We start from the raw sequence: 57,671 nt of genomic DNA, 5'->3' as shown, positions 1-57,671 counted from the left end.
CCAAAAGGGGTCAAGCTGGTGGGCTACTGGCCCAACGAAGGGTACGAATTCGATGCCTCCAAGGCACTGATCGACGATGGCCGTCACTTCGTCGGGCTGGCGCTGGACGATGCCAATCAGTATGACCAGACCGATCCGCGCATCGAGCAGTGGGTCGAACAGATCCTGAGCGAAATCCACGCCCTGCTCTGATCTTTTTCACTCATCTCAAGGCGGCCACTCCCTGTGGATGTGGCCGCCCGGGCGCAGTTATCGCACCGATTTTCTCAATCGGTATCATCGCATGACGCTATAGCGACTTTTTTGTGCTGGTCTGCAACAATGGACTCGACATCCCATAACAATCAGAGCCGGATGTCGGAAGCAAACGGACAGACCAGAAAAGGATATTCTATGACCCCATTCTCCCTGTTGGCCCCCGCCATTGCCCGTGACGTGCTCGATCACGCACTGGCGCTGGGTGCCGATTTCGCCGAGCTGTTTGTCGAGCGCAAGCGCCGCAGCCAGCTCAGCCTGCTCTCCAGCCAGATAGAGAACATCAGCGGTGGCCTCGATTTCGGCATCGGCGTGCGCCTCTGTTACGGCCACAAGGTGCTCTACGGCTACACCAACCAAGCCAGCCGCGACGAGCTGCTGCGCATCGTCACCCTGCTGGCGGCCAAAGACCGCCGCGACCCAGTGGTGACCGCCACCGCCTTCGATTTCACCCGCCTGAGCGATCGCAACCCGGTGGCGCTGCCGCTGTCGGCAGACAAGCTGCTGGAGCAGAAGATCGCCTATCTGCACGCCATGGATGCGGTGGCCCGCGCCGAGAGCAGCAAGGTGAGCCAGTTCTCCGGCAATGTGCTGGGCTGGGAGCAGGAGGTGGAGATCTTCAACAGCGAAGGGGTGCAAGTCGCCGATCGCCGCCACTACAACCGCATCATGGCCCAGACCATCGCCATGGAAGGGAGCGAGCAGAGCGTCGGTTACGAGGCCCCCGGCGCCCTGATGGGGTGGGAGCATGCCGAGCGCATCGATCCGCGCGAGCTGGCCCTCACCGCCACCCGTCAGGCACTGGTGAAACTGGGCGCGGCTCCCTGCCCGAGCGGCACCCTGCCGGTCATCATGGAGAATGGCTTTGGCGGCGTCATCTTCCACGAGGCGTGCGGTCATCTGCTGGAGACCACCTCGGTGGCCAAGAAGGCGTCGGTGTTCCACGACAAGATGGGCCAGCTCATCGCCAATCCTGTGGTCAATGCGGTGGATGAAGGCTTGCAGAGCAACGCCTGGGGCTCCATCAACGTCGATGACGAGGGAATGGCGACCCAGCACACCCAGCTCATCAAGGACGGCGTACTGACCGGCTTTCTGGTGGACAGAATGGGCGCCCTCAAGACGGGCTACGCCCGCACCGGCTCGGGTCGGCGCGAATCCTACAAGTACGCCCCCACCTCGCGCATGCGCAACACCTATATCGAACCGGGCAACCACAGCCTCGACGACATGTTGGCCACGGTGGAGCACGGCATCTACGCCAAGAAGATGGGGGGCGGCTCGGTACAGCCCGGCACCGGTGAGTTCAACTTCAATGTGCAGGAGGCCTACCTCATCGAGCACGGCAAAATCACCAAACCGCTCAAGTCAGCCACCCTGATCGGTACCGGCCCGCAGGTGCTGAAAGAGATCTCCATGGTGGGCCGCAATCTGGCGCTGGCCGCCGGTATGTGCGGCTCTGTCTCGGGCTCGGTCCCCACTTCGGTGGGCCAGCCGGCGCTGAAAGTAGACAACATTCTGGTGGGAGGGAACGCCTGATGAGCCAACTTGACATGAACCAACTGCTCACCCGCCTGCTAGGCAAGGTGGCCGACCTCGGCGCCGAGGCAGACATCATCGCTAATCAGGAGAAGGCCTTCTCCCTCAAGGCAGACAAGGGCGAGCTGGGTGAATACAAGGTCACCAGCAGCCAGCAGCTTGGCATTCGCCTGATAAAAGAGGGTCGGGTTGGCATCGCCTACTCGGAATCCCTCGATGAGCTGGCGCTGGATGCAATGCTGCAGGATGCGCTCGATGCCAGCCGCTTTGCCAAGGTTGACCCGGATCAGCGCATCTCGGTGGCCAATAGCCGGATCACCACAGATTGCGCCGAGATCAACCAGCCCGATACCACGCCGGTTGAGGAGAAGATCGCTCTGGCCCTGCGCCTCGAATCTGACATGCTGGCCATGCCCGATGTGAGCGGCGCCCCCTACAACAGCGTCTTCGAAGGGGAGAGCCAGCTCTGGCTCGCCAACAGTCAGGGCACCCTCTGCCAGCACGGCGAGTTCAGCGTCGGCTGCTACACCTCGGCACTGGTCGAGCGGGATGGCCGCCAGTCGATGCACTCGCAGGGGCAGTATGGCCGTCGCTTTGACGAGCTGGATAGCCAGCGGCTCATCGAGCAGATCTACGCCATCGCCGATGGCCTGCTGCCCGGTGAAGCGGTGCCGAGTGGTCGCTACAGCGTCATCTTCAGCACCAACTGCTTCGCCAGCCTGTTTGGCTGCTTTCAGGGCGTGCTGTCGGGCAAGTGGGCCCAGCAGGGGATCAACCCCTGGCGCAGCAAGGTCGGCCAAAGCGTAGCGTCACGCTGGCTCACTCTGGAGAGCCGGGTCTACATGCCGGGAGGCATGAACATCAAGGCATTTGATGGCGAGGGGGCGGCCAGCTCGGATCTGCTGCTGATTGGCGAAGGGGAGCTGAAAACCCTGCTCCACAACAGCGCCACCGCCCACTACTTTGGCGTCGCCAGCAACGGCTCGGCCGCCCGCGGTGCCCGTAGCGCCCTCGATGTGACCGCTCGCCATCTGGTGTTCGGCGCGGGCCCCCATAGCGAAGCGGAGGTGCAGAGCGGTGACTATCTGGAGCTGGTCAAGCTGGATGGCCTGCATTCGGGTGCCGATGCGGTGAGCGGCGACTTCTCCTTTGGCGCGTCGGGCTTCCTCTGTCGCGATGGCGTTCGCCTGCAGCCGGTGCGTGGCATCACGGTAGCGGGCAACTTCTATCGCCTGCTGGGTGAGCTGGAAGCGGTCGGCGATACCCTGCACCACAACGACGGCAAGGGCTTCTACTCCCCGCTTATCCGTTTTGGTGGCCTCTCCGTCGCGGGCAAGTAAACGCCCCGACGAAACCTGCAAGTAAGAAAAAGGCGCCTGATGGCGCCTTTTTGCTCGTTATCTCGTCCGCCTTGATGGCATGACTCAGGGCGAGAGCGGCTCGCGATGATACTCGGCGCAGCCGCATTCGGGGCAAGTATCGAGCTGCTGGGGATGCAGCACGGTATGGCGCCAGCCACACTGGTCGCACACCATGATCCCGAGCCCAACCCAGTCACCCGCCTCATAGACGCCCTTGTGCTCCAGCTCGTCGGCCAGCTCGCGCCACTCAACCTGGGCGCGGTCGGTCACATCCGCCAGCCAGGACCAGGCGGTGTTTTTCAGGGCCAGCATAAAGGCGGACTCTTCCACCTGCGCACTATCGTCATGGCGCCCCTCGTCATAGTTGCCCAGATCCCGCTTCACGTACTCGGCGATGAGCGCCAGTTCGTCCTGGGTCAGGTCGCTGGCAGCCTCCAGATAGGCCTGCACCTTGGCAATCATCCGGTTGAGGCGCTCCCCCTGGAACTCTTCAGTCTCTTGCCACTGTTTTTGCAGCTCGGCAATGAAGGCTTCATACCCTTTTTGACGTTTGTCCATGGCTCTAACTCCTCTACTAAACCCTGATCTGGCCCGGCTTAAGGCCCAAGGGACGCTGGCGGTTGTTGCCGCCGCAGGATATGGGTATTCTATTGCGATTTCCCAGCTGATTTATCTATTCATTTCACAGATCCGGATGTCACCAATGCAAGAGCAATACGTTCCCCAATCAATCGAACCAGCAGTGCAAAAGCACTGGGATGCCAAGAAAACCTTCAAGGCCGTGGAGAAGGTAGACAAGGAGAAGTTCTACTGCCTGTCCATGTTCCCCTATCCGTCTGGTCGACTACACATGGGGCACGTTCGTAACTACACCATAGGTGATGTGATCTCCCGTTATCAACGCCTCAATGGCAAGAACGTGCTGCAACCCATAGGTTGGGATGCATTCGGTCTGCCGGCCGAGAACGCCGCGATCAAAAACAATACCGCACCGGCGCCCTGGACCTACGAAAACATCGAATACATGAAGAACCAGCTGAAGATGCTGGGTCTGGGTTATGACTGGGATCGTGAAGTCGCCACCTGCAAGCCGGATTACTACCGCTGGGAGCAGTGGTTCTTCACCAAGCTCTACGAGAAGGGTCTGGTCTACAAGAAGACCTCCTCCGTCAACTGGTGCCCGAACGACATGACAGTGCTGGCCAACGAGCAGGTGGTCGACAACTGCTGCTGGCGCTGTGACACCCCGGTGGAACAAAAAGAGATCCCCCAGTGGTTCATCAAGATCACCGACTACGCCGAAGAGCTGCTCAGCGACATCGACAATCTGGAAGGCTGGCCGGAGATGGTCAAGACCATGCAGCGCAACTGGATTGGCCGCTCCGAAGGGGTCAACATCAGCTTCGCTATCGAAGGTCAGGCTGAGCAGCTGCAGGCTGAGCAGCTGGAGGTCTACACCACCCGTCCGGACACCTTCATGGGCGTCACCTATGTCGGTATCGCTGCCGGTCACCCGCTGGCGCTGCAAGCAGCCCAGAACAATCCGGAGCTGGCCGCCTTCATCGAAGAGTGCAAGAACACCAAGGTAGCCGAAGCCGAACTGGCCACCATGGAGAAGAAGGGCATGGCCACCGGCCTCTATGCCATTCACCCGCTGGATGGCCGCAAGGTACCGGTCTGGGTCGCCAACTTTGTGCTGATGAACTATGGCACCGGCGCCGTGATGGCGGTTCCGGCCCACGATCAGCGTGACTTCGAATTCGCCACCAAATATGGCCTCGACATCAAGGCGGTGATCAAGCCGGTTGATGGCGACGTCGACGTGAGCGAAGCGGCTTACACCGAGAAGGGCGTGCTGTTCAACTCCGGCGAGTTTGACGGTCTCGACTTCCAGGGCGCCTTCGATGCCATCGCCAGCAAGCTGGAAGGGCTCGGCAAGGGCAAGCGCACCGTCAACTACCGTCTGCGTGACTGGGGTGTCTCCCGTCAGCGTTACTGGGGCGCCCCCATCCCGATGCTGACCCTGGCTGACGGCACAGTAGTGCCGACACCGGAAGATCAACTGCCGGTGCTGCTGCCGGAAGATGTGGTGATGGATGGTATCCAGAGCCCCATCAAGGCCGACGCCGAGTGGGCCAAGACCACTTACAACGGCCAGGAAGCGTTCCGCGAGACCGATACCTTCGACACCTTTATGGAGTCCTCCTGGTACTACGCGCGCTACTGCTCCCCGGACTACGACAAGGGCATGCTGGATCCGGCTGCTGCCAACCACTGGCTGCCGGTGGATCAGTACATCGGCGGTATCGAACACGCCTGTATGCACCTGCTCTACGCCCGCTTCTTCCACAAGCTGCTGCGTGACGCGGGTCTGGTCAACAGCGACGAGCCGTTCAAGCGCCTGCTCTGTCAGGGCATGGTGCTGGCCGACGCCTTCTACTACAAAGACGAGAAGGGCGGCAACGTCTGGGTCAGCCCGACTGACGTCAAGGTAGAGCGTGACGAGAAGGGTCGCATCACCAAGGCCATCGACAACGAAGGCCGTGAGGTAATGCACTCCGGCATGACCAAGATGTCCAAGTCCAAGAACAACGGCATCGACCCGCAGCTGATGGTCGAGCGTTACGGCGCCGATACCGTCCGTCTGTTCATGATGTTCGCCTCTCCGGCCGAGATGACCCTGGAGTGGTCCGACTCCGGCGTAGAGGGTGCCCAGCGCTTCCTGCGTCGCCTGTGGCGCGTCACCTTCGAACACGTCTCCGGTGGCGCCGTTGCCGCACTGGATGTAGCGGCTCTCACCAACGAGCAGAAAGCGGTACGCCGTGAACTGCACAAGACCATCGCCAAGGTGAGTGATGACGTGGGTCGCCGTCAGACCTTCAACACCGCCATCGCCGCCATCATGGAGCTGATGAACAATCTCTCCAAGCTGGGTTCAGAAGAGCAGGACCGCGCCCTGATGCAGGAAGCGCTGGAAGCTGTGGTAGTCATGCTCTACCCCATCACCCCACACATCGGCTTCGAGCTGTGGAAGATGCTGGGCAAGGGCGACGACATCGATCACGCAGCCTGGCCGGTGGCCGATGAAGCGGCCATGGTCGAGACCGAGAAGCTGGTGGTGGTACAGATCAACGGCAAGATGCGCGGCAAACTGACCGTGCCGGCCGAGATCAGCCAGGCCGACGTCGAGAAGCTGGCGATGGCCGATGCCTCGGTACAGAAGTTCACCGACGGGCTGACCGTGCGCAAGGTGATCTATGTACCTGGCAAGCTGCTCAACATCGTTGCTAACTGATCGGTTGCCAACTGATCATTGCCAATCTGTGACAGCAAACGGATGATAACGGCGGGCCCTGCGCCCGCCGCTTTCCCTTAATGCAAAGAGGATTTTCTATGGGCACCATCTTCACCCGCTGGATGGCCATCGTGCTGGCTGGTCTGCTGCTGCAAGGCTGCGGCTTTCACATGCGCGGCAACGGCATTCCGAGCGAGCTGATGACCATGAAGGTCGTGGGCGACAACAAGAGCGACTTCTACCGGATGGTTACCACCCGTCTGAAGGCCTCTGGCGTGACCCTGGCCGACAAGGAGGGCATTCCGGTGCTCACTCTGGGCGGCGTAGGCAGCACCAGTCAGGTCGCCTCGGTCAACGCGCTGGGGACGGACACCGAATATGTGCTGGGCTTTGGTACCCAGTTCACCATCTCGGTACCGGGCAAGCCGACCCAGGTCTTCCCCATCAACTTCAACCGCAGCTTCCTCAACAAGCCGGATGCAGCGCTCGCCTCCTCCCGTGAGCAGGAGCAGCTCAACCGCGAAATGCAGGAGCAGGCGGCCAATCAGGTGATCCGGCAGTTGAGTCAGGTCAGCTTCTGATGCGGATTTACCCGGAACAATTTGGTGACCACCTCAAAGCAGGGCTTCGGCCCTGCTATCTCGTTTTTGGCGACGAGCCCCTGCTGCGACTGGAGGCCATCGACGCCATCCGTCAGATCGCCCGCAAGCAGGGTTTCGATGAGCGCCACACCTTCGTGGTGGAACAGGGGCTGGACTGGAATCAGGTCTACGATGCCTGTCAGGCCATGAGCCTCTTCTCCGCCCGCCAGATCATCGAGCTGGAGCTGCCCGCCAAGGTGGACAAGGATCTCGCAGCCCGCATCAGCGACATTGGCAAGCAGCTTCATCCCGACCTGCTGTTGGTGCTGAGTGGCGGTCGCCTCAACCAGACCCAGATGAAGGCGGCCTGGTTCGACAAGCTCTACCAGATTGGCACCTATGTGCCGGTCAACCATCCGGAGCCCAAGTTCTTCCCGCGCTGGATGAGTGCCCGCTTTGCGCGTTTCGGCCTCAAGGCGCTGCCGGATGCCATCAACTTCATGTGCCACTCCTACGAGGGCAACCTGCTGGCCGCCAGTCAGGAGATCGAGAAGCTGACCCTGCTCTCGCCGCCCCAGCCCATCAGCGTCACCTATCTGCAAGAGACCATTATCCGCCACGCCCACTTCACCCCGTTCCAGCTGGTCGATACCCTGCTGGAGGGCAAGGTGAACCGGGCCCAGCGCATTCTGGCCGCCCTGCGGGCCGAAGGCACCGAGCCGGGGATGCTGGCCTGGACCCTCTGCCGCGAGCTGGAGCAGCTGACCGAGCTGTCGTTGGCGATGCGCAACGGCCAGCCGCTGGGTGAGCACTTCAGCCGCCTGCGCATCTGGCAGAGCCGCCAGCAGCTCATTCAGCAAGCGCTGACCCGACTGCCGTTTGCCAAGTTGCAGCAACTGTGGCAACTGATGGCCCAGCTGGACGATGCCCAGCGCTGCTTCGATAGCGAGCAGGCCTGGCTGATGCTGCAGACCATTGCCCTCGGCTTTCGTGATGGCACCCCGCTGCCGCTGGTGATGGAGAACAGCCCGTGCTGAAGGCGCCCATTGGCCTGCTGGGGGGCACGTTCGATCCTATCCATATCGGCCATCTGCGCCCGGCCATCGAGGCGCGCGATGCCCTCGGGTTGGCCGAGATGCGGCTGATCCCGAACCATATCCCGCCCCACCGCGCCAATCCGTTCTGCTCGAGCGAACAGCGCCTTGCCATGGTCAAACTGGCGGCGGCAGAGAACCACCACTTTGTGGTGGATGAGCGGGAGCTGAGACGGGACAAGCCCTCTTACACCATCGATACCCTCATCGAGCTGCGTCATGAACTGCCCGATACGCCGCTCTGTTTTCTGATGGGGATGGATTCCCTGCTGAGCCTGCCAAGCTGGCACCGCTGGCAGGAGCTGCTCGACTACGCCCATCTGGTGGTGAGCACCCGCCCCGGCTGGCAACCGGATTATCCGGCCGGGGTGGCACAGCTGCTGGCGCGCCATCACACCGCGAATGCCAACGCGCTGCATCAGCGTCTGGCCGGTCATATCTGGCTGGCGGACAACCAGCCCATCGAACTGTCAGCCACCCGACTGCGAGCCTTGCTGGATGCGGGACAAGACACCCGCTACCTCTTGCCCGAGTCGGTTGCGCACTATATTGATCAACAGGGGCTCTACCGCGCCAACCGCCGCTAGCCCCTGTCGTTATCCCGCCCCACCCGATGGGAAACGGGAGTGACCATGATATAATCCGCCGCCCTGACGCAAACGCTGCGCGCCGGAATACAGGAGAGACTCATTGCAAGGCCAAGAATTGCATGCCTTTATCATCGACAAGATCGATGACATGAAAGGCCGCGACATCATCACCCTCGATGTACGCGGCAAATCCAGCATTACTGACACCATGATCATCTGTTCCGGCAACTCCAGTCGTCACGTCAGCGCCATTGCCCACCATCTGGCCAGCGAAGCCCGCCACGCGGGTCTGGATCTGCTGAGCGTGGAAGGACAACTGAGCGGTGAATGGGTGCTGGTAGATATGGGCTCGGTGATCGTGCATGTGATGCAGGATGAACACCGTGACTTCTACCAACTGGAAAAGCTGTGGAGCGGTGCCGCTCAAATGAATACGCAATAAGAGCACAAGTGTAACGACCATGAAGATCCAGTTGATTGCGGTGGGCACCAAGATGCCCGCCTGGGTAGAGCATGGCTTCGAAGAGTATCGTCGCCGCTTCCCCAAAGACATGCCGTTTGAACTCGTCGAGATTGGCGCAGGCAAACGGGGCAAAAATGCCGACATTCCCCGCATCCTGCAGAAGGAAGGGGAAGCCATGCTGGCGGCTGCGGGGCGCTCGCGCATCGTCACCCTCGACATTCCGGGCAAGCCCTGGACCACGGAGCAGCTGGCGACCCAGCTGGAGGCGTGGAAACTCGATGGCCGCGATGTCGCACTGCTGGTAGGCGGGCCGGAAGGCTTGTCCCCCGAGTGCAAGGCGGCCGCTGAACAGAGCTGGTCACTGTCACCGCTCACCCTGCCCCATCCGCTGGTGCGGGTGCTGGTGGCAGAGAGCCTCTATCGGGCCTGGAGCATCACCACCAATCATCCGTATCATAGAGAGTGAGCCATGCGTCTCTGGAGTCTCACCTCTCATATTCACCCCTATCACAGAGAGTGAACAATGCAGTTCCTGCTCTTATTGCCCCCAAGGGTCTTGAGGTAAAGGCATGCTGAAACAACGCATCGAAATGCGCGATCACAGTGCCGAGGGCAATCTGTTCTTCCGGCGCACCCTGGTAGCCTACATCGGTATCGTCGTGCTGATGCTGGTGCTGCTGGGCAATCTCTATTATCTGCAGGTCGAGTCCTACGACACCTACCAGACTCGCTCCAACTCCAACCGTATCCGCGTGGTACCGGTGGCGCCACCACGGGGCCTCATCTATGACGCCAACGGCGTGCTGCTGGCGGAAAACCGCCCGGTCTACAGTCTGGAAATCGTGCCGGAAGAGACCAAAGATCTCGATAAAACCGCCGACCAGCTGATCACCCTGCTGGGTCTGCCGGAAGGCACCAAGGAGAAGTTCCTCGCCGAAGTGAAGCGCCAGCGCCGCTTCAAGCCGGTCGCCCTCTACGAGAAGCTGACCGAATATCAGGTGGCCCTCTTCTCGGTCAACCAGCACAACTACCCGGGTGCCAGCATCGAGGCCTACCTCAAACGCTACTACCCGTTTGGTGACACTCTCACCCACGCTTTGGGCTATGTGGCCAAGATCAATACCCGTGACGTGGAGCGCCTCGAGAAGGAAGAAAAACTCGCCAACTACGCGGCCACCAAGGATATCGGCAAGCAGGGGGTGGAGAAGTATTACGAGGATGAGCTGCACGGTGTGGCGGGCTATCAGGAGGTCGAGGTGAACAACCGCGGCCGGATTGTCCGTACCCTCAAGTTCCAGCCGCCTATTCCCGGCAAGGATATCTACCTCAATATCGACGTCCGGATGCAGCTCAAGGCCCAGCAACTGCTGGCTGGCCAGCGCGGCGCCATCGTGATGATGGATCCGAGAACCGGCGCCATCATCGCCATGGAGTCGAGTCCGAGCTATGACCCCAACCTGTTCGTGACCGGCATCTCCAGCGCCAACTACTCGGCGCTGCTCAACGATCCGGCGCGGCCCCTGGTGAACCGCACCACTCAGGGCATCTATGCCCCCGCCTCCACCGTCAAACCCATGATGTCGGTAATGGGGCTCAACGAGGGGGCCATTACCCCGGGCTACCGCTATTTCGGCGGCCCGAGCTTCTCCATTCCCGGTACCACCAAGAAGTTTCGCGACTGGCGCCGCTGGGGTCATGGCTGGCTCGACGTCTATCGCGCCATCGAGGTCTCGGCAGATACCTATTTCTACGATCTCGCCTATCGGGTCGGCATCGACAAGATCCACAGCTACATGACCAAGTTCGGCTTCGGTCAGTACAGTGGCGTCGACCTCTATGAAGAGACCAAGGGGGTCATGCCGTCCCGTGACTGGAAAATGGCCCGCTGGCGTCAGCCCTGGTATCAGGGGGACACCATCTCCATCGGTATCGGTCAGGGTTACTGGAGCGCCACGCCAATCCAGCTGGCCAAGGCGATCAGCATCCTGACCCAGAATGGCCACGATGTGACCCCGCACCTGCTCAAGAGCACCGCCTCCCAAGCGGGAGTGGTCGATGCACCGATCAACCCGAACATGGCGCTCAAAACCAAGAGCGACAGCTACTGGCAGGTGGCGCGGGAGGGGATGTGGCGAGTGATCAACGGCCACGAAGGTACCGGCCGTCGCGCTTTTGCCAACACCCCCTATGTGGCGGCAGGCAAGTCCGGCACCGCCCAGGTGGTCAACATGAAAGAAAATCAGGTCTACAACGCCAAAACCATGAAGGTAGAGCATCGCGACAATGCCCTGTTTGTCGCCTTTGCCCCCTATGAAACACCCAAGGCAGTCGTGGCGCTGGTGCTGGAGAACGCCGGTGGTGGCAGTACCAATGCGGCCCCCGTTGCTCGCCAGATGCTGGATGCCTATCTGCTGCCCCCTGATCCGCAACTGCCACCGGCACCGGAAAAGCCGTCCCAACCGAGTGAGGTCGCTCCCAATGAGTAATTCTGCCCGCCAGCAGAGCATCTGGTACAAGCTGCATATCGACTTGCCCCTGCTGCTCGGTCTGCTGGCCGTGATGACCCTCTCCATGGTGGTGCTCTACTCCGCCTCCGGTCAGGATATGGACTCCATCGTGCGCCAGCTGGTGCGCGGTGGTCTCGCCTTTGCCCTGATGATCGGCCTGGCCCAGCTGCCCCCCTCCCTCTACGCCCGCTGGTCGGTGCCGCTGTTCGCCGTGGTGGTGCTGATGCTGATTGCGGTGGACGTGTTCGGCCACATCGGCAAGGGGGCCCAGCGCTGGCTCGATCTGGGCTTTATGAAGTTCCAGCCCTCCGAGGTGATGAAGCTCTCCATGCCGATCATGGTGGCCGCCTGGCTCAGTCGCCACTCGCTGCCACCCAAATTCAGCCATGTGGTGATCGCCCTCATCATGGTGCTGCTGCCCACCCTGCTGATCGCCGCCCAGCCTGACCTTGGCACCTCCATTCTGGTAGCCGCCTCCGGCTTCTTCGTCATCTTCCTGGCGGGGCTCAGCTGGTGGCTGATCGGCTTGGCGGTCCTGCTGATGCTGGCCTTTATGCCGGTGCTCTGGTTCTTCCTGATGCACGACTACCAGCGCCAGCGAGTGCTGATGCTGCTCGACCCGGAGAAAGACCCGCTCGGCCGCGGCTATCACATCATCCAGTCCAAGATTGCCATCGGCTCCGGCGGCGTCTTTGGCAAGGGGTGGCTGCAAGGGACCCAGTCCCAGCTTGAGTTTTTACCAGAACGGCATACCGACTTCATCTTCGCGGTATTTAGCGAGGAGTTCGGTCTGGTGGGGGTTGCCCTGCTGCTGGTGCTCTACCTCTACGTCATCAGCCGCTGCCTGTTTATCTCGATGCAGGCCCAGAACAGCTTCGAGCGACTGCTGGGCGGCGCCATCACCCTCACCTTCTTCGTCTATGTGTTCGTCAACATGGGCATGGTGAGCGGCATCCTGCCGGTGGTGGGGGTACCTCTGCCGCTGGTGAGCTATGGCGGCACCTCCATGGTGACCCTGATGGCTGGATTCGGTATCCTGATGTCCATCCAGACTCATAGAAGACTGCTCGCCTGATGAAACGGGCCGGATTGCTGCTTTCTCTCGCCACCACGATGGCGACCGCCGCTGTGGAGCCGGATCGGTTGGCCCTGCTCGCCGACCAGCAGCAGGTGCCGCTGGCGGAGCTGCAGGCTGCCGTCGCCCGCGCCCAGTTACGGCAGGAGGTGCTCGACACCATCAGCAAGCCGTGGGAGGCCAAACCCTGGCATCGCTACCGGCCGCTATTCGTTACCCCAGATCGCATCCGTGACGGCCAGCAGTTCTGGCAGCAACATGCCGAGACACTGGCCCGCGCTGAGCAGACCTATCGGGTGCCCGCCTCGCTCATCGTGGCCATCATAGGGGTAGAAACCTTCTACGGTCGCCAGATGGGCCGTCATCCGGTGCTCGATAGCCTCTACACCCTGGGGTTTCACTACCCCGAGCGGGCCGACTTCTTTGCCAAGGAGTTTGCCCAGCTGGTGTTGCTGGCAAGGGAAGAGGGGTGGTCGCTGGAGCACCTCAAGGGCTCCTATGCCGGCGCCATGGGGATGGGGCAGTTCATGCCCTCCAGCTATCGCCACTATGCCGTCGATTTTGACGGGGATGGCAAGCGGGATCTGTTTGCCAACCCGGTCGATGCCATCGGCAGCGTGGCCAACTATTTTGCCAGCCACCAGTGGCGCTGGGGCGAATCCGTGGTGGAACCGGCCCAGATCGGGTTGATGGCGGTCGAACCTCTACTCAGGCCTGAGCCCGAGTTAACACAACAGTGGTCAGAACTGGCGGCGGCAGGGATTGAGCTCGCCACGCCGCTGGCCCCACAGACGCCGGTCAAGTTACTGGCGTTTGCCCAAGCCGATGGACCGGAATACTGGGTCGCACGGCATAACTTTTATGTGATCACCCGTTACAATCGCAGCCCACTCTATGCGATGGCGGTGTATCAACTTAGCCAAGCCATTCAGGAAGCGTATGCATTTTCGTCACAAACTCCTCCCGCTCAGCCTGAGCTTGTTGCTGGCCGCCTGTAGCAGCCAGCCGGAACAGAGCGCCCCCGTCGAGCCGCAAGCACCGGTCAGCAAGCCACCCGTTATCGAGATCCCGCAAGCCACCGGCGCCATTCCGCGCCCCGAGCCCCTGAGTGCCAGCGGCAACCGGGACTACTGGATCGGCAAGCAGAAGCACGAGGTGTGGCGCGACATCAAACACTACAGCGAAGAGGGCACCGCCAGCTGGCTATCGCCGGATCTGGACGGCCAGAAGACCGCCAACGGCGATGTGCTGGACAGCAAGCTGTTCAGTGCCGCCCACCGCAACCTGCCCATCCCGAGCTATGTGCGGGTCACCAATCTGGACAACGGGCTGGAGACCATTGTGCGGGTCAATGACCGCGGCCCGTTCAACAGCCCGCGCCTGATCGACCTCTCCTACGCAGCGGCCAAGCAGCTGGAGATGGTCGACAGCGGTGAGGCCCGAGTACGGCTGGAGCTGATCAGCGACACCCCGGATCAGATGGTGATCATGGAGCCGATGAAGCCCATCGAGATGACCCCGACCACTCCGGCGGCGGCCTCCAACACGCTGTCGCAAGATGGCTTCCTGGGTGAACCGACCGCGCTGGCGATGGCCACTCCCGCAGCCGAACCAGCTCCCGTCAAGGCACCCGCCGCCAAGCCCGCCAAAGCGGCACCTGTCAAGCCAGCGCCTGCCAAGGCCGCAGCGCCCGCCAGCAGTGGTGATGGCAAGATGATCCAGGTACTGGCCAGCGGCTCCCGGGATCGGGCCGAGGCGATGGGCAAGGTGATGACCCAGCGTTACGGCGTGCCCTACCGGATCGATGCCCATGGCGCCATTTTCCGGGTGCTGATTGGCCCGGTCGCCGCCGACCAGCAGGCAAGTGTGCTGGAAAAAGTACGTCAGGGCGGGCTGGAACAGGCCTTTATCGTGCCCTGATCGCCCCACTTTGCCGCGGATGTGACTAACCGCTTACTCACTGTCATCACGTCGTTTTATGGCGTGATGACAGGGAGTGATGGATAAAAAACCAGTTCTGATCGCCATCTCGGGCTATAACCTGCGGGCGCATCTGGTATAGTTAGGCCCGCATTTTATCCCCATCTGGCTCGCAGGAATTTCAAGATGTCCAAATTTGCCCGTTCAGTTCTTCTGGCCTCACTGATCAGCGTAACCGCCCAGGCCAATACGCCGGTGCCGACACCGACCCCGAATGCCATGCCCATGGTGGTTCCCGCCGCGCCGGAGATCTCCGCCAAGGCTCATATTCTGATCGACTACTACTCAGGTCAGGTGCTGGCCGAGCAGAACGCCGAAGAGCGTCTGCCGCCCGCCAGTCTGACCAAGATGATGACCTCCTACATCATCGGCCAGGAGCTGCTGAAGGGGAACATCAAGCGCACCGACATGGTGACCATCAGCCAGAACGCCTGGTCCAAGAACTACTCCGACTCTTCCAAGATGTTTATCGAGGTGGGCAAGCAGGTCTCCGTCGATGATCTCAACAAGGGCATCATCATCCAGTCCGGCAACGATGCCTGCGTCGCCATGGCCGAATTCCTGGCCGGCAGCACCGACTCCTTCGCCAGCCTGATGAACAGCTGGGCCGCCAAGCTCGGCATGAACGACAGCCACTTCATGAACCCGCACGGCCTGGATGCGGAAGGTCACTACAGTACCGCTCACGACATGGCCCGTCTGGGTCAGGCGCTGATCCGCGACCTGCCGGAGGAGTACAAGATCTACTCCCAGAAATCCTTCGTGTTCAACGGCATCACCCAGCACAACCGCAACCGCCTGCTGTGGGATCAATCCCTGCAGGTGGATGGCATCAAGACCGGCCACGTCAGCCAGGTCGGCTATAACCTGGTCTCCTCTGCCACCAACAACGAAGGCATGCGCCTGATCGCCGTGGTACTGGGCGCCAGCAGCGAAGCCTCCCGCGCCGCCGAGAGTAAAAAACTGCTCACCTACGGCTTCCGCTTCTTCCAGAGCCTGACCCCGTACAAGGCAGGCACCGAGCTGGTCACCCAGAAGATCTGGATGGGCGACAAACCGGAAGTGAAACTGGGCGTCGACAAAGATGTCTCCGTGCTGGTCACCCGCGGTCAGGGCAACAACCTGAAGGCTGACTTCCAGCTCGACAGCGAGCTGAAAGCGCCGCTGGTCAAGGGTCAGCGCGTCGGTACCGTGTTCCTGAAACAGGGTGACAAAGAGATCAAGCAGGTGCCGCTGGTCGCCCTGGAAGAGGTGCAGGAAGGTGGCTTGATGAGCCGTCTGTGGGACTACCTGGTACTGCTGGTCACCAGCTGGTTCAAGTAATCCAACGCACAATCCTCACCAAACAGCGGCGCCAACAGGCGCCGCTGCTGTCTGTGACGGACAAAGGCAGTGAATAACCCTGTAAACTGCAGGTTCCGCCTTACCCTGATTTGTGGTAAAAAGCAGCACTTCCATCCTTGTCTGACCGATCCTGGCCTTGATCCCGGTCCGGGCTGCGCCCATATAGTTATGAGCCGTGCCCATATAGACTTGAAATGGCGGCCTCCATGGGCCATCGGCCACTAGCCATCCAAGATGAAGTCATCCCGGTGATGACGCAAAAGGTGAGTAAATGAATACCAAGTTTGATGAACTGCTGGAGTTTCCCTGCAAATTCCCGTTCAAGGTACTCGGCGTTGCCGACCCGGCACTGCCAGAGATGGTGGTTGAAGTGCTGCAGCAGCACGCCCCCGGCACCTACAGCCCGACAGTCCAGCCCAGCTCCAAGGGCAACTACCACTCGGTCCGCGTGACCGTGACTGCCCAGAGCAAGGAGCACATCGAAGCGATGTACCACGCCCTTGGCAAGATCGAGCTGGTGAAATACGTACTGTAATTTCTCTCTCGCCCCGTTCTGCGGGGCGACTGTTTTTGGCCGCAGCACGCCGCGAGGACGCCATGTCATCCCAGATCCCCGCCCAGTCCAGCCTGATTGTCAGGCAGCTGGGTCGCCGCCCCTACCAGCCGGTATGGGACGCCATGAAAGCCTTCACCGACAACCGCACCAGCGATACCCCGGACGAGTTCTGGGTGGTCGAGCACGATCCCGTCTACACCCAGGGTCAGGCCGGCAAGGCCGAACACCTGCTCAATCCGGGCAATATCCCGGTGGTGCAGAGCGATCGCGGCGGTCAGGTGACCTATCACGGCCCGGGCCAGCTGGTGCTCTACGTACTGGTGGATGTCCGCCGCTGCAAATTCTCGGTTCGCGAGCTGGTGACCGCGCTGGAGACAGCCATCATCAATACCCTCGCCAAAAGCGATATCCAGACTTATGCCAAGGCCGATGCCCCCGGGGTCTATGTGAAAAATGACCTTGGCATGGAGGCAAAACTGGCCTCGCTGGGTCTGCGCATCCGCAAGGGGTGCTCATTCCACGGGCTGGCCCTCAACATCAACATGGACATGACCCCCTTCCTGCACATCAATCCGTGCGGCTATGCGGGCATGGCCATGACCCAGACCAGCGCCCTGGGCGGCCCGCAAAGCGTGGCCGAGGCGCAATCCATTCTGGTGGCCGAACTGGCCCGCCTGATTGGCTACCAAACAATAACAAACACCGAGAGTGAATCATGAGCAAACCCGTTCGTATGGAGCCGGGCGTCAAGCTGCGCGATGGCGACAAGATGGCCCTGATCCCGGTGAAATTCATGCCGGATCCCAACGAAGAACTCCTTCGCAAGCCGGACTGGATGCGGATCAAGCTGCCCCCCTCCAGCCAGAAGATCGAACACATCAAGAGCACCTTGCGCAAGAACAAGCTGCACTCGGTCTGTGAAGAGGCCTCCTGCCCCAACCTGGCGGAGTGCTTCAACCACGGCACCGCCACCTTTATGATAATGGGCGCCATCTGCACCCGTCGCTGCCCCTTCTGCGACGTGGCCCACGGCCGCCCGCTGGCACTCGATCCGGAAGAGCCGAAGAAGCTGGCGCTGACCATCAAGGAGATGAACCTCAAGTATGTGGTGATCACCTCGGTGGACCGCGACGATCTGCGCGACGGCGGTGCCCAGCACTTCGCCGACTGCATCCGCGAGATCCGCGAGCACAGCCCGCAGACCCGCATCGAGATCCTGACCCCGGACTTCCGTGGCCGGATGGAGCAGGCTCTTGAGGTGTTCCGCGAGACCCCGCCGGACGTCTTCAACCACAACCTGGAAACCGCACCGCGCATGTATCGCGTCGCCCGCCCGGGTGCCGACTACAAGTGGTCGCTGGAGCTGCTGCGCCGCATCAAGGAGATGCACCCCCACGTGCCGACCAAATCCGGCCTGATGATGGGCCTTGGCGAGACCAACGAAGAGATCGTCGAGGTACTCAAGGATCTGCGCGCCCACGGCGTCAACATGCTGACCTTGGGTCAGTATCTGCAGCCGAGCCGCCACCACCTGCCGGTCAAGCGCTACGTGCCGCCAGCAGAGTTTGACGAGCTGAAAGACGTCGCCATGGAGCTGGGCTTTACCCACGCCGCCTGCGGTCCTTTCGTGCGCTCCTCCTACCATGCTGATCTGCAAGCCAAGGGCGAAGAGGTCAAATGATCTCGCACGACAGAGTGGCCAAATAACCGCCTCCATCTCAATTAAAAAGAGCGCCCATTGGCGCTCTTTTTGTTGGTATCACTGACCGTTGCGGCTTGATGTACTCATCAGCCATGGTCGAAGATCCCCTGCTGATGCCAGCGTTGCAGCTGGGCCAGCACCCGGGTCTCTCGCGCCGTCCACTGGGGACAGGGCCCCGCCAGCTGGGTCTTGTTGGTCTGCAGCGCCTCGTCGAGGGCAAACCAGCCGGGCACGAAGCCAAGGCGGATCTCGTAGGGCTGCGGCTGCGGGGCCACCAGCTGATCGCCAATCCGGCACAAGTAGTAGAGCGAGCGGATGCAGTAGGCATCAAACCCCGGCTCGCGGGCGGCGCGATATTCACGGGTCTCGCCAAGCAGGCCCCCCACTTCCCGCAGCTCGGCACCGCACTCCTCCAGCAGCTCGCGAGCGAGCGCCACATGGTGGCTCTCCCCCGCTTCAACGCCGCCGCCAGGGAACATCAGATCGCCGTTGACCCGGGAGTGGACCAGCAGCAGCTCGTCGCCACGGGGCACCACGGCACGCACCGTGAGGCGCTCAAGCGTGCGGCCATCGGTACGTACCTCGCCATGAACGAAAGAGAGATCGAACGGATTGGGCCAGCAGCTGGCCGGGGAGAGCGTCGTCATCACTGCCTCAGGGCCGGTAGTTGCCATGCTTGAGCTGCTCGACAATTTCGGCAGCCCGAACATCGTAGCCATCCTGCTCTGTCTTGCTCAGGGTGTGGTAGATGCCAAAACGCTTGGCTGAGACCTCGGGGCTATCCTGAAACGATTCGCTCACCTTGCCCCACAGATAGGCCAGCCCATACTGTTTCTGGCCCATATAGAGGGTGCTGAGGGAGGTGAATATGCGGCTGTTGACCTTATCCCCCTCCTGATAGAGGGAGAGCCCGTGCTGCAAGGTGGCAATGGCCTTTTCGGGGTCGCTCTTGGCGTAGATACCGCCGAGCGCCAGTTGCAGCTCGGGTTCATCCAGCGCCTTGGTGCCTTCCAGAGCCATAAACTGCTGGCGAGCCAGCTCGTTGGTGTTGTTGGTCCAATGCCAGAGCAGCAGGTAGGGATCTTGTGAATTGCGGGTCGCCGCATCGAGCTGGGCCAACTGATCCCCGGCCGCCAGCATGCCCTCGACCCGTGGACTCTTCTGCTCGCGGGCATTCTTGTATTCAATGCTGGTGGAGCGCTCGGCACACTTGAGATAGCGCTCAAGGTTACGCATCAGCTCGTACTTGCGCCGATCCGTCCCCTCTTCCTTGAGATAGAAGCGACTGCGGATCACATCGGTACGCTCATAGCGACACCAGCCATCGTCCACCAGATCTTGGCAGAGCTCGGGATGATTGCCACAGATGTTGTGGATCCGATCGTCATTGCAGCCAGCCACGGCAAGGCCGACTGAAAGCATGATGAAGGTCTGTCGCAGGGGGAAATTGGCCATGGTTCACATCTTGTTGGTAACGCGGGTTGGTAACAACTGGCGCCTTTACGGGCCACCTCCGGCTAGCAAACCGGTTACATATCCATTACAATGCGCGCGCCATAAAAGGCCGCGATTGCAGAATAATATAACGAAATATACACCCCTACACTGATCTGCATTCGACGAATTTTCTATTTACACCAACAACGTGAAATAAAGGATCTGGTCAATGACCCACGAGCACTACTTGCAAGCGTGGCAGGAGAGCCAGGAGCTCGCCGAAGCCATGCAGCCCTTGATTGGTCGCCTCTACCGACAACAAGGGGTCGAGATCACCCTCTACGGCCGCCCGCTGCAAAACGCCTCCACCATCGATATCCTCAAGGCCCACCGGGTCGTCCGCCGCCACCAGGGCGCCCCCCTCCCCATCCAGCAAAGCTTCCCCCTGCTTCAGGCCATCGTTGCCCTCAAACCCACCGCCGCCGAGGTTGACCTTGGCAAGCTGGCAGTCGGCTACTGGCAGGATCATCAGGATGAAGCGGGGATCGAGGACTATCTGCAAGCGCGACTGGTACCGGCCCTTGGCCGCAGCCAGATGCCGCAGCCGACCGATGTGGTGCTCTACGGCTTTGGCCGTATCGGCCGCCTGCTGGCCCGCCTGCTCATCGAGCGCACCGGCGCCGCCAATCCGCTGCGCCTGCGCGCCATCGTGGTACGTGGCGGTCGCGACGGGGATCTGGAGAAACGCGCCAGCCTGCTGCGCCGCGACTCGGTGCACGGCCCCTTCAACGGCTCCATCGAGGTGGATGCGGAGCGCAGCGCCATCATCGCCAACGGTACCTTCATTCAGGTGATCTACGCCAACAGCCCGGCCGACATCGACTACACCGCCTACGGCATTCACGATGCGCTGATCGTCGACAACACCGGAGTCTGGCGTGACGAGGCTGGCCTCTCCGAGCACCTGAAAGCGCGCGGTGCCGGCAAGGTGCTGCTGACCGCTCCCGGCAAGGGGGAGATGAAGAACGTGGTGTTCGGGGTCAACCATGAGGTGATAGGCCCGGATGACAGGATCATCTCCGCCGCCTCCTGTACCACCAACGCCATCACCCCGGTGCTCAAGGTAATGCAGGAGCGGTTCGGCATCCGCCACGGCCACGTGGAGACGGTCCACTCCTACACCAACGATCAGAACCTCATCGACAACTACCACAAAGGCGAGCGCCGCGGTCGCAGCGCGGCCCTCAATATGGTGATGACCAGCACCGGCGCCGCCAAGGCGGTGGCCAAGGCGCTGCCCGAACTCAAGGGCAAGCTGACCGGCAACGCCATCCGGGTGCCGACCCCCAACGTCTCGCTGGCGATTATCAATCTTTCGCTGGAGCAGGCCACCGATCGGGAGAGCCTCAACGCCTATCTGCAGCAGATGGCGCTAAGCTCGGCCCTCCATCGCCAGATCGACTTCAGCGCCAGCACCGAGCTGGTCTCCTCCGACATGGTAGGTTCCCGTTATGCGGGCATCGTCGACTCCCAGGCGACCATCGCCGAGGGGGATCACTGCGTGCTCTACGTATGGTATGACAACGAGTTCGGGTACAGTTGTCAGGTAGTGCGGGTGATGGAGCAGATGGCTGGCGTAGTCCGCCAGGATCTGCCGGCATAGACCGATAGGGTCTACCTGCATGGCCCATCAGATCCCGCTGTTTATGGCTCAATAGTTCAAGGAGAGGCCGGATGTCGTTTCAACAGGGTGAGTTTTTACAAGCTATCAGGCAGATGCCACAAGAGGTGTACGAGCGGCTCAAAACCGCAGTCGAGCTGGGCAAGTGGCCCGATGGCAAGCCCCTCACCGACGAGCAGAAGGCCACCTCCCTGCAAGCCGTGATGGCCTGGCAGGCGATGCACATCGACAATCCCGAGCACATGAACATAGGTCGTGACGGCGAGATCGTGATGAAGAGCAAGAGCGAGCTCAAGCGTCAGTATCGCGACGAGGAAGAGATAGTGCGGGTCGACCTTAACCATTGAACCTGACTCGGCAGGCCGCTCGCGGCGGCCACAGCAAAGAGGGGAGCCATTATGGCTCCCCTCTTTTTCCACTCTCCCCATGGTGGGGAGGTCAGAAGCTGTTCACGACCTGTAGCGAGAAGACGTCAGCAAGGTGAAGAGCAGCGCAGGAACCGGAGCGTATAGATATACGTGAGCCCTCTTGTTCACAAACACGCGAGCAGCACATGAGCCTTGATCACGCCTTCGCAGTAAGGTCGCGGACAGTTTCTCAGGGAGTCAGCTCCCCGCGCAGGGATTGTTGCATCAGCTCGCGAATCCGGTGGGATGGCAAGTCCTGACTCAGCAGGAAGTGGAGCTTGGTGAGCGCCGCTTCGGCGGTCATGTCAAAGCCCGAGATCACCCCGGCCCGCGACAGGGCGTTGCCGGTGGCATAGCCACCCATGTTGACCTTGCCGTGCAGGCACTGGCTCAGGTTGACGATGATGACGCCGCGGGCCGAAGCCTCGGAAAGCAGCGCCAGCATGGCCGGGTTCTGCGGCGCATTGCCAACCCCGAACGACAGCAGGATCAGCGCCTTCACCGGCTGTTGCAGGATATTGGCGATCACCTCGCTGGAGATCCCCGGATAGAGGGTCACCACGCCGATGGGCTGGGGGGTGATATCGTGCAGCACCAGCGGCCGCGCAGAGGGCACGCCCAGCTCACCCGCTTCCAGCGAGATGGCGATCCCGGCGTTGAGCAGCGGCGGATAGTTGGGGGAGTCGAAGGCGTGGAAGCCGTCGGCGTGCACCTTCTTGCTACGGTTGCCGCGATAGAGCTGATTGTTGAAGAACAGCGTCACCTCGTGGATCGGGTAGTTGGCCGCGATGTAGAGGGCGTTGAGCAGATTCTGCTGGCCGTCGGAGCGCAGCTCGGCCAGCGGGATCTGGGAACCGGTGATGATGACCGGCTTGTGCAGATCTTCCAGCATGAAAGAGAGCGCCGAGGCGGTGAACGACATGGTGTCGGTGCCATGCAGGATCACGAAGCCATCGTATTTCTCGTAGTTGTCGCGAATGTCTTCGGCGATGCGCTGCCAATCCGCCGGGGTCATGTCGGAGGAGTCGATGAGGGGCGCATATTCGTGGATATGGTAATCCGGCATCTCGGGGCGGTGGAACTCGGGCATACGCGCCAGACAGTCTTCCATAAAGCCCGCCATCGGCACGTAGCCGTGATCGGAACGCTGCATCCCAATGGTGCCGCCTGTGTAGGCAATGTAGATAGACTTCTTCACACCCTCTCCTCTTGATGAAGTGAACACCGCCGGAATATGAACCATGTCGGGGTGAACCACAATGTCAACGCCCGCCAGCGCCTCTGCGTGCAGCGGAAACCGGCGAATTATAGAGACTGGCGCCCCAAATGACAGCCGTTCCATGCACCCTTTTCGGCTTTTCTGCCCTCTACCTACATAGTGTTAAATGTCACAATAAACCACTAAAACGAGCATTAATACGACAAAGATGGAATTAAACGATGCTTTTTGCTACAATCCGCCGGATTTTACTAAAATCTCATCTGGATGCCTGAGCATTTCAGGCCCGCACAAGCCCCATCTTTCCTGGGGCGGGGAGATGTTTCCCCTTCTTTGCTGGCACATAAGCCACACTGTTTTCATCCCGGCTGAATCTGTAAGTCTTTTGCTATGAAAGACACAGCCAATCAACATGGGAGTACTGAATGTTACAACTTGATTCCTACGCAACGCTGGTCGCTGCCACTCTGGTATTGCTGCTTGGCCGGGTGTTGGTTACCCGAGTCGGGCTGCTGCGTACCTTCAACATCCCCAAACCGGTAGCCGGCGGCCTGGTGGTCGCGCTGGTACTGCTGCTGCTGCGCTCCACCCTGCAGATGGAGCTGCAATTTGATACCAGCCTGCAAACCCCGCTGATGCTGGCCTTCTTCGCCTCCATCGGTCTCTCCGCCGATCTCGCCAGCCTGAAACGCGGCGGCAAGGCGGTGGTTACCTTCCTGATGGTGGTCACCGGCCTGCTGCTGGTGCAAAACAGTCTGGGTGTCGGTCTGGCGACCCTGCTCGGTCTGGATCCCCACATGGGGCTGCTGGCAGGCTCCATCACTCTCTCCGGCGGCCACGGCACCGGGGCGGCCTGGAGCGCAACCTTCTCCGAGAAGTACGGCGTGCAATCCGCCGCTGAGCTCGCCATCGCCTGTGCCACTTTTGGTCTGGTGCTGGGCGGCCTGATCGGTGGCCCAGTCGCCCGCTATCTGGTGAAGAAAGTGCAGGTGCCCGGTGAGGAGCACAATCAGGATGAGGCCCCCCAGGGCTTCGAAATGCCGGATATGGAGCGCCCCCTCACCACTTTCAGCGTTATCGAGACGCTGGCGCTGATCGCCATCAGCCTCAAGGGCGGCGAGCTGCTCTCTGCTTCCCTCAAAGGGGGCGCCTTCGAGCTGCCGATCTTTGTCTGCGTGCTGTTTGTCGGCGTGCTGCTGCGCAACGTCCTGACCCTGCTGAACTGGCATGAGGTGAGCGATCGCGAGGTCTCCCTGCTGGGCAACGTCAGCCTGTCGCTGTTCCTCGCCATGGCACTGATGAGCCTGAAACTGTGGGATCTGGCCAGCCTGGCGCTGCCCATCTTCATTCTGCTGGCCGCCCAGACCGTGGCGATGGCGCTCTACGCCATCTTCGTCACCTTCCGGGTGATGGGTAAAAATTACGATGCGGCCGTACTGGCAGCAGGTCACTGCGGCTTTGGCCTCGGGGCCACCCCGACCGCGATTGCCAACATGCAGGCCATCACCCAGCGCTTCGGTCCCTCCCACCTGGCGTTTCTGGTAGTGCCCATGGTGGGGGCCTTCTTTATCGACATCATCAACGCCATGGTGATCAAGCTGTTTATGGCGATGCCATTCCTGTAATTCCCTTTCCGTCAGACGTATATGATCAGAGCCCACCTTTCGGTGGGCTCTTTGTTTGTTCTCTACTCGCCAGCTGACGCAGGGGCACGTATCCGGCACCAGGATGACCCGCGAGCAACCCGAACTACCCGGAATCCCCCGAACAACAAAAAGCCCCGCACTCGACAGAGGGCGGGGCTTGTTTATCTCAGCCGGAACAGGCCGAGAGTTGCACTTTACAGGATAAAGGTCGACACCTGCTGGTTAAGGTCAGCAGCACGCCCTTTGAGGCTGTGGGCCTGATCCAGATCGCGCATGGCGGCGGCGGTGATCTCGTCACTCACATCCTTGATGGCGGTGGTGTTCTGGGTGATCTCGCCGGTCACCTGGGTCTGCTCCTCGGCGGCAGTGGCGATCTGACCCGCCATGTCGGAGATGAGGGAGATGGCGCTGGTGATCTCTTCCAGCGCGCGCACCGCCTGATCGGCATCCTGCACGCTGTTGTCCGCCAGTCCCTGACTGGTCTGCATCAGGCTCACCGCGCGGGCAGTGGTCTGTTGCAGTGTCTCGATGGTGGACTGGATCTGCTGGGTGGAGTCCTGAGTACGGCGCGACAGCACCCGCACCTCGTCAGCGACCACCGCAAAACCACGACCCTGCTCACCGGCGCGAGCCGCTTCGATGGCTGCGTTCAGTGCCAGCAGGTTGGTCTGTTCGGCAATCCCCTGAATGGTGGAGAGAATGCTGGTGATGGCCTGCGCGTGGCGGCTCAGCTCGCCGATCACCTCGGTCGCCTGCCCCACCTCTTCGGCCAGACCATTGATGGACTGGCGAGTCTTGTTGACCAGCATTTTGCCCTGCTCGCTGCTCTGGGCAGATTGCTGGGCAGCGGCGGCGGTGTTCTCGGCGTTGCCGGCGATCTCCATGGTGGCGCTTGCCATCTCGGTGACTGCCGTGGCGACCATGGTCACCTCCTGCTGCTGACGCTGCAGCTCGTCCACCGCGGCCTGGTTGGTCACCAGACTGCGCTCGGCATCGGCGTTCAACTCGTTGGCCAGCTGACGGATATTGCCGATCAGCTGATGCTGGCTACCGACGAAACGGTTGAAGCTGTTGGCCAGTTGGCCCACTTCGTCGTTGGCGTCGATCTTGATGCGCTGGGTCAGATCGCCGTTACCATCGGCAATGCGGGCCAGTGCCTGGGAGACCTTGGTGAGCGGGCCAAGCAGCATGCTGACCAGCCAGGAGATAGCGAGGATGCTACCCACCAGCACCAGCAGCGCCATCCCCAGCTGGGTCATCAGCAGAGAGGAGAGCGGCGCTTCCAGCGCGGCCTTGTCCAGCACCAGCACCAGTTCCCAGTCTGTGTCGGGGATATCAACCGCCCACAGCAGCTTGTCGCGACCTTCGCTGTCAAAATAAGCTGGTACCAGATCCTTGCTCGACTTGCTCTGCTCGATCAGCGCGTTGGTCAGATCGTTGTCGATCTCGCTGGCCGGTTTCATCGCCTTGGCGGCATCCTTGTAGGCGATGATGGTGCCATCCTTGTGCATCATGATGGCGAAACCGTCGGCAGGCAGCTGCATCTTGGTCACGTCTTCCACTAGCGAGGCGATGGAGAGGTCACCACCGACTACCCCGCCAGAAACCGGCTGGGCCAGGGTCACCACCATGATGTTGTAAGCCACATCGAGATAGGGTTTGGTGACAATCAGGCCACCTTTGCTCATCGCCTCCTGATACCAGCCGCGGGAGCGCGGGTCGTAGCCATCGCGGTTGATGGAGGGATCGGAGTCATTCATCTTGCCGCTGCTCTCACCGAAATAGGTGAGCTGGAAACGGCCGGAGACTTGTGCCTGTTGCAAGGCATTGAGGGGGTCGGCACCGGCCTTGTTGCCGAGCGCCTGGATCACGTCGCGACGGGCTGCGAGCCAGTCGCTGACACGCTCGGCCTGCTGGGTACCCAGCCGTTGCAACTGCTCCTGGCTGCCTTGCAGCAACAGGGATTTCTGGCTGCTATAGCTCTGCCAGGAGAGCAACAAAATCACCAACGAAAGGGCGATCACCACTGACAACAGTATCTTCTGCTTGAGTGACAGGTTTTTCATCATGTGTTCTTCTTATTGAGGTGAGGAGCGGGTTTTTCCCTAAATTGCACAACACTACACGTAGTCATTAGCGACCCGAATGGCCAAAACTGAACCTGAAAATGGGTCTGCGGGCGATATTTTCTACCGAGGTGGAGAAAAGTGCACCAGAAATTGACGGCATGAGCCGCACAAGCCAAGGCAACCCTGTTTATTCCTTCCACAATTGGCTAGAATATCCCGTTTTTAAATCACATCGACCCTGAGAGTTTTCACGATGTTCGAAGTTAATCCCGTATTAAATAAACTTAAGGAGCTGTCTGAGCGGACCGAGCTTCTTAGGGGGTACCTTTGACTATGACGCCAAGAAAGAGCGTCTAGAAGAGGTCAACGCCGAGCTGGAACAGCCGGACGTATGGAATGAACCCGAGCGCGCACAGGCGCTGGGCAAAGAGCGCGTTGCGCTGGAAAACGTGGTCGGCACCATCGACACCCTGACCCAGGGCGTGGATGACGTCGAGATGCTGGTGAGCCTGGCCGTGGAAGGGGAAGACGAAGAGACCTTCAACGAAGCCATCGCCGAATCCGAACAGCTGGAAGCCAAGCTGGTGGATCTCGAGTTCCGCCGCATGTTCTCCGGTCAGCACGACGGCTCCGACTGCTATATCGACATCCAATCCGGCTCCGGTGGTACCGAAGCGCAGGATTGGGCCAACATGGTACTGCGCATGTACCTGCGCTGGGGCGATGCCCACGGCTACAAGCCCGAGCTGATTGAATGCTCCGAAGGCGACGTGGCTGGCATCAAATCCGCCACCATCAAGTTCACCGGCGAATATGCATTCGGCTGGCTGCGTACCGAAACCGGCGTACACCGTCTGGTTCGCAAGTCTCCGTTCGATTCCGGTGGCCGCCGTCACACCTCCTTCTGTTCTGTGTTCGTCTACCCCGAGATCGACGACGATATCGATATCGAGATCAACCCGGCGGATCTGCGGATCGACGTCTACCGTGCCTCCGGTGCCGGTGGTCAGCACGTTAACCGAACCGAATCCGCGGTACGTATTACCCACGTTCCGACCGGTGTCGTGGTACAGTGCCAGAACGACCGTTCCCAGCACAAAAACAAAGACCAGTGTATGAAGCAGCTGAAAGCCAAGCTCTACGAGCTGGAAATTCAGAAGCAGAACGCTGAGAAACAAGCCCTGGAAGAGACCAAGTCTGATATCGGTTGGGGCAGCCAGATCCGTTCCTATGTGCTGGATGACTCCCGTATCAAGGATCTGCGCACCGGCGTCGAAACCCGTAATACCCAATCGGTGCTCGACGGTGACTTGGACAAGTTTATCGAAGCCAGCCTGAAATCAGGTCTGTAAACAAGCAGGAATCACCATGTCTGAACAAACCATCACTCCGGAAGTCGACCAAACTCTCGAACTCAACAACGAGATGACCGAGCGTCGTTCCAAGCTGGCCGCCCTGCGCGCCCAGGGTAATCCTTTCCCCAACGACTTCCGTCGCGACAGCCTCTCTGGCGATCTGCACGCAGAGTTCGACGACAAAAGCGCCGAGGAGCTGACGAGCCTGGGTAAACGGGTGAAGATTGCCGGTCGCATCATGACCCGCCGGATCATGGGCAAGGCTTCTTTCGCCACCCTGCAGGACATGGCCGGCAAGATCCAGGTCTACGTCACCCGTGACGACCTGCCGGAAGGTTTCTACAACGAGCAGTTCAAGAAGTGGGATCTGGGCGACATCGTGGGTGTCGAAGGTACCCTGTTCAAGACCCAGACCGGTGAGCTCTCCGTTCACGTTTCCGATATCCGCCTGCTGACCAAGGCACTGCGTCCGCTGCCCGAGAAGCACAAAGGCCTGACCGACCAGGAAGCTCGCTGCCGCCAGCGCTACCTGGATCTGATCGCCAACGAAGAGTCCCGCAAGACCTTCATGATCCGCACCCAGGTGGTTGCCGGTATCCGCAAGTTCTTCAACGAAAAGCGCTTCATGGAAGTGGAAACCCCGATGATGCAAGTCATCCCTGGTGGTGCCTCCGCGCGTCCGTTCGTCACTCACCACAATGCGCTGGACATCGACATGTACCTGCGTATCGCTCCGGAGCTCTATCTGAAGCGTCTGGTGGTCGGTGGTTTCGAGCGTGTCTACGAGATCAACCGCAACTTCCGTAACGAAGGTATCTCGGTTCGTCACAACCCCGAGTTCACCATGATCGAGTTCTACATGGCCTACGCCGACTACATCGATCTGATGGACCTGACCGAAGAGCTGCTGCGCACCCTGGCGCAAGACATTCTGGGCGACACCAAGATCCGTTACGCCAAAGAGGGCGAAGAGGGCCTGACCATCGATTTCGGTCAGCCGTTCCAGCGCCTCACCATGGTCGAGTCCATCCTGAAGTTCAACCCGGACGTAACTCTGGACGATCTGGCTACCCTGGAGAGCGCCAAGGCCGTTGCCAAGCGTCTGCACATCGAGCTGATGAAGGGATGGGAACTGGGCCACGTGATCACCGCGATCTTCGAAGAGACCGTGGAGCACATGCTGCTGCAACCGACCTTCATCACCGAGTACCCGGCTGCCGTTTCTCCGCTGGCTCGCCGCAACGACGTGAACCCGGACGTAACCGACCGCTTCGAATTCTTCATCGGTGGCCGCGAGCTGGCCAACGGCTTCTCCGAGCTGAACGATGCAGAAGATCAGGCCAAGCGCTTCCAGGATCAGGTTGATCAGAAAGAAGCTGGCGACGACGAAGCCATGTTCTACGACGCAGACTTCGTCACCGCACTGGAACACGGCCTGCCGCCGACGGCCGGTCAGGGTATCGGTATCGACCGTCTGGTCATGCTGTTCACCAACAGCCACACCATCCGTGACGTTATTCTGTTCCCTGCCCTGCGTCCGCAGAAGTAAGGCCCACAGAAGCCAGCTAAATCCCTTGGGTCAATCCCGAGCGTGATAGCCAATAAAAACGCCCCGCAACTGCGGGGCGTTTTTCTATCTCCTTTACCGTCAAATCACTTTATAAATTCAATAATGGAATAAAGAAGATATTTTTATTCTTTGTTGTTATCCAGCACGCCCTTTAATCTGGCCAAAAATCAGACCATGGAAGACGCGTGTGATGCAATTGAAGGATTCCCCATTCAACCTCTCCCCCCTCTCTGACGAGCAGCAACGTCAGTTGGGTCAGGTACTCTCGACCCTCAATACCCAGCAACTGGCCTGGGTGAGCGGATATCTCTACGGCCTCTCCCAGACCGGTCAGCAGAGCGTTGCAACCAGCGCCGCCGTGGCTGCCCCCAGCGGCAGCCTGACCATTCTCTACGGCTCCCAGACCGGCAACGCCAAAGGTGTCGCCACTGCCATCAAGGCGCAGGCAGAGGCCCGCGGCCTACCCGTCACCCTAGCGTCGATGGCCGACTACAAACCCAAGCAGCTCAAGAAAGAGAGCCACCTGCTGGTGGTAGTGAGCACTTACGGGGAGGGTGAACCGCCGGAGAGCGCCGTCGATCTGTTCGAGCAGCTTAAAAAAGGCAAGGTTGGCAAACTGGACGGCCTCAAGTTCGCGGTGCTGGGGCTGGGTGACAGCTCCTACGAATTTTTCTGCCAGACCGGCAAAGATTTTGACAACTTCCTCGCCACCGCTGGAGCCGAGCGCATTTATGAGCTCGCCAGCCTTGATGTGGATTATCAGGATGCAGCCAAGGCGTGGAGCGAACAGGCACTCAACGCCATCACCGCAACCCTCTCTACCGGAGCAGCCAGCAGCAGCGTAGCCAGCGCGGTGCAGCAGGCGGTTGGCCACAGCCAGTACAGCAAGGAGAACCCCTTCCCTGCACGCCTGTCGGTCAATCAGAAGATAACTGGCCGAGATTCCACCAAGGATATCCGCCATATCGAGATCAATCTGGCCGACTCCGGCATTACCTATCAACCGGGTGATGCCCTCGGCGTCTGGTTCGACAACGATGCAGAACTGGTTAATGAAGTGCTGGCCCTGACCGGCCTCTCTGGCGATGAAGCCACGGCCCACGGCACCTTGCGCGCGGCCCTGACCAGTCACTTCGAACTGACCCGGCTGCACGGCGGCTTTATCACAGGACTCGCTGACATATCGGACAACGCAGCGCTGAAAGATCTGGCAGGCGACAAGGCCCAGGTCAATGCACTGGTCGCCTCTGCCCAGGTGGTGGATGTGCTCAAGCGTTTCCCGACCGCCCTCACGGCCGAGCAGCTGGTTGGCCTGCTGCGACCCCTCACCCCGCGCCTCTACTCCATCGCCTCTGCCCAGAGCGAGGTGGAAGAGGAGGTGCACCTGACCGTCGGCGTGGTGCGTTACCCGCAGGAAGATGGCACAGTGCGCTCTGGCGCCGCCTCCTCCTATCTGGCGGATCGGCTGATTGAGGATGGCGAGGTGCGGGTATTCGTGGAGCACAACGACAACTTCCGCCTGCCGCAAAACCCCGACACCCCCGTCATCATGGTGGGCCCGGGCACCGGCATCGCCCCGTTCCGCGCCTTTATGCAGGAGCGGGAAGCTCAGGGCGCGGAAGGCAAGAACTGGCTCTTCTTCGGCAACCCCCACTTTACCCAGGATTTCCTCTATCAGGTGGAGTGGCAGCGTTATGTGAAATCGGGGCTGCTGTCGAAGATCTCGCTAGCCTTCAGCCGGGATCAGGCCAACAAGATTTATGTGCAGGACCGCCTGCGCGAGGCAGGGCTTGAGCTCTACCAGTGGCTGGAAGCAGGCGCTCACTTCTATGTGTGTGGCGACGCCAACAAGATGGCCAAGGATGTGCAGGAGGCCCTGCTGGAAGTGATTGCCGAACACGGCCACAAGAGCCGTGAGGAAGCAGAAGAGTATTTGAGCGAATTGCGTCGTGCCAAACGTTATCAAAGGGATGTCTATTGATGAGCAAACAACCTCTTTCTCACCCAACAGCGGGACCGGTCGAAGGGCCGCTGGCCGACAACGAGCGCCTCAAGCGCGAGAGCAACTTCCTGCGTGGCACCATTGAGCAAGATCTGCAGGATCCGCTCACCGGCGGCTTTAACGGCGACAATTTCCAGCTGATCCGCTTTCACGGCATGTATCAGCAGGATGACCGCGACATCCGCCCGGAGCGCGCCGCCCAGAAGCTGGAACCGCTGCACAACGTCATGCTGCGTGCCCGCCTGCCGGGTGGGATCATCACCCCGGCCCAGTGGCAGATCATCGACAAGTTCGCCGAAGAGCACAGCCTCTACGGCAGCATCCGCCTGACCACCCGTCAGACCTTCCAGTTCCACGGGGTATTGAAGCGCGACATCAAGCTGATGCACCAGACCCTCAACAGCACCGGTATCGACAGTATTGCCACCGCGGGCGACGTGAACCGCAACGTGCTCTGCACCAGCAACCCGGTGGAGTCCGAACTGCATCAGGAGGCCTACGAGTGGGCCAAGAAGATATCCGAACACCTGCTACCCAAGACCCGCGCCTACGTGGAGATCTGGCTGGACGGTGAAAAACTGGGGCAGGATGAGGAGCCGATATTGGGGTCCAACTACCTGCCGCGCAAATTCAAGACCACTGTGGTGATCCCGCCTCATAACGACGTGGATATCCACGCCAACGATCTCAACTTCGTGGCGATTGCCGAGCATGGCAAGCTGGTAGGCTTCAACGTGCTGGTGGGCGGCGGGCTGGCCATGACCCACGGCGACACCAGCACCTACCCGCGCAAGGCGAGCGACTTTGGCTTTATTCCGCTCTCCCACGTGCTGGAGGTGGCGGCCGCCGTGGTCAGCACCCAGCGCGACTGGGGTAACCGGGTAAACCGCAAGAACGCCAAGACCAAGTACACCCTTGAACGGGTTGGCGTCGAAGCCTTCAAGGCCGAGGTGGAGAGCCGCGCCGGCATCCAGTTCGGGCCGGTTCGCCCCTATGAGTTCACCAGACGGGGCGATCGCTTCGGTTGGGTCGAGGGGATCGACGGCAAGCACCACCTCACCCTGTTTATCGAGAATGGCCGCCTGCTGGACTTCCCGGGCAAGCCGCTCAAAACCGGCATGCTGGAGATCGCCAAGGTGCATCAGGGGGATTTTCGCCTGACCGCCAACCAGAACCTGATCATCGCCGGGGTGCCTGCCAGCGAGAAGGCCCGCATCGAAGGGCTGGCGCGCCAATACGGCCTGCTGGATGACGGCGTGAGCGAGCAGCGCAAGCAGTCGATGGCCTGCGTGGCCCTGCCCACCTGCCCGTTGGCGATGGCTGAAGCCGAACGCATGCTGCCCGCGTTTGTCACCGACATCGAGGGCTTACTGGCCAAGCACGGCCTGGCGGATAACGCCATCATCTTCCGGGTCACCGGCTGCCCCAACGGCTGCGGCCGCGCCATGCTGGCGGAAGTAGGTCTGGTGGGCAAGGCGCCCGGCCGCTACAACCTGCATCTGGGGGGCAATCTGGAGGGCACCCGCATTCCGCGCCTCTATCAGGAGAACATCACCGAGCCGCAGATCCTGGCCGAACTGGACGCGTTGATCGGCCGCTGGGCCACCGAGCGAAATCAGGGTGAGTGCTTCGGCGACTTCGTGATCCGGGTTGGGGTGATTGCCCCCGTTATCGATTCTGCGAGGGACTTCTATGCCGCTTAATCTGCCGCTTAATGTCACTGAAGATGGCCGCCTTGACCTGCAGGCACTGCTGGCCCTCGGCCGTGAAGAGCAGGCCGAGGCACTGGCGCCCCTCAACCGGGAGCTGGATACCATGAGCGCCCCCGAGCGGGTGCGCTGGGCTCTGGCCAATCTGCCGGGGGAGCATGTGCTCTCATCCAGCTTCGGCATTCAGGCGGCGCTGATGCTCCATCTGGTAAGCCGCGAGCGGGCCGACGTGCCCGTAGTGCTGACCGATACCGGTTATCTGTTCCCGGAAACCTACCGTTTCATCGACGAGCTGACCGAGCGCCTCGCACTCAACCTGAAGATCTACCGGGCCGAGCTCAGCCCTGCCTGGCAGGAGGCGCGATTTGGCCTCTTGTGGGAGCAGGGCGTGGAGGGGATCACCCGCTACAACCAGCTCAACAAGGTGGAGCCGATGGACCGCGCCCTGCGTGAGCTGGGGGCACAGACCTGGTTCTCCGGCCTGCGCCGGGAGCAGTCCGGCAGCCGTGGCAAGCTGCCGGTGTTGGGCATCCAGCGCGGCCGCTTCAAGTTCCTGCCGGTGATCGACTGGAGCAACAAGGATGTCTTCTACTACTTCAAGGAGTTCGACCTCCCCTACCACCCGCTGTGGGAGCAGGGTTATCTCTCGGTGGGCGATGTCCACACCACCGCCAAGTGGGAGCCGGGCATGAGCGAGGAGCAGACCCGCTTCTTCGGCCTCAAGCGCGAGTGCGGTTTGCACGAGGAAAATGGCGAGAACGACGGCTCAGGCATCTAATCCCGTCTTGAAAACCCAACAGAACAACAAGGGCATCCGAAGATGCCCTTGTTGTTGTTTGCCCATTAGCATTCGCCCGTCAGCGGCGCAGCCAGGTCTCAAAGCTATAGGGGTGCGGGTTCTTCTCATCGGCAGGGTGGCTCTCACAATCAACGCGTTGCCACTGACCATCGTCAAAAGCAGGGAAGCGGGTATCCCCCTCCACCGCCAGATCGATGCGGGTCAGGTAGAGACAATCCGCGCTCGGCAACATCTCGGCATAGAGATGACCACCACCGATCACCATCAACTCCTCCACCGAGCTGCCTGCCAACAGCGCCAGCGCCGACTCGACGGAGCCCACCACCTCAATGCCCTCAGCCTGATAATCGGGATTGCGGCTGATCACCAGATTGCGCCGTCCGGGCAGCGGTCGACCGATGGATTCGAAGGTCTTGCGCCCCATCAATACCGGTTTACCGAGGGTGACACGCTTGAAGTGAGCCAGATCGGCAGGCAGATGCCAGGGCATCTGGTTGTCCTTGCCGATCACCCTGTCGTGGGCCATGGCGGCAATCATGGAAATCTTCATGGGGCCTCTCACCGTCTGTCAGATTATGGGGCGGTTACGGTACACGACCAGAGAGGGGATCGCCAAACCGAAACTGAGGGCACCGACGATAAAGAGCGCCTTGAGGCCGTTCTCCACCGCACTCTGAATCAACTCCATGGTCACGCCGTTGATGTTGAGCTCCACCACCGCAATCATGGTCTTGAACGCATAACTGCCCGGGATCATCGGAATGATGGAAGCCACGCTGAACACCGGACGCGGTGCCAGCAGACGGCGCGACCAGTAGACGCAGACAAAGCCGACCGTGGTCGCCGCCGCCAGCGTCGCCCACTCGATGGGCATGCCGTAGTGGATCAGCAGGGTACGCAAGCTGTGGGCCAGCGCGCCGCCCATGGCGCAATACTTCAGCATCCGTGGTGGCACGTTGAACAGCATGGCAAACCCCACCGCCGGAATGGAGGACCAGAAAGCATCCTTGGCCAGTAGCCAGAGCAAATCCATCATACTTTCCACCCCCAGATCCCCGTGACCGACATGGCCAAAATGATACCTATGGCGGCGCTGATGGTCAGCAGGGTCGCGGTCCCCCAGCGGGCCAAGCCCATGTTGAAGTAGCCCTTCACCATGTCGGAGACCGCATTGATCAGCGGAAAGCCCGGCACCAGCAGCAGCACGCTGGCCGCCATGGCGAGATAGGGCTGGTCACCCCAGTTGAAGAAGGTGGCGCTGGAGGAGAGCAAGGTGGCAATAAAGCCGGTGGCGGCAAAGTTGATGAGCGGGCTATGGTGATGGCGGGCCATCAGCTGGCGCACCCGCATCGCCACGGCAGACGAGAAACAGGTCACCAGGAAGATGGGCCAGTCACCGCCAAACAGCAGGCTAAAGGCACCACAGGAGAGCCCCACCATGGGGACCACCAACCAGGGGTGATAGTGGAAAGGGACGATGGCTTCGAGGCGCTGGCGCACTTCACGGGCACCGATCAGCTCTTTTTCCGCCATGATGCAGATCCGCTGGATCTCGCACACCACCTGCATATTGATGCCATGTTCGCGCACCCGCCGGGTAGTGGTGACGCAACCCCCCTGATAGAGACTGGTGAGCACGATGGCACTGGAAGAGATGGCCATTTCGACACTCTCCAGCCCCAGCGCCATCCCCAGCCGCACCGTGGTCTGCTCGATGATCCGGCTCTCCGCCCCGAACTGGGCCAACATCTGACCCACCTTGACGATAATGCGGGTGATCTCTGTCTGTTGCTCCCGCGACAACACCCGTCTTGGTGTGATACTTCTCATAATCCCTTCGAGTCGTAGCAATAAAAATTTCGGCCATATTAGCCTAACTTTTACTGTTATTCATCCACCCCTATCACAACCTGACTAATAAGTTATTACAAGAAGGAGAAAAGAGATTACATCACAAATACATTACGACTAACATTAAAAACCATAACAATCAGGTCGCCAGCAACTCCCTTTATTATGGCCTCACCGATTTGGCTGAAATATCAACCAAGGGGGTTATTGCAGATTATTTACGACGTCGATAGTCCGCCAGATGGATTATTTTACCACTGCCATCGCTTTCAGGCGGATGGTCCCCCTCTTCTCTGAACTGGCTCATTTCGCTGCGCATCAAATAAAAAGATTCCCGCATCATGTTGGTAATCCGAATACAGCTATCAAGATTGTTTTTCGCCAGACGGCGCTGACCATCAATCTTGAACTGCAACCCGCGCAGACGGCGCTGCTGATCGGGGCTCGCACGGGCCATCAACTGGTCGATCTGCTGCTCCAGAATCGCATCCAGCCGGGAGGGCTCACTCGCAGCCAACTCCTTCAGGGTGTCAAAATCAGGCAACTCCATATGCCCTCCTTGGCGACTATTGCTGGCAACACACTGCGGTACCACACCATCACGTCCCAGCCATATAAATCTGTATATACGACGCGGCTAAAAAGGGTTCAATCCATCCACTGGCGACTAAACCGGACAATGGTCACTACGAGGGTGTCTATCTATTTTAATTGTGTTTGGAAACAAGCGATTGTTTTTAATTCAGGCGAGATAAAACACTTATACATTTTAGGTTGTGATTTTCTGTTTTTTATTGCAAATAAAAATCCGGGTGGCCTTATTTTGCTTCATTCGACACTTTATTCTTCCCTCACCGACCCGCGTCATCTCCTGACGGTTTAACATATCTCACTGATTATGTTATTTTAATTGCCACTTTTATCGGACATTCAAGAGCAAACCATGAGCAAGGCAAAAATCGGTATCGTCACCGTCAGCGATCGCGCCAGCGCGGGCATCTATGAAGACCTCTCCGGCAAGGCCATCATCGACACCCTGAACGCCTATCTGACCTCGGAGTGGGAACCTGTCTATCAGGTGATCCCCGATGAGCAGGAGCTGATTGAAGCGACCCTGATCCAGCTGGCGGATGAGGAGCAGTGTTGTCTCATCGTCACCACAGGCGGCACCGGTCCGGCCAAGCGGGATGTCACGCCGGAAGCGACCGAGGCGGTATGTGATCGCATGATGCCTGGCTTTGGCGAGCTGATGCGGGCCGAATCCCTCAAGTTTGTGCCGACTGCCATTCTATCGCGCCAGACTGCCGGGCTGCGGGACGATACCCTGATCGTCAATCTGCCAGGCAAGCCCAAATCAATCCGCGAATGTCTGGATGCAGTCTTCCCCGCCATCCCCTACTGTATCGATTTGATGGAAGGGCCGTATCTCGAGTGCGATGAAACTGTCATCAAGCCGTTTCGGCCGAAAAAATAGCGAACCCGACCATAAAAAATAATGGCGAGCCAAGGCTCGCCATTATTTTTAACTCATCTGTCTGCGCAGAAAAACCGCATCAATTATTTGCGGCCGAATACTTTTACGCCCGCTTTGCTGCGCTCTGAATTACCGTACACTTCGATTTTTTTCACACAACGGCGCGAGCCCAGTGATTTCCACTCGGTCTCTTTATCACTGCTCATTTCCCGATCGAAACGAATGGTCTTGGTACGATCACCACCATAGGTCACCACCACCCGATCCAGGGTCAAATCACGCTCCGCCTTCACCTTGATATATTTGGTCTGACGGCAAACCACCAAAGGTATTGTCGCACCATGATCACCGGCTCCCAGCAAAATAGTCCGCCCCAGCGTGAACTGATCGTCACCGGCATGGCTGGCTGACGCCACCACCAGCAAGGCACCACCCAGCAAGCTGCGTGCAGAAAAACGGGAATTCCAGATAGACATCAAGGACATAACACCTCCAATAAAAAATGGAGTGTGATGATAAGGGTTAAACCATAACGGAAGCTGTATCACGGCTGAATTTGCTGCGAATGTGCGGGGATAAACAGAGAAAACAGCGCGACTTTTCGGCAAAAAGAGAAGAGCCGCAGATAGCGGCCCTTGCGGCAAGAGAGCGCTTAGCGCTCCATGATTTGGGTCACGTCATCTTTCTTGATCATTACCTCGCGCCCTTCATGATCGTAATAGCGATACATGCCGGTGCTCTCGTCCAGCTTGGGTTTGCTCTCTGTGGTGATCATCTTGCCATCCTTGGTGCTCATGATGTATTGGGAGCTGCATGCCACCAGCCCCAGGGCGCACACCAGGATCATCATCAGTTTTTTCATTGCGGCCTCTTCTGCGATCATCCTCACCACGAGGATGTTTCTTGAAGCCTAGTTCAATAGCACGGCACGGGATGGCGGGATGAGCAAAGCGGGATCGCCGTCAATAATCAGCGACTTAGCCTCGCTATCTGGCCGGGTGGCGAGCGCAATGAAAAAGGCCGGACATCTCTGTCCGGCCTCTTCTTTTCAGCGCAAGAGCGCAATCATGACTTGGCAGGCTGGCGCTCACCGGTCACGGTCGGGTTCTTGGGATCGGAACTCCACTCGTACCAACCGCCGTCGTAGACGCTGATCTGTTTCCAGTCCATCAGCCAGGCGTAGAAGAAGGCCTCGGAGGCGCGCCAGCCGGTACCGCAGTAGAACGCCGCCTGCTGGGTCGGCTCGATGTTCCACTGCTCCCACATGGCGAGGATCTCGCGGGCCGGCTTCATGGTGCCGTCCGGGTTGTGGAAATCGCTCATGCTATTGGCATCCACCCCACCGTGACCCCACTTGGCCCCCGGGATATCGCCCTTCGGCTTGATGTAGCTATAACCTGAGGTGTTGCCGACAAACTCGTCCCAGGTACGCACGCTGACCAGTGCGCTATCGGGCTGCTTGAGCAGCTCTTTCGCCTGACTTAACGTGGTGTAGTACTCGGGGTGAGCGGGAATGGCCACGCCAAACTCCTTCACCGGCTCATATTTGTTGGGCAGACCGGTTTCGGTGCGCAGGTGCTGGATAAACCAGGCATCCAGACCACCGTCCAGCAGGCGCACATCTTCCACCCCCGCATACATCATCAGATGCGCGGCACGGGCAGCCGCCATGGTGTTGCGACCATAGAGGATGACGGTGGTGTCGTGACGGATGCCGTTATCCAGCAGCAGCTTCTTGAGCGCTTCGTCAGAGACCTTGTTCCACAGCGGCTCCTCTTCGAGGCTGTTGGTATCGATATAACCGGCCCCCGGGATGTGGCTGATGAGGTAGGCCTTGGGTGAACCCCAATCCACTTCAAACAGCTTCCAGTCCCCCTTGGGCGCAGCGGCAACCGGCTTGCCCTCTTGCAGATCCGCCAACCAGCGCGGATAGACCAGCTGCTGCCAGCGTGCCAACGACTCGCGCGGTGCGGCTTGCCACCCTTGCAGCTCGAACAGCTGCTTGATCCCCTGCTTGCGCAGCAGACGGGCCACCTCGGCCACTTCGCGGGACGCACCGTAGAGGGCAACCGGACGATCGGCCTTCAGTCCCTTGATCTCGAGGGCCTTTGGCCACTCTTCATCGCTGTATTTCCACTCGGCAGAGAGGTTCTCGGCGCCCGCCACATGACCGCCCTGCTTCTCCCCTTCCATCGGCCACCCCTGATAGAAGTAGCTGGCGCGGGTATCCAGGATGACAGCCTGTTTGGCCTTGGCATCGGCCAGCGAGAGCGGTGGCAACTCCCCTGCCACGGCGGGCAGGGCACACCAGAGCAGTAAGGTCGCCAGCGCGGCCTGCAGGAAGCGAAGATGTCGTTTCATGGTGATTTCTCGATTCATAGTGAACAAGGTTAAAAAATGGAGCGACCCAGCCGCTCGGCCAGCAGCTCCAGCGCTGCCGTGCCCGCCAGCGAGTTACCGGCTTTGTTGAGCTCGGGCGACCAGACACAGACGCAGAGCTCGCCCGGGATCAGGGCGATGATACCGCCGCCGACACCCGATTTGCCCGGCATGCCGACACGATAGGCAAAATCGCCCGCCTCATCATAGAGACCGCAGGTGGCGAGCAGGGCGTTGACCTGTTTGGTGGTGCGGGCGGGCAGCAGCGGCACGCTCTCGCCCAGTGGCACACCACGGTTGGCCAGATAGATGAATGCCCGCGCCAGATCGACGCAGCTCATGCGAATGGCACAGGCATTGAAGTAGCTTTGCAGCACCTTGTCCACTTCGTTTTCGAAGTTGCCATAGGCCTTCATCAGATAGGCGATGGCGGCATTGCGGGCAGAGTGCTGATATTCGGAGCGGGCGACCACCTGATCCGCCATGATGGCCGGATTGCCGGAAAGGCGGCGCACCAGCTCGAGGGTACGCTGACGCGGCGCAGTGAGGCGGGTCTCCAGCAGATCGCTCACCACCAGCGCCCCGGCATTGATAAAGGGGTTGCGGGGGATCCCCTGCTCGAACTCGAGCTGAACCAGCGAGTTGAAGGGCTGGCCGGAGGGCTCCTTGCCAACCCGGGCCCAGATCTCCTCCTCCTGATAGAGAGTGAGTGCCAGGGTCAGGCTCAGGGCCTTGGAGATACTCTGGATGGAGAAGGGTTCAAAAGCGTCACCGGCGGTGAACAGCTCCCCCTCGACGGTACAGACTGCGATACCAAGCCGATCGGCCGGTACCTGAGCCAGTGCCGGAATGTAGTCGGCCACCTTGCCTTGTCCCAGCAACGGGCGCACCTCTTCAAGGATGCTGGCCAGTAATTCGGATGACAACACCATAAGCAATAAGCGATTCCATGACTAAAACAGCGGTGGAGATCCCATCCCCACTGACAAAAATCCCGCCAGCGGCGGGATTTTTCAGTTACCCACAACAAGGCGCCAGATGCGGCAGCCTTGTATCAGGCCGGTTCACCGTACCAGAGGTCGAACAGTTCGGTAACGACCACGGCTTCCATCCCCTTGCCTTCCAGCCAGGATTTGACGGCAGCGCGGTCTTCTTCGGTACACTTGCCCAGTTGCTGGGTGCAGATCATCCCTTCCCAGGCCAGGTGACCGGAGCCGGCAAAAGCCAGTTTGCGGGGTTCAACAACCTCATCGATCATCGCATCGACTACCGCATCGATGGTCTCTTCGGCAGTGCCGACCGGGAAGTTGAAACTGATGTCGAAACCCATTTCCTGGAATTCATCGACGCGCAGTTTCTTGCGCAGGCGGCGGCTACGATTGGCCATGATAGCTCCTCAAGTTAGTTGATACGCTAGGTGTGTTGACGTGCCAGCTTAGCTGACACGCTTGAAAATCAGATCCCAAACCCCGTGGCCGAGACGGTGGCCACGTTGTTCAAATTTGGTCAGCGGACGCCAGTCCGGACGAGGCACCCAGTTACCGGTGGCAGAGGTATTCTCGTAACCCTCGGCGGCGCTCATCACTTCCAGCATGTGCTCGGCATAGTTTTCCCAGTCGGTCGCCATGTGGAACACGCCACCGATGGCCAGCTTCTGGCGAATGTCCTGGGCAAACGCAGGCTGTACGATGCGACGCTTGTGGTGACGGCTCTTGTGCCAGGGATCCGGGAAGAAGAGCTGCAGGCAGGAGAGTGAGCCGTTCGGGATCATGTGCTCCAGCACTTCCACCGCATCGTGGCAGATCACCTTCAGATTGGTGACGCCCGCTTCCTGAGCGGTACCCAGACAGGCGCCCACGCCCGGGGAGTGCACTTCAATGCCGATGAAGTTCTTCTCGGGGGCATTCTTGGCCATCTCCACCAGAGAGGCGCCCATGCCAAAGCCGATCTCCAGCACCACAGGTGCTTCACGGCCAAACAGCGCGACCAGATCGAGCTGCTTTGGCTCAAAATCGATGCCCATGACCGGCCAAAGCTCTTCCAGGGCCTTCTCCTGCCCTTTGGTCAGGCGGCCTTCGCGACGGACAAAGCTGCGGATCTTGCGCATGAACTTGCCGTCTTCGTTAAATACATCTTGGGTCACAGGCATAATGGTCTCGTTATTTCATCAATCCGGGTAATACATCTTGTGTCCGATCCCGAGCGGGACCGCTCGCGGCTCGGCATTTCATCGACCCGCGAAAACAGGGGAGCGAATTATCCCAAGATAGGCCCAAGGCGCAAGTGTTTCGCGCAACAAATATTCCGGCCATCAACTTCCCTGCTCCCTCACTGGCATCACCACACCGACTAACCGTCCAATATAATCCGCAGTAGAGTCGTTCCAGCCCTTTTTTGGCGATTTTTGTGACAATCATTGCCTCATTTCTGAAATCTGATACAAACGGATAACCTGGCGGTCGAATGGAGCGACCGCCCACATGCCGAGAGAATTGCCTATGCAGCCGTTTTTTGCCCAGCGCTTCGAGAAGGTCGAGCCTTCCTTTATCCGTGAAATCCTCAAAGTTGCCGCCAATCCGGAGATCATCTCCTTCGCCGGCGGCCTGCCCAATCCTCACCTGTTTCCGGTCAAGGCGATCGATCAGGCTTGTCAGGATGTGCTGCGCGAACAGGGGTCTGCCGCCCTGCAATATGCAGCGACCGAAGGGTATGCTCCGCTGCGCCAGTACATTGCCGACCGCTATCTGGCCCGCCACGGCATGCAGATCAATCCGGACAACATCCTCATCACCAGCGGCTCCCAGCAAGCGCTGGATCTGCTGGGCAAGGTGCTGATCGACGAGGGGCAGGATCTCATCATCGAAGAGCCGGGTTACCTTGGCGCCATTCAGGCTTTTTCTGTCTACCAGCCCACCTTCAAGCCGATCACCCTTGGAGAAGAGGGTCTGGATCTGGCTGCGCTGGATGCGCTGCTGGCAAGCGGATCCAATGCCAAACTGCTCTACGGCGTGCCCAACTTCCAGAACCCGAGCGGTGTATCCTATAGCCGTGCCAACCGCGAGGCACTGGCCGAGCGACTGGTGCGCCACGAGCTGTTGATGGTGGAAGATGATCCCTACGGCGAGCTGCGCTTCGAAGGTGAACATCTGCCCCCGATTGCCAAGCTGGCGCCGAACAATACCGTGCTCCTCGGCTCCTTCTCCAAAACCGTGGTGCCCGCCTTCCGGCTGGGCTGGATGCTGGTGCCGGAGTGGCTGCGCAAGAAGGTGACCATCGCCAAACAGGCGACCGACCTGCACAGCAACGCCTTCAGCCAGCAGGTGCTGCACCGCTTCCTGATGGATAACTCCCTTGACGCCCATCTGGAGAAGATCAAGGAGGTCTATGGCCGTCAGCGCGCTGCCATGGAGGCCGCGTTGGCCCGTCACTGCCCGCCCGGCGTCAGCTACACCCGACCGGAAGGGGGTATGTTCCTCTGGCTGACCCTGCCAGCCCACATCAGTGCCATGGCGCTGTTTGACGAGGCGATCAAAGAGAAAGTGGCCTTCGTACCCGGCGCCCCCTTCTACGTGCGCCCCGAGATCAAGAACACCCTGCGCCTGAGCTTCTCCTGCGTCGATGAAGCGACCATCGAGGAGGGGGTTAAACGCTTGGCCCGCGCCCTCCAGCGCATGCTCTGAACGCCCAAGCCAAACGGTATCAACAAAAAACCAGCGAGCGATCGCTGGTTTTTTATGCTCCCCATTAAACCGTTCAGCCAAATAGGGTCTTGCAAAACTGCTTCATCGGAATGGGACGGCTGTAACGATACCCTTGCAGATAGTCAACGTGGCGCGCCCGCAGGTAGTCCGCCTGCGACTGCTTCTCGACCCCCTCCGCGATCAGGATCAATTCAAGTCGCTTCGCCAGATCAATCACGTTTTCAACGATATGGCTGGAGAGTGCATCCGTGCCGATCATCTCCACAAAGCTCCGGTCAATCTTGAGTGCATCGACCTGAAACTGTTGCAGATAGGTGAGACTGGAGTGACCGGTGCCAAAGTCATCGATAGAGATCAAGACGCCCAGTTTGCGCAGTTCGGCAAACATCTGAGCGGTTGTCTCATCAGCCACCAGCAGTTCACGCTCGGTCAGCTCCAGCCCCAAATCAACGGGATTGTCTTTAAATGCGTCAAGAAACGCCTTGCAGTCAGCCAACAGGTCGAGATCCTGAAAGTGCCTGGCGCTGATATTGAAGCAAAAATGAAACTTTGCCGGCAACTTGCGGGCATAAGGGGAGAAGTGATCGCGCACCTGCGCCATCAACAGGCTGGTCATGGGCACGATCAGCCCGCTATCTTCCGCCAGCGGAATAAAGCGATCCGGCGAGATCATCCCCTGCTTGGGATGCTGCCAGCGCATCAGCACCTCACAGCCACGCCACTGCTCATCCTCACCGGAGACCACCGGCTGCAGATAGGGGATAAACTCCTCTTCGATCAACGCCCGCTTGAGCTCTTCCGCTGGTGAGCTGCTACGCCCCATCAGCCTGAAGGTGCCGAATCCAATCAGCAGCGCCAGCAGCGGAGAGAGGAACAAGGTATATCTGGAGTAGCGCCATGCGTGGCTCCAGTAGTCATGTACCGTGACCCGGGTGACGACCTGATAGGGGAAATCGGCCGAAGCGAGGGCAATATAACCCTCTTCTGTCGGAGAGGGCGCCGCCCCGACCTGGCCTGAACCAAACAGAGCCCTCTGCCCCACCACCAGAGCCATCGGGGAGTTCTTGCTGGAGATCTCCAGGGTATTGCGCAGGTAGTAGCCATCTACACCGATCAGCACACTCCCCTTGTCCGTTTCATGACGCAGCACGATCAAGGGGCGATCCGGTGTGACCTCATTGCCTGGCAGCAGTTGCAGCCTGCCATCCACATAGTTGTTCAGAGTGAAGGGGCCATCGTAGTCACCATAGAGCGAGGTGCAATAGATGTGGCTGCCTACGGCAAGATTGGCGGAACGGACATCGGGCACAGTGGCAACCTGTTCGCGCAGCAGTTGTGCCGCCTCCTTGCAGGAGTGACCAAGCATCCCCTCCACATTGATGGCCGCTTGCCGGGCATGGCCGATGGTGCGATCAAACATCATCCGGGCATGCTGCAACCGTGAATCGGCATCACGCTCTATCTCCGTCACCGTCTGCCAGATAACGGCAACAACCCCCAGCAGCAGGATCCCGCCCCCCATCAGCAGCGCCAGCAGAATCCTCGAGTAAAGCTGGCGAAGTTTCAAACGACGAAATGGCATGGCGGCCTCTTTGATGCTCGGATAATGGGTGACAGCCTCGGTGGACAGGCGAAAAGGGTCGCCATAATAGCGATTGTTCAACAAATGTCCACCCAACAAAAATCAATCAATTCAGACTATTGTTCAACAATATGTCGTAAGAAGAGGATAGAGTTAACAAACGTCAAACAGAAAACTCCCGAAGCACGTCTCACTTGTTGAAGGGAAGCCACACCATTAAAGTTGAGCAAACGGCAGCAGGAGCATGCAGCGATGAAGATTCTTATTACCGGAGGGACCGGCTTTATCGGCCGCAAGCTGGTTGCCCATCTCAAGGTCAATCACGAGGTCGTGGTATTGAGCAGGCAGGGGAGCCGCGCTTACTCCCTGCTCGGCCACGATATCAAGGTATTGGATAACCTCGACCGGCTTGATGACCTCAATGACGTGGACGCGGTGATCAATCTGGCCGGTGAACCTATCGCCGCCGGACGCTGGAGCGAGTCGCGCAAACAGCTGCTCTGCGATAGCCGCTGGCTGTTGACCGAGCAGCTGGTGGATCTCATCAAGCTATCCAGCACGCCGCCCAAGGTGCTGATCAACGCCTCCGCCATCGGCTGGTATGGCAGACAGGGCACCGAAACCCTCGACGAGCAGTGCCGCTCTCCCAACGACGAGTTTACCCACCAGCTCTGCCAGCAGTGGGAGACCCTGGCGCAAGAGGCCCAGAACCGCCAAACCCGGGTCTGTATCGTGCGGATCGGGCTGGTGCTTGGCATGGATGGCGGCGCCCTGCCCAAAATGCTCCCCCCCTACCGACTCGGACTCGGCGGCCCTATGGGATCGGGCAGCCAGATGATGAGCTGGATCCATGTGCAGGATCTGGTACGCGCCATGCTGTTCCTGCTGGAACACGAGGAGTGCAGCGGCATCTTCAACGGAACCGCCCCCCATCCGGTCAGCAACCGGGAGTTCAGCCAGACCCTTGCCACCACGCTGCACCGCCCGCACCTCTTTTTCGTGCCCGCCCCCCTGCTGCAACTGGTGATGGGTGAAGCGGCCGATCTGCTGCTGACCGGACAAAAGGTGATACCAGCGCGGCTGCAACAGGCCGGTTTTCACTTCAGCTATCCCGAGCTGCCGAGCGCCCTCACCAATCTGCTGCGCGAGCCCCGCTAACTCATACCTGCTCGCTGCGTCCGCTCGTCAGCACCTCGCATAACAAGCAGCCCGACCAATGGCCGGGCTGCTTGTTTATTGTGGCTGCGCTATTGCACTCTGTGGCATCGGCTCGCGCTGGCGGTATTACAACAGTCCCTGCCCCAGACCCCGCAACCGATCGCTCAGGGTGCCAGCCAGCAGCTGGCGCTGCATCCCCTGCCCCGCCAGCGTCACCAGCAGTGCCCCCAACGTCGGCAGGCCAAGCCAGATGGCCCAGTGGAACTGCCACAGCCCCTCGAACCACCACCACTGCAGGCCAAAGGAGCAGAGCTCCACCACCATGGCGGCACAGAGCCCCGCCAGCGCACCACTGGCCACCAGCTCCCAGCGCAGCATCTTCCTGAGCAGATCGCTGCTGGCACCCAGGGTGCGCATCAGCAACAGCTCGCGCCGACGCTGAGCCATGCTGGCCTGGGTCTGGGTCAGCAGCACCAGCAGCGCGGCCACTGTCACCAGCCCCAACATCAGCGCCAGCGCCCGGCTCACCTGCTCCGATACCTGAGTGAGCCGCGCAATCAGGTCATCCACATCGATAAGACTCACCGTGGGGTGGCGGCGGATCAACTCCACCTCGGCAGAGCGCCCCGCCTCGGGCAATCGGTAACTACCAAGCCAGGTACGGGAGAAGGGTGCCAGCAGATCCTCGGAGAAGATCATGTAGAAGTTGGGGCGCATGTTGTCCCACTTGATGCTGCGCAAACTGGTGACCCTGGCGCCAAAGCTGCGCCCCTCGATGGTAAAGGCGAGCATGTCCCCCAGCTTGATATCGAGTCGCTTGGCCAGCTCGCTATCCACCGACACCTCGCCGGGCCCAGCGAGCCATTTCCCGGCCACCAGCTTGTTGTCGATTGGCAGGGTTGCCGTGGTAGTGAAGTTGAGCTCCCGATCGACCCCCTCGCGGCCACTGCTGGCCCCCTCGCCCACCGCCTCACCGGCGATATGGGTCAGCCTGCCACGCACCATGGGATAGAAATCGGAAGTGGTGGCCCCGGCTGCCGCCAGTTCGCTCAGGATCCCCTCCCGCTCGTTCTCGGCCACATTGACCAGAAAACGGTTGGGCGCATCGACGGGAAGACGAGCCGAAAACTCATCCAGCAGATCGACCCGGGCCGACCAGAGCAAGCCAAACAGCATCAGCGCCAGCGCAAAGCCCGCCAGCTGAAACAGGCCGCTGCTGCGCTCGCGCGACAGGTGGGCCAGCGCCAGCCGCAAGGCATGAGGCCCGCTCACTCTTGCTCCCAGCCGCAACATCAGCGCCGCCAGCAGGGCCAGCAGCCCCATCAGCAAGCCCATGCCACCCACCAGACCCAGCGCCAGCCGTACATCGGCGGTAAAGCCCCAGACCAGCGCAAACAGCCCGAACAGGCCGACCGGCAGGGCCAGCCAGGGGGGAATCCCCGCCTCCAGCTCCCGGCGCAATACCCGCAGCGGCGGCACCTTCAGCAGCCGCAAGAAGGGCACAAAAGCGAGCAGCAGGGTGATAAAGAGCGCCACCGCCACCCCCAGCGCAAAGGGACGCCAGGAGGGGGGCGGCAGATCCGGCGGCAGCAGGTCCCCCAGCAGCTGCAAGGTGATCCACTGCATGGCTGTGCCCGCCACCAGACCCAGCAACGCACCGATCAGCGTCAACGACAGCAGCAGGGTTCCCATCAGTTGCCAGAGCGAGCGACGAGATGCCCCCAGGGTCTTGAGCAGCGCCACCATATTGGTCTGGCGCTCGGCAAAGTGGCGCACAGCAATCCCCATCGCCAACGCCCCCAGCAACACCCCGCTTAACGAGGCAAGCCGGAAGAAACGCTCGGCATTGGCCAGCGAGCGACCCACTTGGGATTCGCTGTCATCCGGTTTGATCCACTTCTGTCCGGCCTGCAATTGCGGCAACAACCATTGCTCGTAACGGGCCAGCGACTCTCTCGGCCCCTTGAACAGATAGCGCCACTGCTGGCGACTGCCCGGGAGCAGAGCGCCGGTCGCCTCGATATCGGCACTGTGGATCAGCGCCCGCGGCGCCAGCAGGAAGGGGCTGAAGCCCTGATCCGGCTCCTCGCCAAGCAGGCCTGCCACCTTGAGCACCGTATTGCCTACCTCCAGCTCATCCCCCGTTTTGGCCTTAAGCAGCTGCATCACCCGGGAGGAGAGCCAGATCTCGCCGGGAGCCGGGGCGCGGGCAGGTTCCAGAGTGAGCTTGCCGTAGAAGGGAAAACCATCGGGCACCGCCCGAATGGAGGCAAGCTGCAACGCATCGCCATGAAACAGCATGCTGTTGAAGCTGACGGTGGTCTGCACCGCCAAGCCATCCTGTTCAGCTCGTTCCAGCCAACCATCCGGCAGAGCAGCGGCGGTGCGCAGCACCCGATCCGCCCCGATAAAGTCGCGGCCCGACGCCTTGAGTCCGGCATCGAGCCGATCCGCCACCAATGCCACACTCAAGACACACGCCACGCTCAGGGCCAGCGCCAGCACAAACCAGCGCAGCTCGCCGCTGAAACCTTCCCGGCGCAGCAGTCGCCATCCCAATCGCCACTGCATCATCCCTTGCATCTCCCACCTGACCCGCAGCTCACCCCGTTACACCACATCATGGGCCACCTCGCGATCCAGCCGACCCGCCGTCATGACCAGTTGCCGCTGGCAGCGTTCGGCCAGCTGATGGTCATGGGTTACCACCACTAGCGTGGTGCCGTGCTTGCGATTGAGTTCAAACAGCAGCTCTATCACCTTCTCGCCGGTCTTGCTGTCGAGGTTGCCGGTCGGCTCGTCCGCCAGCAGCAGGCTTGGACGGGTCATAAAGGCGCGGGCGATGGCCACCCGCTGCTGCTCACCGCCGGAAAGCCGTGGCGGCAGATGGTGCAACCGCTCGCCAAGCCCGACCGCGGCCAGCAGCTCGCGAGCTCTTGGCTCACAATCCCGCTCGCCGCGCAGCTCGGCGGGCAGCATCACATTCTCCAGCGCCGTCATGGTCGGGAGCAGCAGGAACGACTGGAACACAAAGCCGATCTGCTCGGCGCGCAATCGGGCCCGCCCCTCTTCATCCAGCTCGCCCAAGGATTTGCCGAGGATTTCGATCTCCCCCTGACTCGGCAGATCGAGCCCGGCCAGCAGCCCCAGCAGGGTGGACTTGCCGGAGCCGGAGGCGCCGACCAGTGCCACCGTCTCGCCGCTATTGACTTGCAGATCGATCCCTTCAAGGATGGTGAGGCTTTCCTGGCCGAGGCGAACCGATTTGCCGAGGCCCTTGACGACAATAATGGGGGTTGAACTCATGCTCTGTATCCTTTGTTCCAATCCCTTGATGACAATCCATAGCGGGAGTTGAATTGATGGTGCGTATTCTGTTTGCCTTGTTTGTTGGCCTCGGCAGCCTGCTCTCGTCGGCTCAGGCCCAGACCCTGCTGGTGCTGGGAGACAGCCTGAGCGCCGGCTATCAGATGCAGGTTGAGCAGAGCTGGCCCGCCCTGCTCAGCCAGAAATGGCAGGAGGAGGGGGGCAAACACACCCTGCTCAATGCCAGCATCAGCGGTGAAACGACACAAGGGGCGCTGGCCCGTCTGCCCGCTCTGCTGAAGGAGCACAAGCCGGACTGGCTGCTGATCGAACTGGGGGGCAACGATGGCCTGCGCGGCTTCGCACCGACCATTACCCGCCAAAATCTGGCCAGCATGATCGCGCTCGCCAAGGAGCAGCAGACCCGTGTGGTGTTGACCCAAATCCAGCTGCCCCGCAACTACGGTGCCCGCTATCTGCGCCAGTTCGAACAGATCTTTCCCGAGTTGGCCCAGGCTAACGATCTGCCCCTGCTGCCCTTCTTTATGGATGATATTGCGCTGCGCCCTGAACTTATGATGAACGATGGTATTCATCCCACCCCGGCGGCCCAGCCCCAAATCCGCGATAAAGTTGCCCGCTTTATGGAGCCGCTGCTCAGCCAATAAGCCCGCAGTCTATCGCCAATATCCCATAACCAAGCATCCCGCCGAAATCGGATGTTTTGGGCAGTCGACGATCTCTGCGTGGCACCTTGATTCACCCAATCCATCGCCAATACCCAATAACAACACATCCCGCCGAAGCGGGATGTGTTGTTATTGATTTAGCATAACCGGCAGGCAGCTTCTCAGCTTTTCAGCACCTGACGCAGCCGCTCCTGCGCCACGCCGACCAGCAAGTCGGGCTGGAATTTGGAGATAAAGCGGTCGCACCCCACCTTCTTGACCATGGCTTCGTTGAAGTTGCCGCTCAGGGAGGTGTTGAGGGTGATAAAGAGGTCAGACATGCGCGGATCGCTGCGCACCTCGTGGGTCAGGCGGTAGCCGTCCATCTCCGGCATTTCGGCATCGGTGATCATCAGCAGGATCTCGTCGGTCACCTTCTTGCCAGCATCGCACCACCCCTTGAGCAGGGTCAGCGCCTGCAAACCATCCAGACACTCGATCACCTCGAGCCCAAGCTGACCCAGGGTCTCGCGCACCAGATTGCGGGCGGTGCTGGAGTCATCGACGATCAGCACTTTGCGTCCATGCATCTCGGGCAGGATCTCCCGGTCCAGCACCTCTTCGGAGATGCGGATGTCATAGGTGATGATCTCCGCCAGCACCTTCTCCACATCGATGATCTCGACGATCTGCTCCACTCCATCTTCGGGAATGCGGGTGATGGCAGTGAGGTAGTTGGCGCGCCCGGCGGAGCGCGGCGGCGGCAGTATATCCTTCCAGGTCATGTTGACGATGTTGGCCACCTGCCCCACCAGAAAGCCCTGAATGGTGCGGTTGTACTCGGTGATGATGAGGTTGGATTCACTGTCGATGGGCATGGGGCGCATACCGATGGCGCTGCGCAGGTTGATCACCGGAATCGAGGTGCCGCGGATATTGGCCACCCCGCTGATATTGTGATGGGAGCCCGGCATCTTGCTCAGATGGGGCAACTTGACCACTTCCCGTACCTTGAAGACGTTGATGGCGAACATCTGACGGGTGCCGAGACGAAACATCAACAACTCGAGGCGGTTTTCACCCACCAGTTGAGTTCGTTGATCAACGGAATCCAATATACTCGCCATACGCTGATATCCATCTGATTATTAATCGACTCTATTATAGAGGCTGCCCGCCAGGAAAGGCAGGCGCATTTTCAACCAGAGCGACCAACCAGACAAAAAAAGTGAGGCCGAAGCCTCACTTATCTCATTGATTTTAAAATCAATAGCTACAAACAGACTTCCAGCTGCCATCGGTTGCCTTGGGCTCGCTGCTGGTCCACCAGTTCGCCTGCCACACTACCTTGTTATGGGTGATGCGATCGCCGCCATTGGCATGATCGCCCTGCGGCCAGCTCGGATAGGCCTTGTAGGCCGCCGGATTGACGTTCTGGCTGCTGCAGCTGGTACCCGGATTCTCGCCACCACCCGAGCCCAGCACGGCCTCCGGCAGGGTCGGGAACTCGGCCTTGAGACCAATGGTCTGGCTGCCGCTGATGATGCGCATACCGCTCGGCACGCCAGCGGCGGGCAGGTAGTAGGTCATGGCGACTTCAATCTCGGCCCCCGGTGCCAGAGTCTGCCAGCCCGGCAGGTTCATGGCGACCTTGTGGAAGTCCCTCTCATTGGCAATGCCTTCCGAGTTGTCGTTGCCACCGCTCTCCACCACTTTCAGGCCCATGCCACTCTGATCCGTGATGGTGTCAGAGGTGGAGGTGGGCACCAGAAACTCGATGCGCGCGCCGCCCGGAATGGTCTGGGTCGACTTGTTGACCAGCTTGAGTTTCGGGTTGATCGGGTAGTTGGAGTCCCCTTCCTTAAAGCCGGAGAGGCTGACCTGGATGTCGAGCTGGGCGCTCGGCGCGGCCAGATCGTTTTGCTTGGTGTTGTACGGAGTTGCCTTGGCAAACTTCTCGTAAGCCAGAGTAGTCAGGGTGCTGCCCATGCCGTACTCGTTCTTGGCCGGATCGAAGGCGTAGTCACCCGCCATCTCCCAGAACATCACGCCACCCAGACCGCGCTTGATGATGTAGTCCAGCTTGTGGCCCATGGACTCTTCATCTTCGGTTGAGAGGAACACCTTCTTCTCTTCGTTCCACAGCCAGGGCGCGTGGGCCTTGTCATCGTAGTAACGCACATACTTGCCCTGCATCACGTGAGCCGGATTGTTGGGATCCAGACCCCAGGCCGTGCCGTAGCTGGGCAGAGTCGTGATGCCGAGGCTGGCCGCATTCTCCAGGTTCTTGGCATGCCACATGGGCACGGCGCCACCGCCGATCTCTTTGCCGTTCTTGTCGAGATCATGCCAGATGTTGTCGATGCCGACCGCCCCGTTGCCGCACGGAATGGTGCTGCCACCTGTGCCCGGCTGGCACTCGTTCTGGCTCGGCAGGGCTGCCTTGCCACCCAGCCCATGACTGCCACCGCTCACCCCCTGCCAACCGCGGGTGTAATAGGGCACGCCAACGTTGATCTTGCCAGCCGCCAGCGCACCGCGGAAGTAGTGAGCAGACCAGGCGGCGTTGAGGTAACCGATGCCGCCAAACTGGGTCTGGGTATAGACGCCCCAGTGGGAGAGCTCGGGGTCGGCATTGTTGTCGAACAGGGCCGCGTTGTGACCGACAAAGTGGTTCCAGGCGCCGTGGAAGTCATAGGTCATCAGGTTGACGTAGTCGAGATATTGGGTGACCTGGAAGTTCTCCATCCCGCGCAGCAGATAGGCCGAGGCCGGTGAGGCGATGGTCAGCATATACTTGCGGCCATCTTCGTTACCGGCGTTGTCGAGCCGCGCCCGCAAGGTCTTCATCAGCACCTCGTAGTTGGCAAACAGCTTGGCCCGGCACTGGTTGGAGAGCGGGAAGTCGTTGGGATTGCCCGCATCCTTCATCGATGTGGGGTATTCGTAGTCGATATCGACCCCGTCAAAACCGTACTGGCGGATAAAATTCACCGCCGAGTCAGCCAGGGTGTTGATACCGGCAGTATTGACCGAGCAGTCACCCTTGGTAGTGGCAGTGTAGAAACCGCGGGTATCGGCCCAGCCGCCGACCGAGATGAGGGTCTTCACGTCCGGATACTGCTTCTTGTACTTCGACAGCAGGTTGAAGTGGCCCTTGTAGGCGAATTCAGGATCCATCTCGGCACCCGGCACGCCATCCCAAGTCATCTTGGTGGCTGCATCGTCCACCTTGATGGTGTGGCTCTGCTCATCCACCGCCGCGAAGGCGTAGTTGATGTGGGTGATCTTGTTCCATGGAATATCGCTCACCAGATAGGCGGGCAGGCCGTTCTTGCCGGTGCGCCAGGAGGTGAAGTAGCCGATAACCCGACGGGCATGGTCATCCCCCATGCACTCGTAACCATCCGGACGATAGATCTGGCGAATGTCACAAGAGAGGTTGCCACCGGTGGGCGGCAGCGCGGCCTCCTCGACATTGACGGTCACCGCCGCCGACTCACCGCTCAGATTGGTCTTGTCAGTGGCCACCAGCTTGAGGGCGGCACTGCCTTTGGCATCCGGTGTCCAGTTCACCTGCCAGGGGGCAGTGGTATCTTCGCCCACCTTCTTGCCGTCGACATAGAGCTCGACTTTGGCCACATCGTTGTTGGCATCGGTGACGTTACCGCTCACCGCCACACTGCGACCCAGGGTCACCTTGGCTCCATTGGCCGGGCTGCTGATGCTCGCCTTGGGCGCCTCTGGCGCGACCACGGCGGCGACGTTGAAGCTCGAATCCGCCTCGCTCAGTACCTTGCCATCTTTATCCAGCGCGCGAGCTTTGAGGGTATGGCCCCCCACTCCGGCGGCGCTCCAGCTGGCACTCCAGGGCGAGGCGCTCGCCGTGGCGACCAGCGTGCCGTCGACAAGATATTCCACCCGGGCCAAGGCCGTTACCGGGCCGCTCAGGCTCACCGCCAGCGCCACGCTGGCTCCTTCGTTGAAGCTGGCACCTACAGCCGGCGAGCTGACTGCCACACCGAGTGCAGGAGGAGGCGCCTCGCCACCATAGGGCTTCCAGGCATCGGCCCAGACCACACCTACCCCCGGCTCATAGTGATAGGGGGATGCCCCGCACCAGCCTGAATAGGGAAATTCTTTGCACTCGTAGAAGGCACCGACGTTGCTGACGATATCGCCAGCCTTGTAGGCAGTACCGGATTTATAGGCGGGATGAGCGGCCTGAGCCCAGGCGGGCGCAGCCGCAAGGGCGACCAGCATGGCAAGCCTGCTGGGTCTGAAGAGCTGTTGCATATTGTTATCTTCCTTGTTTTGTCTTGGCATTGGTCACCAAGGCAAAGAACAATCGCAACCTGCATGATGGGCGCAGACAACGGGCAATGGACCTGCCACAAAAACCACCCCTCACCCAGGGAAACCCCGCTATCTGGATCCACGATCGAGACCGGAAGCATTGCGCCCCGGCATCACTGCCGGTTTGCCCTTTACCTGGGTTCCGTGAGGAACGAACCCAGTATAGGAAGGTGACAAGATCCCCTCAATCTTTATTCTCAAAGAGAATTATCCCCTGCCACGAAAGCGTCATGATCACAGGGTTAAAATTGATTGAATTATCAAAAAAATCATATCGTTACTGGGATCATAAAAACGCTTTCCCGCACCTTCCCAGATTCATTTAATGTGCGTTGGCTCACTGGTATGACATGCCAGAAATGTGACAATGCGCGCCCTTGGTCAACGAGCCAAGGCTATGGAATCACTGGCAAAAATAAAAAAGGAACACCTATGAAAGGTACTCGTACCCTGCTGTCGCTGGCCGTGGGGCTGGCACTTGCATCCTCAGGCGCCCATGCGGCATTTGTCTGCCCGTCCGATCCGGCTCAACTCACCCCCATCCCGACCATTCAGGGTACAGGCTCCGCCAGCGCGCTGGCTACCCAGACCGTGACCGACAAGAACGGTAACGTGACCGGCAAAATCAGCCCGGGCACCTTCAACGTTCGCGGTATCGTGACGACGCTGGGCCAAAGCCTGACCAAGGGGTTCTATCTGACCGACCCGGTGGGCGATGGCAATCCGGCCACCTCTGATGGCATCTTTGTCTATCTGAACGACAAGGACTTCGCGACCAAATATAAAGACATCAAACCGGGGTCTGAACTCTGCCTCGAAGCCAAGGTCGAGGAGTATTACGGCGGCACCCAGCTCAAGCCCACCTTCGAATCCAGCAAAGCCCGCCTGCAAGTCACCGCACAAGGGCTGAATGTGCCGACCAGCGTACTGCAGGTCAATGAAGGGGAGACGCTGGCGCAGGCACTCAATCGCCACGAAGGGATGCGGGTACGTCTCGACAGCAGCAGTGACCTGCACCTGACCCGCAACTACGGCTTCGACTACAAGGTCTATCGCAACAACGTAGAGTTGGCCCACAACACCCCGCTGATCAAACCGACCCAACTTCATGTTGCCAACAGTGCGGACGCTGTCGCGCTGGCCACCAAAAATGGCAGCAACCGTCTGGTAGTTGAGTCTGATTACAAAGCACCGGATGGCGTACTGCCCTGGTTCCCAAGCTGGGATGCCGATCAGGGATATCTGCGCATTGGTGATCAGCTAAATGGATTGGAGGGAGTGATCGTCTACAACAAGGATGCCTTCCGTCTGGTGGTACCGAGCGATGTCACCCTGACTGCCGGCGCCCTGCTGCGCAGCCCTGAAGAGGATCGTCAAGACGCGCCGGCTCGCCTCGCTGGCAGCGATCTGCGGATCGGCAGCTTCAACGTGCTCAACTACTTCACCAGCCACTCCAGCATTGGCGGCGCACTCAATATCCTGTGCAAGGATCAGGCGGATGCCGACAACGCCAAAGGTTGCAACCGGGGTGCCAAGAGCCAACCCGAGTTCGAGAAGCAGCGCACCAAGATCGTCAATGCCATCACCGCAATGGATGCCGATCTGCTTGGCCTGATGGAGATGGAGAACAACGGCTTCGAGGATAACTCGGCCCTCCACAATCTGGTGACCCGCCTCAACGAACAGCAGAAGGATGCGAGCAAACACTACGCCTATGTGCGTCTGCCGGTCACAGCCCTTACCGATGGCAAGTTCTTCGGCGGTGACGCTATCATGGTGGCGATGCTCTACCGTCCTGCCCTGCTCACCCCCAGCGGAGATGCCAGCGTCATCAAGCTGCCGGAGCAGCGCTACACCACTGGTGGTGTGGCCAAGACAGCCGGTCAGCGCGACTCGCTGGTTCAGACCTTCACCCTCGCCAAGAGCAAGGAGCCGCTGACGCTGGTGGTCAACCATCTCAAATCCAAGGGGTCAGGCTGCTACGAAAATGGCGATGGCAAGACAGAACCGACCGACCTGCAGGGCAAGTGCACCGAGTTCCGGGTCTCTACCGCCAAGGTGCTGGGTGAGGCGGTCAGCAAACTGCCGGGCCAGGTGCTGCTGGTGGGCGACTTCAACTCCTACGCCAAGGAAGATCCGATCCGGGTACTGACCGACTACAACCCGGCCACCAGCGAGCGGAAGATCGTATCGGCCTCTCACACCTTTATCGGTGATCACTCCTATGAACAGCTCGGTCGCGAAGTGACTCGCAGCTACGGCCTGATCGATCTCAACGTCAAATTCAACAAGGAGCAAGCCATCTCCTACAGCTACGACGGGGAGCTGGGCACCCTGGACTATGCCCTCGCCAACCCGGCGCTGGCCAGCAAGGTGGCTGGTGTCGCCGACTGGCACATCAACTCCTTCGAGAGCTCCCTGTTCGAATACGGCAGCCAGTACACCGGCACATTGCTCAAGTCTGACAACCCCTTCAGTGCATCCGACCATGATCCCATCATCGTCGACCTGAGACTGGAGAGCGATGCCACCAAACCTGACACCTCCTCAGGCGGTGGTGCACTGGGACTCGGCCTGCTGGCCCTGTTACCGCTGGCCTGGCGACGTCGCCGTTAACCACAGGCGCATTTGAATAGTGCAAGCAAAGCCCGCGACTCTCGCGGGCTTTTTCATTCAGGTCATTGGATTTACAAATGAAAGGCGCGGACGTATGGAGAAAATAAATGATGGAGAAAACAAAAGGCCACCGCGATGCGGTGGCCTTTTGCTTCTTGTAACAAGAATTTGGTGGAGCTACGCGGGATCGAACCGCGGACCTCTTGCATGCCATGCAAGCGCTCTCCCAGCTGAGCTATAACCCCTTTGATTCCAGATTGTTCGAGGAGAATTTGGTGGAGCTACGCGGGATCGAACCGCGGACCTCTTGCATGCCATGCAAGCGCTCTCCCAGCTGAGCTATA

General features: G+C 60.0%; 50 protein-coding genes, 1 tRNA gene and 1 riboswitch (1 of these 52 running past the window's edge). Of the genes, 30 read left to right on the top strand and 21 right to left on the bottom strand.

Translation table 11 applies throughout. From position 1 onward, the window contains the following. The 3 genes from fldB to OKC31_RS04855 all read left to right on the top strand — a co-directional run. A protein-coding gene (fldB, locus tag OKC31_RS04865; protein ID WP_069554118.1) for a flavodoxin FldB crosses the window boundary here: on the top strand, positions 1-192 show its 3' portion. It extends 327 nt beyond the left edge of the window; the window shows 192 of its 519 coding nt (coding positions 328-519); its start codon lies off the left edge, out of view; the stop codon is at positions 190-192. Between the two features lie 201 nt (positions 193-393). Beyond that, positions 394-1,794, top strand: a complete 1,401-nt coding sequence (locus OKC31_RS04860; RefSeq protein WP_270656401.1) for a TldD/PmbA family protein — start codon at positions 394-396, stop codon at positions 1,792-1,794. Continuing rightward, positions 1,794-3,134 carry a TldD/PmbA family protein gene (locus OKC31_RS04855; protein ID WP_270656399.1) on the top strand — a complete coding sequence of 447 codons (1,341 nt, stop codon included), beginning with the start codon at positions 1,794-1,796 and terminating at the stop codon, positions 3,132-3,134. The genes OKC31_RS04860 and OKC31_RS04855 overlap by 1 nt, the downstream gene beginning before the upstream one ends. An 84-nt stretch (positions 3,135-3,218) precedes the next feature. On the opposite strand, the gene OKC31_RS04850 is transcribed toward OKC31_RS04855, so the two are convergent. After that, on the bottom strand, positions 3,219-3,713 hold the full coding sequence (locus OKC31_RS04850; RefSeq protein WP_270656398.1) for a zinc ribbon-containing protein: 495 nt from the start codon (positions 3,711-3,713) through the stop codon (positions 3,219-3,221). Positions 3,714-3,858: 145 nt separating this feature from the next. Between OKC31_RS04850 and leuS the strand changes: the two genes are divergently transcribed. The 14 genes from leuS to lipA all read left to right on the top strand — a co-directional run bounded on the left by leuS (position 3,859) and on the right by lipA (position 18,321). Further along, a complete protein-coding gene (gene leuS / locus OKC31_RS04845; RefSeq protein WP_270656396.1) occupies positions 3,859-6,450 on the top strand; it encodes a leucine--tRNA ligase in 2,592 nt (863 codons plus the stop codon). Between the two features lie 98 nt (positions 6,451-6,548). Then, positions 6,549-7,031: an LPS-assembly lipoprotein LptE gene (locus OKC31_RS04840; protein ID WP_005335160.1), complete on the top strand. Its 483-nt coding sequence runs from the start codon at positions 6,549-6,551 to the stop codon at positions 7,029-7,031. Continuing rightward, positions 7,031-8,068 (top strand): DNA polymerase III subunit delta, encoded by a 1,038-nt coding sequence (gene holA / locus OKC31_RS04835; protein WP_270656394.1) that lies wholly within the window; start codon positions 7,031-7,033, stop codon positions 8,066-8,068. The genes OKC31_RS04840 and holA overlap by 1 nt, the downstream gene beginning before the upstream one ends. Next, the gene (nadD, locus tag OKC31_RS04830) at positions 8,062-8,712 is read left to right on the top strand and encodes a nicotinate-nucleotide adenylyltransferase (RefSeq protein ID WP_270656392.1); all 651 of its coding nucleotides are present in this window, start codon (positions 8,062-8,064) and stop codon (positions 8,710-8,712) included. Before holA ends, nadD begins: the two co-directional genes overlap by 7 nt. Before the next feature lie 103 nt (positions 8,713-8,815). Next, entirely contained in the window at positions 8,816-9,157 is a 342-nt protein-coding gene (gene rsfS, locus OKC31_RS04825) for a ribosome silencing factor (protein ID WP_005335165.1), read from the top strand. Between the two features lie 19 nt (positions 9,158-9,176). Further along, entirely contained in the window at positions 9,177-9,644 is a 468-nt protein-coding gene (gene rlmH, locus OKC31_RS04820; protein WP_005335166.1) for a 23S rRNA (pseudouridine(1915)-N(3))-methyltransferase RlmH, read from the top strand. Between the two features lie 103 nt (positions 9,645-9,747). Next, positions 9,748-11,664 (top strand): penicillin-binding protein 2, encoded by a 1,917-nt coding sequence (gene mrdA, locus OKC31_RS04815; RefSeq protein ID WP_270656390.1) that lies wholly within the window; start codon positions 9,748-9,750, stop codon positions 11,662-11,664. Next, positions 11,657-12,760 (top strand): rod shape-determining protein RodA, encoded by a 1,104-nt coding sequence (gene rodA / locus OKC31_RS04810; protein ID WP_005335170.1) that lies wholly within the window; start codon positions 11,657-11,659, stop codon positions 12,758-12,760. The genes mrdA and rodA overlap by 8 nt, the downstream gene beginning before the upstream one ends. After that, positions 12,760-13,758 carry a lytic murein transglycosylase B gene (mltB, locus tag OKC31_RS04805; protein ID WP_270656388.1) on the top strand — a complete coding sequence of 333 codons (999 nt, stop codon included), beginning with the start codon at positions 12,760-12,762 and terminating at the stop codon, positions 13,756-13,758. The genes rodA and mltB overlap by 1 nt, the downstream gene beginning before the upstream one ends. After that, positions 13,700-14,680 (top strand): septal ring lytic transglycosylase RlpA family protein, encoded by a 981-nt coding sequence (locus tag OKC31_RS04800; RefSeq protein ID WP_270656387.1) that lies wholly within the window; start codon positions 13,700-13,702, stop codon positions 14,678-14,680. The genes mltB and OKC31_RS04800 overlap by 59 nt, the downstream gene beginning before the upstream one ends. A gap of 186 nt (positions 14,681-14,866) precedes the next feature. Then, on the top strand, positions 14,867-16,063 hold the full coding sequence (locus tag OKC31_RS04795; protein WP_270656384.1) for a D-alanyl-D-alanine carboxypeptidase family protein: 1,197 nt from the start codon (positions 14,867-14,869) through the stop codon (positions 16,061-16,063). 292 nt (positions 16,064-16,355) lie between these two features. After that, positions 16,356-16,619 (top strand): DUF493 family protein YbeD, encoded by a 264-nt coding sequence (gene ybeD / locus OKC31_RS04790; RefSeq protein ID WP_005335178.1) that lies wholly within the window; start codon positions 16,356-16,358, stop codon positions 16,617-16,619. 62 nt (positions 16,620-16,681) lie between these two features. Then, the gene (gene lipB / locus OKC31_RS04785; RefSeq protein ID WP_247823317.1) at positions 16,682-17,359 is read left to right on the top strand and encodes a lipoyl(octanoyl) transferase LipB; all 678 of its coding nucleotides are present in this window, start codon (positions 16,682-16,684) and stop codon (positions 17,357-17,359) included. Further along, positions 17,356-18,321: a lipoyl synthase gene (gene lipA / locus OKC31_RS04780; protein ID WP_005335190.1), complete on the top strand. Its 966-nt coding sequence runs from the start codon at positions 17,356-17,358 to the stop codon at positions 18,319-18,321. Before lipB ends, lipA begins: the two co-directional genes overlap by 4 nt. Positions 18,322-18,428: 107 nt before the next feature. On the opposite strand, the gene OKC31_RS04775 is transcribed toward lipA, so the two are convergent. Together OKC31_RS04775 and OKC31_RS04770 are read right to left on the bottom strand one after the other, a co-directional pair. Beyond that, entirely contained in the window at positions 18,429-18,989 is a 561-nt protein-coding gene (locus OKC31_RS04775; protein WP_270656470.1) for an NUDIX domain-containing protein, read from the bottom strand. Between the two features lie 7 nt (positions 18,990-18,996). After that, complete coding sequence (locus OKC31_RS04770) at positions 18,997-19,797, bottom strand: DUF2989 domain-containing protein (RefSeq protein WP_005335192.1); 801 nt, start codon at positions 19,795-19,797, stop codon at positions 18,997-18,999. Positions 19,798-20,008: 211 nt separating this feature from the next. On the opposite strand from OKC31_RS04770, the gene OKC31_RS04765 reads away from it, so the two are divergent. After that, positions 20,009-21,442, top strand: coding sequence for a glyceraldehyde-3-phosphate dehydrogenase (locus tag OKC31_RS04765; protein WP_216975648.1), 1,434 nt, complete (start codon positions 20,009-20,011; stop codon positions 21,440-21,442). A 71-nt stretch (positions 21,443-21,513) separates the two neighbouring features. Further along, positions 21,514-21,807: a YeaC family protein gene (locus OKC31_RS04760; RefSeq protein WP_151286082.1), complete on the top strand. Its 294-nt coding sequence runs from the start codon at positions 21,514-21,516 to the stop codon at positions 21,805-21,807. Positions 21,808-22,057: 250 nt separating this feature from the next. Here OKC31_RS04760 and ansA read toward each other — a convergent pair whose 3' ends face one another. Further along, positions 22,058-23,065 (bottom strand): asparaginase, encoded by a 1,008-nt coding sequence (gene ansA, locus OKC31_RS04755; protein ID WP_042054747.1) that lies wholly within the window; start codon positions 23,063-23,065, stop codon positions 22,058-22,060. 446 nt (positions 23,066-23,511) lie between these two features. Between ansA and gltS the strand changes: the two genes are divergently transcribed. Next, entirely contained in the window at positions 23,512-24,711 is a 1,200-nt protein-coding gene (gene gltS, locus OKC31_RS04750; RefSeq protein WP_005348115.1) for a sodium/glutamate symporter, read from the top strand. A gap of 215 nt (positions 24,712-24,926) precedes the next feature. Here gltS and OKC31_RS04745 read toward each other — a convergent pair whose 3' ends face one another. Further along, positions 24,927-26,798, bottom strand: coding sequence for a methyl-accepting chemotaxis protein (locus tag OKC31_RS04745; RefSeq protein WP_110302621.1), 1,872 nt, complete (start codon positions 26,796-26,798; stop codon positions 24,927-24,929). A gap of 256 nt (positions 26,799-27,054) precedes the next feature. On the opposite strand from OKC31_RS04745, the gene prfB reads away from it, so the two are divergent. The 5 genes from prfB (at position 27,055) to OKC31_RS04720 (ending at position 34,215) form a co-directional block, all read left to right on the top strand. Beyond that, a protein-coding gene (gene prfB, locus OKC31_RS04740; protein ID WP_100645262.1) for a peptide chain release factor 2 occupies positions 27,055-28,153 on the top strand; the annotation gives its coding sequence in 2 pieces (ribosomal slippage) (positions 27,055-27,129 and positions 27,131-28,153; 1,098 coding nt in all). 16 nt (positions 28,154-28,169) lie between these two features. Further along, positions 28,170-29,705, top strand: coding sequence for a lysine--tRNA ligase (lysS, locus tag OKC31_RS04735; protein ID WP_005335201.1), 1,536 nt, complete (start codon positions 28,170-28,172; stop codon positions 29,703-29,705). Between the two features lie 211 nt (positions 29,706-29,916). Further along, positions 29,917-31,707 carry an assimilatory sulfite reductase (NADPH) flavoprotein subunit gene (locus OKC31_RS04730; RefSeq protein ID WP_270656382.1) on the top strand — a complete coding sequence of 597 codons (1,791 nt, stop codon included), beginning with the start codon at positions 29,917-29,919 and terminating at the stop codon, positions 31,705-31,707. Then, entirely contained in the window at positions 31,707-33,431 is a 1,725-nt protein-coding gene (gene cysI, locus OKC31_RS04725) for an assimilatory sulfite reductase (NADPH) hemoprotein subunit (RefSeq protein WP_270656381.1), read from the top strand. The genes OKC31_RS04730 and cysI overlap by 1 nt, the downstream gene beginning before the upstream one ends. Beyond that, complete coding sequence (locus OKC31_RS04720) at positions 33,421-34,215, top strand: phosphoadenylyl-sulfate reductase (RefSeq protein WP_139409024.1); 795 nt, start codon at positions 33,421-33,423, stop codon at positions 34,213-34,215. The genes cysI and OKC31_RS04720 overlap by 11 nt, the downstream gene beginning before the upstream one ends. A gap of 79 nt (positions 34,216-34,294) precedes the next feature. On the opposite strand, the gene folA is transcribed toward OKC31_RS04720, so the two are convergent. The 4 genes from folA to OKC31_RS04700 form a co-directional block, all read right to left on the bottom strand. Beyond that, positions 34,295-34,786, bottom strand: a complete 492-nt coding sequence (gene folA, locus OKC31_RS04715) for a type 3 dihydrofolate reductase (protein WP_270656379.1) — start codon at positions 34,784-34,786, stop codon at positions 34,295-34,297. A gap of 18 nt (positions 34,787-34,804) precedes the next feature. Beyond that, positions 34,805-35,272: a threonine/serine exporter family protein gene (locus tag OKC31_RS04710; protein ID WP_026035076.1), complete on the bottom strand. Its 468-nt coding sequence runs from the start codon at positions 35,270-35,272 to the stop codon at positions 34,805-34,807. Beyond that, positions 35,269-36,066, bottom strand: coding sequence for a threonine/serine exporter family protein (locus OKC31_RS04705; RefSeq protein ID WP_005348133.1), 798 nt, complete (start codon positions 36,064-36,066; stop codon positions 35,269-35,271). Before OKC31_RS04705 ends, OKC31_RS04710 begins: the two co-directional genes overlap by 4 nt. 235 nt (positions 36,067-36,301) lie before the next feature. After that, a complete protein-coding gene (locus tag OKC31_RS04700; protein ID WP_236351087.1) occupies positions 36,302-36,637 on the bottom strand; it encodes a DUF3135 domain-containing protein in 336 nt (111 codons plus the stop codon). 393 nt (positions 36,638-37,030) lie between these two features. Between OKC31_RS04700 and mog the strand changes: the two genes are divergently transcribed. Next, on the top strand, positions 37,031-37,561 hold the full coding sequence (mog, locus tag OKC31_RS04695) for a molybdopterin adenylyltransferase (RefSeq protein WP_021229718.1): 531 nt from the start codon (positions 37,031-37,033) through the stop codon (positions 37,559-37,561). An 83-nt stretch (positions 37,562-37,644) separates the two neighbouring features. Here the strand turns inward: mog and OKC31_RS04690 are convergent, their stop codons facing one another. From OKC31_RS04690 to trmB, 6 genes are all read right to left on the bottom strand, one after another. After that, the gene (locus tag OKC31_RS04690; RefSeq protein ID WP_005335217.1) at positions 37,645-38,046 is read right to left on the bottom strand and encodes a DUF2541 family protein; all 402 of its coding nucleotides are present in this window, start codon (positions 38,044-38,046) and stop codon (positions 37,645-37,647) included. Positions 38,047-38,213: 167 nt separating this feature from the next. Next, positions 38,214-38,423 (bottom strand): YgdI/YgdR family lipoprotein, encoded by a 210-nt coding sequence (locus OKC31_RS04685; RefSeq protein ID WP_005335219.1) that lies wholly within the window; start codon positions 38,421-38,423, stop codon positions 38,214-38,216. A 203-nt stretch (positions 38,424-38,626) separates the two neighbouring features. After that, a complete protein-coding gene (locus OKC31_RS04680; protein WP_040066781.1) occupies positions 38,627-39,922 on the bottom strand; it encodes a sulfurtransferase in 1,296 nt (431 codons plus the stop codon). 29 nt (positions 39,923-39,951) lie between these two features. Further along, entirely contained in the window at positions 39,952-40,872 is a 921-nt protein-coding gene (glsB, locus tag OKC31_RS04675) for a glutaminase B (protein WP_005348151.1), read from the bottom strand. 122 nt (positions 40,873-40,994) lie between these two features. After that, entirely contained in the window at positions 40,995-41,327 is a 333-nt protein-coding gene (locus OKC31_RS04670; RefSeq protein ID WP_005348158.1) for a YggL family protein, read from the bottom strand. Between the two features lie 48 nt (positions 41,328-41,375). Continuing rightward, on the bottom strand, positions 41,376-42,089 hold the full coding sequence (gene trmB / locus OKC31_RS04665) for a tRNA (guanosine(46)-N7)-methyltransferase TrmB (RefSeq protein WP_005335228.1): 714 nt from the start codon (positions 42,087-42,089) through the stop codon (positions 41,376-41,378). Between the two features lie 349 nt (positions 42,090-42,438). Between trmB and OKC31_RS04660 the strand changes: the two genes are divergently transcribed. Beyond that, positions 42,439-43,620: an aminotransferase-like domain-containing protein gene (locus OKC31_RS04660; RefSeq protein WP_204383970.1), complete on the top strand. Its 1,182-nt coding sequence runs from the start codon at positions 42,439-42,441 to the stop codon at positions 43,618-43,620. A gap of 73 nt (positions 43,621-43,693) precedes the next feature. Here the strand turns inward: OKC31_RS04660 and OKC31_RS04655 are convergent, their stop codons facing one another. Next, positions 43,694-45,223 (bottom strand): EAL domain-containing protein, encoded by a 1,530-nt coding sequence (locus OKC31_RS04655; protein WP_247823322.1) that lies wholly within the window; start codon positions 45,221-45,223, stop codon positions 43,694-43,696. 252 nt (positions 45,224-45,475) lie between these two features. Between OKC31_RS04655 and OKC31_RS04650 the strand changes: the two genes are divergently transcribed. Next, positions 45,476-46,381, top strand: coding sequence for a TIGR01777 family oxidoreductase (locus OKC31_RS04650; RefSeq protein ID WP_247823323.1), 906 nt, complete (start codon positions 45,476-45,478; stop codon positions 46,379-46,381). Between the two features lie 126 nt (positions 46,382-46,507). Here the strand turns inward: OKC31_RS04650 and OKC31_RS04645 are convergent, their stop codons facing one another. Together OKC31_RS04645 and OKC31_RS04640 are read right to left on the bottom strand one after the other, a co-directional pair. Next, entirely contained in the window at positions 46,508-48,955 is a 2,448-nt protein-coding gene (locus tag OKC31_RS04645) for an ABC transporter permease (protein WP_247824207.1), read from the bottom strand. A gap of 36 nt (positions 48,956-48,991) precedes the next feature. Further along, the gene (locus tag OKC31_RS04640) at positions 48,992-49,687 is read right to left on the bottom strand and encodes an ABC transporter ATP-binding protein (RefSeq protein ID WP_040066770.1); all 696 of its coding nucleotides are present in this window, start codon (positions 49,685-49,687) and stop codon (positions 48,992-48,994) included. Between the two features lie 56 nt (positions 49,688-49,743). Between OKC31_RS04640 and OKC31_RS04635 the strand changes: the two genes are divergently transcribed. Further along, positions 49,744-50,355: an arylesterase gene (locus tag OKC31_RS04635; protein ID WP_123172479.1), complete on the top strand. Its 612-nt coding sequence runs from the start codon at positions 49,744-49,746 to the stop codon at positions 50,353-50,355. A gap of 182 nt (positions 50,356-50,537) precedes the next feature. On the opposite strand, the gene OKC31_RS04630 is transcribed toward OKC31_RS04635, so the two are convergent. Both OKC31_RS04630 and OKC31_RS04625 read right to left on the bottom strand, forming a co-directional pair. Next, the gene (locus OKC31_RS04630) at positions 50,538-51,482 is read right to left on the bottom strand and encodes a chemotaxis protein CheV (RefSeq protein ID WP_247823324.1); all 945 of its coding nucleotides are present in this window, start codon (positions 51,480-51,482) and stop codon (positions 50,538-50,540) included. A gap of 139 nt (positions 51,483-51,621) precedes the next feature. Beyond that, on the bottom strand, positions 51,622-54,618 hold the full coding sequence (locus OKC31_RS04625) for a glycosyl hydrolase family 18 protein (RefSeq protein WP_270656469.1): 2,997 nt from the start codon (positions 54,616-54,618) through the stop codon (positions 51,622-51,624). A gap of 149 nt (positions 54,619-54,767) precedes the next feature. Further along, positions 54,768-54,850: riboswitch (cyclic di-GMP riboswitch) on the bottom strand. Positions 54,851-55,143: 293 nt separating this feature from the next. Here OKC31_RS04625 and OKC31_RS04620 point away from each other — a divergent pair. Continuing rightward, the gene (locus OKC31_RS04620) at positions 55,144-57,327 is read left to right on the top strand and encodes an ExeM/NucH family extracellular endonuclease (RefSeq protein WP_247823325.1); all 2,184 of its coding nucleotides are present in this window, start codon (positions 55,144-55,146) and stop codon (positions 57,325-57,327) included. Between the two features lie 169 nt (positions 57,328-57,496). On the opposite strand, the gene OKC31_RS04615 is transcribed toward OKC31_RS04620, so the two are convergent. Next, positions 57,497-57,572: transfer RNA gene (locus OKC31_RS04615), tRNA-Ala, on the bottom strand. Between the last annotated feature and the right edge of the window lie 99 nt (positions 57,573-57,671).

The sequence above is a fragment of the Aeromonas sp. Y293-4 genome, from assembly GCF_027705905.1.
Classification (GTDB): domain Bacteria; phylum Pseudomonadota; class Gammaproteobacteria; order Enterobacterales; family Aeromonadaceae; genus Aeromonas; species Aeromonas veronii.
Note: the sequence above shows the minus strand (reverse complement) of the source record. Positions and strands in the feature narration are given on the sequence as shown.

Excerpts from the sequence above, each read along its gene's own strand:
- lipA (WP_005335190.1), top strand. The coding sequence starts at position 17,356 with ATGAGCAAACCCGTTCGTATGGAGCCGGGCGTCAAGCTGCGCGATGGC.
- OKC31_RS04625 (WP_270656469.1), bottom strand. The coding sequence starts at position 54,618 with ATGCTGGTCGCCCTTGCGGCTGCGCCCGCCTGGGCTCAGGCCGCTCAT.
- OKC31_RS04650 (WP_247823323.1), top strand. The coding sequence starts at position 45,476 with ATGAAGATTCTTATTACCGGAGGGACCGGCTTTATCGGCCGCAAGCTG.
- OKC31_RS04690 (WP_005335217.1), bottom strand. The coding sequence starts at position 38,046 with ATGTCCTTGATGTCTATCTGGAATTCCCGTTTTTCTGCACGCAGCTTG.
- OKC31_RS04840 (WP_005335160.1), top strand. The coding sequence starts at position 6,549 with ATGGGCACCATCTTCACCCGCTGGATGGCCATCGTGCTGGCTGGTCTG.
- rodA (WP_005335170.1), top strand. The coding sequence starts at position 11,657 with ATGAGTAATTCTGCCCGCCAGCAGAGCATCTGGTACAAGCTGCATATC.
- OKC31_RS04640 (WP_040066770.1), bottom strand. The coding sequence starts at position 49,687 with ATGAGTTCAACCCCCATTATTGTCGTCAAGGGCCTCGGCAAATCGGTT.
- OKC31_RS04680 (WP_040066781.1), bottom strand. The coding sequence starts at position 39,922 with ATGAAACGACATCTTCGCTTCCTGCAGGCCGCGCTGGCGACCTTACTG.
- OKC31_RS04765 (WP_216975648.1), top strand. The coding sequence starts at position 20,009 with ATGACCCACGAGCACTACTTGCAAGCGTGGCAGGAGAGCCAGGAGCTC.
- OKC31_RS04775 (WP_270656470.1), bottom strand. The coding sequence starts at position 18,989 with ATGACGACGCTCTCCCCGGCCAGCTGCTGGCCCAATCCGTTCGATCTC.
- OKC31_RS04795 (WP_270656384.1), top strand. The coding sequence starts at position 14,867 with ATGTCCAAATTTGCCCGTTCAGTTCTTCTGGCCTCACTGATCAGCGTA.
- glsB (WP_005348151.1), bottom strand. The coding sequence starts at position 40,872 with ATGGTGTTGTCATCCGAATTACTGGCCAGCATCCTTGAAGAGGTGCGC.
- mog (WP_021229718.1), top strand. The coding sequence starts at position 37,031 with ATGAGCAAGGCAAAAATCGGTATCGTCACCGTCAGCGATCGCGCCAGC.
- OKC31_RS04620 (WP_247823325.1), top strand. The coding sequence starts at position 55,144 with ATGAAAGGTACTCGTACCCTGCTGTCGCTGGCCGTGGGGCTGGCACTT.
- OKC31_RS04855 (WP_270656399.1), top strand. The coding sequence starts at position 1,794 with ATGAGCCAACTTGACATGAACCAACTGCTCACCCGCCTGCTAGGCAAG.
- OKC31_RS04635 (WP_123172479.1), top strand. The coding sequence starts at position 49,744 with ATGGTGCGTATTCTGTTTGCCTTGTTTGTTGGCCTCGGCAGCCTGCTC.
- OKC31_RS04770 (WP_005335192.1), bottom strand. The coding sequence starts at position 19,797 with ATGGCCAATTTCCCCCTGCGACAGACCTTCATCATGCTTTCAGTCGGC.
- OKC31_RS04730 (WP_270656382.1), top strand. The coding sequence starts at position 29,917 with ATGCAATTGAAGGATTCCCCATTCAACCTCTCCCCCCTCTCTGACGAG.
- mltB (WP_270656388.1), top strand. The coding sequence starts at position 12,760 with ATGAAACGGGCCGGATTGCTGCTTTCTCTCGCCACCACGATGGCGACC.
- lipB (WP_247823317.1), top strand. The coding sequence starts at position 16,682 with ATGTCATCCCAGATCCCCGCCCAGTCCAGCCTGATTGTCAGGCAGCTG.
- ybeD (WP_005335178.1), top strand. The coding sequence starts at position 16,356 with ATGAATACCAAGTTTGATGAACTGCTGGAGTTTCCCTGCAAATTCCCG.
- OKC31_RS04645 (WP_247824207.1), bottom strand. The coding sequence starts at position 48,955 with ATGATGCAGTGGCGATTGGGATGGCGACTGCTGCGCCGGGAAGGTTTC.
- OKC31_RS04760 (WP_151286082.1), top strand. The coding sequence starts at position 21,514 with ATGTCGTTTCAACAGGGTGAGTTTTTACAAGCTATCAGGCAGATGCCA.
- rlmH (WP_005335166.1), top strand. The coding sequence starts at position 9,177 with ATGAAGATCCAGTTGATTGCGGTGGGCACCAAGATGCCCGCCTGGGTA.
- lysS (WP_005335201.1), top strand. The coding sequence starts at position 28,170 with ATGTCTGAACAAACCATCACTCCGGAAGTCGACCAAACTCTCGAACTC.
- OKC31_RS04745 (WP_110302621.1), bottom strand. The coding sequence starts at position 26,798 with ATGAAAAACCTGTCACTCAAGCAGAAGATACTGTTGTCAGTGGTGATC.
- OKC31_RS04660 (WP_204383970.1), top strand. The coding sequence starts at position 42,439 with ATGCAGCCGTTTTTTGCCCAGCGCTTCGAGAAGGTCGAGCCTTCCTTT.
- OKC31_RS04685 (WP_005335219.1), bottom strand. The coding sequence starts at position 38,423 with ATGAAAAAACTGATGATGATCCTGGTGTGCGCCCTGGGGCTGGTGGCA.
- OKC31_RS04705 (WP_005348133.1), bottom strand. The coding sequence starts at position 36,066 with ATGAGAAGTATCACACCAAGACGGGTGTTGTCGCGGGAGCAACAGACA.
- holA (WP_270656394.1), top strand. The coding sequence starts at position 7,031 with ATGCGGATTTACCCGGAACAATTTGGTGACCACCTCAAAGCAGGGCTT.
- cysI (WP_270656381.1), top strand. The coding sequence starts at position 31,707 with ATGAGCAAACAACCTCTTTCTCACCCAACAGCGGGACCGGTCGAAGGG.
- OKC31_RS04670 (WP_005348158.1), bottom strand. The coding sequence starts at position 41,327 with ATGGCCAATCGTAGCCGCCGCCTGCGCAAGAAACTGCGCGTCGATGAA.
- OKC31_RS04630 (WP_247823324.1), bottom strand. The coding sequence starts at position 51,482 with ATGGCGAGTATATTGGATTCCGTTGATCAACGAACTCAACTGGTGGGT.
- OKC31_RS04700 (WP_236351087.1), bottom strand. The coding sequence starts at position 36,637 with ATGGAGTTGCCTGATTTTGACACCCTGAAGGAGTTGGCTGCGAGTGAG.
- leuS (WP_270656396.1), top strand. The coding sequence starts at position 3,859 with ATGCAAGAGCAATACGTTCCCCAATCAATCGAACCAGCAGTGCAAAAG.
- OKC31_RS04800 (WP_270656387.1), top strand. The coding sequence starts at position 13,700 with ATGCATTTTCGTCACAAACTCCTCCCGCTCAGCCTGAGCTTGTTGCTG.
- OKC31_RS04655 (WP_247823322.1), bottom strand. The coding sequence starts at position 45,223 with ATGCCATTTCGTCGTTTGAAACTTCGCCAGCTTTACTCGAGGATTCTG.
- gltS (WP_005348115.1), top strand. The coding sequence starts at position 23,512 with ATGTTACAACTTGATTCCTACGCAACGCTGGTCGCTGCCACTCTGGTA.
- mrdA (WP_270656390.1), top strand. The coding sequence starts at position 9,748 with ATGCTGAAACAACGCATCGAAATGCGCGATCACAGTGCCGAGGGCAAT.
- OKC31_RS04710 (WP_026035076.1), bottom strand. The coding sequence starts at position 35,272 with ATGATGGATTTGCTCTGGCTACTGGCCAAGGATGCTTTCTGGTCCTCC.
- folA (WP_270656379.1), bottom strand. The coding sequence starts at position 34,786 with ATGAAGATTTCCATGATTGCCGCCATGGCCCACGACAGGGTGATCGGC.
- OKC31_RS04720 (WP_139409024.1), top strand. The coding sequence starts at position 33,421 with ATGCCGCTTAATCTGCCGCTTAATGTCACTGAAGATGGCCGCCTTGAC.
- OKC31_RS04850 (WP_270656398.1), bottom strand. The coding sequence starts at position 3,713 with ATGGACAAACGTCAAAAAGGGTATGAAGCCTTCATTGCCGAGCTGCAA.
- OKC31_RS04860 (WP_270656401.1), top strand. The coding sequence starts at position 394 with ATGACCCCATTCTCCCTGTTGGCCCCCGCCATTGCCCGTGACGTGCTC.
- trmB (WP_005335228.1), bottom strand. The coding sequence starts at position 42,089 with ATGCCTGTGACCCAAGATGTATTTAACGAAGACGGCAAGTTCATGCGC.